Annotated in this window: 47 protein-coding genes and 1 pseudogene (2 of these 48 only partly in view); 27 read left to right on the top strand and 21 right to left on the bottom strand. The window is 44.5% G+C overall.

Annotated elements, in window-relative coordinates:
* The 4 genes from AB1S55_RS15415 to AB1S55_RS15400 all read right to left on the bottom strand — a co-directional run.
* A protein-coding gene (locus AB1S55_RS15415; RefSeq protein ID WP_370979070.1) for an ABC transporter ATP-binding protein crosses the window boundary here: on the bottom strand, nucleotides 1-45 show its beginning. 1,728 nt of this gene lie to the left of the window's left edge; only the first 45 of its 1,773 coding nucleotides appear in the window; its start codon is at nucleotides 43-45; its stop codon lies off the left edge, out of view.
* Nucleotides 46-110: 65 nt separating this feature from the next.
* Nucleotides 111-1,127, bottom strand: a complete 1,017-nt coding sequence (locus AB1S55_RS15410) for an ABC transporter permease (RefSeq protein ID WP_370981608.1) — start codon at nucleotides 1,125-1,127, stop codon at nucleotides 111-113.
* 109 nt (nucleotides 1,128-1,236) lie between these two features.
* Entirely contained in the window at nucleotides 1,237-2,577 is a 1,341-nt protein-coding gene (locus tag AB1S55_RS15405) for a CmpA/NrtA family ABC transporter substrate-binding protein (RefSeq protein WP_370981607.1), read from the bottom strand.
* Between the two features lie 619 nt (nucleotides 2,578-3,196).
* The gene (locus AB1S55_RS15400) at nucleotides 3,197-3,997 is read right to left on the bottom strand and encodes a DUF599 domain-containing protein (RefSeq protein ID WP_370979069.1); all 801 of its coding nucleotides are present in this window, start codon (nucleotides 3,995-3,997) and stop codon (nucleotides 3,197-3,199) included.
* Nucleotides 3,998-4,110: 113 nt separating this feature from the next.
* On the opposite strand from AB1S55_RS15400, the gene AB1S55_RS15395 reads away from it, so the two are divergent.
* The gene (locus AB1S55_RS15395) at nucleotides 4,111-5,355 is read left to right on the top strand and encodes a diguanylate cyclase domain-containing protein (protein WP_370979068.1); all 1,245 of its coding nucleotides are present in this window, start codon (nucleotides 4,111-4,113) and stop codon (nucleotides 5,353-5,355) included.
* A 59-nt stretch (nucleotides 5,356-5,414) separates the two neighbouring features.
* Here the strand turns inward: AB1S55_RS15395 and AB1S55_RS15390 are convergent, their stop codons facing one another.
* The 3 genes from AB1S55_RS15390 to AB1S55_RS15380 are packed head-to-tail and all read right to left on the bottom strand — an operon-like array spanning nucleotide 5,415 to nucleotide 10,799.
* Nucleotides 5,415-5,963, bottom strand: a complete 549-nt coding sequence (locus AB1S55_RS15390) for a YfiR family protein (protein WP_370979067.1) — start codon at nucleotides 5,961-5,963, stop codon at nucleotides 5,415-5,417.
* A 1-nt stretch (nucleotide 5,964) separates the two neighbouring features.
* A complete protein-coding gene (locus AB1S55_RS15385) occupies nucleotides 5,965-9,165 on the bottom strand; it encodes a filamentous hemagglutinin N-terminal domain-containing protein (protein ID WP_370979066.1) in 3,201 nt (1,066 codons plus the stop codon).
* The gene (locus AB1S55_RS15380) at nucleotides 9,156-10,799 is read right to left on the bottom strand and encodes a ShlB/FhaC/HecB family hemolysin secretion/activation protein (RefSeq protein ID WP_370979065.1); all 1,644 of its coding nucleotides are present in this window, start codon (nucleotides 10,797-10,799) and stop codon (nucleotides 9,156-9,158) included. Before AB1S55_RS15380 ends, AB1S55_RS15385 begins: the two co-directional genes overlap by 10 nt.
* 216 nt (nucleotides 10,800-11,015) lie before the next feature.
* On the opposite strand from AB1S55_RS15380, the gene AB1S55_RS15375 reads away from it, so the two are divergent.
* From AB1S55_RS15375 to fghA, 4 genes are all read left to right on the top strand, one after another.
* On the top strand, nucleotides 11,016-11,693 hold the full coding sequence (locus AB1S55_RS15375; protein WP_370979064.1) for an SDR family oxidoreductase: 678 nt from the start codon (nucleotides 11,016-11,018) through the stop codon (nucleotides 11,691-11,693).
* A gap of 71 nt (nucleotides 11,694-11,764) precedes the next feature.
* Nucleotides 11,765-12,328, top strand: coding sequence for a pyridoxamine 5'-phosphate oxidase family protein (locus AB1S55_RS15370; protein ID WP_370979063.1), 564 nt, complete (start codon nucleotides 11,765-11,767; stop codon nucleotides 12,326-12,328).
* A gap of 137 nt (nucleotides 12,329-12,465) precedes the next feature.
* A complete protein-coding gene (locus AB1S55_RS15365) occupies nucleotides 12,466-13,575 on the top strand; it encodes an S-(hydroxymethyl)glutathione dehydrogenase/class III alcohol dehydrogenase (RefSeq protein WP_370979062.1) in 1,110 nt (369 codons plus the stop codon).
* Between the two features lie 2 nt (nucleotides 13,576-13,577).
* On the top strand, nucleotides 13,578-14,432 hold the full coding sequence (gene fghA / locus AB1S55_RS15360) for an S-formylglutathione hydrolase (RefSeq protein WP_370979061.1): 855 nt from the start codon (nucleotides 13,578-13,580) through the stop codon (nucleotides 14,430-14,432).
* 158 nt (nucleotides 14,433-14,590) lie between these two features.
* Here the strand turns inward: fghA and AB1S55_RS15355 are convergent, their stop codons facing one another.
* Genes AB1S55_RS15355 through AB1S55_RS15340 form a run of 4 tightly spaced genes read right to left on the bottom strand, consistent with a single transcriptional unit; the run spans nucleotide 14,591 to nucleotide 17,339 of the window.
* A complete protein-coding gene (locus AB1S55_RS15355) occupies nucleotides 14,591-15,457 on the bottom strand; it encodes an SDR family oxidoreductase (protein WP_370979060.1) in 867 nt (288 codons plus the stop codon).
* A 19-nt stretch (nucleotides 15,458-15,476) separates the two neighbouring features.
* Nucleotides 15,477-15,911 (bottom strand): DUF6326 family protein, encoded by a 435-nt coding sequence (locus tag AB1S55_RS15350; RefSeq protein WP_370979059.1) that lies wholly within the window; start codon nucleotides 15,909-15,911, stop codon nucleotides 15,477-15,479.
* A gap of 22 nt (nucleotides 15,912-15,933) precedes the next feature.
* The gene (locus AB1S55_RS15345; RefSeq protein ID WP_370979058.1) at nucleotides 15,934-16,512 is read right to left on the bottom strand and encodes a Crp/Fnr family transcriptional regulator; all 579 of its coding nucleotides are present in this window, start codon (nucleotides 16,510-16,512) and stop codon (nucleotides 15,934-15,936) included.
* 20 nt (nucleotides 16,513-16,532) lie between these two features.
* Nucleotides 16,533-17,339, bottom strand: coding sequence for an IclR family transcriptional regulator (locus AB1S55_RS15340; protein WP_370979057.1), 807 nt, complete (start codon nucleotides 17,337-17,339; stop codon nucleotides 16,533-16,535).
* A gap of 327 nt (nucleotides 17,340-17,666) precedes the next feature.
* Here AB1S55_RS15340 and AB1S55_RS15335 point away from each other — a divergent pair, with 327 nt between their 5' ends.
* The 8 genes from AB1S55_RS15335 (at nucleotide 17,667) to AB1S55_RS15300 (ending at nucleotide 29,368) form a co-directional block, all read left to right on the top strand.
* Nucleotides 17,667-18,827, top strand: coding sequence for an ABC transporter substrate-binding protein (locus tag AB1S55_RS15335; RefSeq protein WP_370979056.1), 1,161 nt, complete (start codon nucleotides 17,667-17,669; stop codon nucleotides 18,825-18,827).
* Nucleotides 18,824-19,969, top strand: a complete 1,146-nt coding sequence (locus AB1S55_RS15330) for a CaiB/BaiF CoA transferase family protein (RefSeq protein ID WP_370979055.1) — start codon at nucleotides 18,824-18,826, stop codon at nucleotides 19,967-19,969. The genes AB1S55_RS15335 and AB1S55_RS15330 overlap by 4 nt, the downstream gene beginning before the upstream one ends.
* The gene (locus AB1S55_RS15325) at nucleotides 19,966-21,096 is read left to right on the top strand and encodes a CaiB/BaiF CoA transferase family protein (RefSeq protein ID WP_370979054.1); all 1,131 of its coding nucleotides are present in this window, start codon (nucleotides 19,966-19,968) and stop codon (nucleotides 21,094-21,096) included. The genes AB1S55_RS15330 and AB1S55_RS15325 overlap by 4 nt, the downstream gene beginning before the upstream one ends.
* A gap of 29 nt (nucleotides 21,097-21,125) precedes the next feature.
* Nucleotides 21,126-21,908: an enoyl-CoA hydratase/isomerase family protein gene (locus AB1S55_RS15320; RefSeq protein WP_370979053.1), complete on the top strand. Its 783-nt coding sequence runs from the start codon at nucleotides 21,126-21,128 to the stop codon at nucleotides 21,906-21,908.
* Nucleotides 21,909-22,007: 99 nt separating this feature from the next.
* Nucleotides 22,008-23,459 carry an aldehyde dehydrogenase family protein gene (locus tag AB1S55_RS15315; protein WP_370979052.1) on the top strand — a complete coding sequence of 484 codons (1,452 nt, stop codon included), beginning with the start codon at nucleotides 22,008-22,010 and terminating at the stop codon, nucleotides 23,457-23,459.
* A 99-nt stretch (nucleotides 23,460-23,558) separates the two neighbouring features.
* Nucleotides 23,559-25,925 carry a glycoside hydrolase family 2 protein gene (locus tag AB1S55_RS15310; protein ID WP_370979051.1) on the top strand — a complete coding sequence of 789 codons (2,367 nt, stop codon included), beginning with the start codon at nucleotides 23,559-23,561 and terminating at the stop codon, nucleotides 25,923-25,925.
* Nucleotides 25,926-26,060: 135 nt separating this feature from the next.
* On the top strand, nucleotides 26,061-26,432 hold the full coding sequence (locus AB1S55_RS15305; RefSeq protein WP_370979050.1) for a cupin domain-containing protein: 372 nt from the start codon (nucleotides 26,061-26,063) through the stop codon (nucleotides 26,430-26,432).
* Nucleotides 26,433-26,689: 257 nt separating this feature from the next.
* On the top strand, nucleotides 26,690-29,368 hold the full coding sequence (locus AB1S55_RS15300; protein WP_370979049.1) for a cadherin-like beta sandwich domain-containing protein: 2,679 nt from the start codon (nucleotides 26,690-26,692) through the stop codon (nucleotides 29,366-29,368).
* 539 nt (nucleotides 29,369-29,907) lie between these two features.
* Here AB1S55_RS15300 and AB1S55_RS15295 read toward each other — a convergent pair.
* Nucleotides 29,908-30,750, bottom strand: a complete 843-nt coding sequence (locus tag AB1S55_RS15295) for a hypothetical protein (protein ID WP_370979048.1) — start codon at nucleotides 30,748-30,750, stop codon at nucleotides 29,908-29,910.
* Between the two features lie 852 nt (nucleotides 30,751-31,602).
* Between AB1S55_RS15295 and AB1S55_RS15290 the strand changes: the two genes are divergently transcribed.
* Complete coding sequence (locus tag AB1S55_RS15290) at nucleotides 31,603-32,025, top strand: ExbD/TolR family protein (protein WP_370979047.1); 423 nt, start codon at nucleotides 31,603-31,605, stop codon at nucleotides 32,023-32,025.
* Between the two features lie 96 nt (nucleotides 32,026-32,121).
* Here AB1S55_RS15290 and AB1S55_RS15285 read toward each other — a convergent pair whose 3' ends face one another.
* Nucleotides 32,122-32,958 (bottom strand): hypothetical protein, encoded by an 837-nt coding sequence (locus tag AB1S55_RS15285; RefSeq protein ID WP_370979046.1) that lies wholly within the window; start codon nucleotides 32,956-32,958, stop codon nucleotides 32,122-32,124.
* Nucleotides 32,959-32,987: 29 nt separating this feature from the next.
* Nucleotides 32,988-33,626, bottom strand: coding sequence for a molybdenum cofactor guanylyltransferase MobA (mobA, locus tag AB1S55_RS15280; RefSeq protein ID WP_370979045.1), 639 nt, complete (start codon nucleotides 33,624-33,626; stop codon nucleotides 32,988-32,990).
* Between the two features lie 62 nt (nucleotides 33,627-33,688).
* Between mobA and pdxH the strand changes: the two genes are divergently transcribed.
* Nucleotides 33,689-34,324 carry a pyridoxamine 5'-phosphate oxidase gene (gene pdxH, locus AB1S55_RS15275; RefSeq protein ID WP_370981606.1) on the top strand — a complete coding sequence of 212 codons (636 nt, stop codon included), beginning with the start codon at nucleotides 33,689-33,691 and terminating at the stop codon, nucleotides 34,322-34,324.
* The gene (locus AB1S55_RS15270) at nucleotides 34,324-35,295 is read left to right on the top strand and encodes an NAD(P)H-quinone oxidoreductase (RefSeq protein ID WP_370979044.1); all 972 of its coding nucleotides are present in this window, start codon (nucleotides 34,324-34,326) and stop codon (nucleotides 35,293-35,295) included. Before pdxH ends, AB1S55_RS15270 begins: the two co-directional genes overlap by 1 nt.
* Before the next feature lie 849 nt (nucleotides 35,296-36,144).
* Here AB1S55_RS15270 and AB1S55_RS15265 read toward each other — a convergent pair.
* Complete coding sequence (locus AB1S55_RS15265; protein WP_370979042.1) at nucleotides 36,145-36,609, bottom strand: Lrp/AsnC family transcriptional regulator; 465 nt, start codon at nucleotides 36,607-36,609, stop codon at nucleotides 36,145-36,147.
* A gap of 107 nt (nucleotides 36,610-36,716) precedes the next feature.
* Between AB1S55_RS15265 and AB1S55_RS15260 the strand changes: the two genes are divergently transcribed.
* On the top strand, nucleotides 36,717-37,892 hold the full coding sequence (locus AB1S55_RS15260; RefSeq protein WP_370979041.1) for an amino acid aminotransferase: 1,176 nt from the start codon (nucleotides 36,717-36,719) through the stop codon (nucleotides 37,890-37,892).
* Between the two features lie 89 nt (nucleotides 37,893-37,981).
* Nucleotides 37,982-39,205 (top strand): HD-GYP domain-containing protein, encoded by a 1,224-nt coding sequence (locus AB1S55_RS15255; protein WP_370981605.1) that lies wholly within the window; start codon nucleotides 37,982-37,984, stop codon nucleotides 39,203-39,205.
* A 182-nt stretch (nucleotides 39,206-39,387) separates the two neighbouring features.
* Here the strand turns inward: AB1S55_RS15255 and AB1S55_RS15250 are convergent, their stop codons facing one another.
* The 6 genes and pseudogenes from AB1S55_RS15250 to AB1S55_RS15225 form a co-directional block, all read right to left on the bottom strand.
* Nucleotides 39,388-41,865, bottom strand: coding sequence for a hypothetical protein (locus AB1S55_RS15250; protein ID WP_370979040.1), 2,478 nt, complete (start codon nucleotides 41,863-41,865; stop codon nucleotides 39,388-39,390).
* Between the two features lie 227 nt (nucleotides 41,866-42,092).
* Nucleotides 42,093-44,867 carry a hypothetical protein gene (locus AB1S55_RS15245; RefSeq protein ID WP_370979039.1) on the bottom strand — a complete coding sequence of 925 codons (2,775 nt, stop codon included), beginning with the start codon at nucleotides 44,865-44,867 and terminating at the stop codon, nucleotides 42,093-42,095.
* On the bottom strand, nucleotides 44,864-45,895 hold the full coding sequence (locus AB1S55_RS15240) for a hypothetical protein (RefSeq protein WP_370979038.1): 1,032 nt from the start codon (nucleotides 45,893-45,895) through the stop codon (nucleotides 44,864-44,866). The genes AB1S55_RS15245 and AB1S55_RS15240 overlap by 4 nt, the downstream gene beginning before the upstream one ends.
* A gap of 560 nt (nucleotides 45,896-46,455) precedes the next feature.
* Nucleotides 46,456-46,575, bottom strand: a pseudogene (locus AB1S55_RS15235) (helix-turn-helix domain-containing protein); the annotation flags it as partial.
* An 85-nt stretch (nucleotides 46,576-46,660) separates the two neighbouring features.
* The gene (gene greB / locus AB1S55_RS15230) at nucleotides 46,661-47,182 is read right to left on the bottom strand and encodes a transcription elongation factor GreB (protein WP_370979037.1); all 522 of its coding nucleotides are present in this window, start codon (nucleotides 47,180-47,182) and stop codon (nucleotides 46,661-46,663) included.
* Entirely contained in the window at nucleotides 47,175-49,175 is a 2,001-nt protein-coding gene (locus tag AB1S55_RS15225; protein WP_370979036.1) for an alpha/beta hydrolase family protein, read from the bottom strand. The genes greB and AB1S55_RS15225 overlap by 8 nt, the downstream gene beginning before the upstream one ends.
* Before the next feature lie 187 nt (nucleotides 49,176-49,362).
* Here AB1S55_RS15225 and tilS point away from each other — a divergent pair, with 187 nt between their 5' ends.
* The 9 genes from tilS to AB1S55_RS15180 form a co-directional block, all read left to right on the top strand.
* The gene (gene tilS / locus AB1S55_RS15220) at nucleotides 49,363-50,652 is read left to right on the top strand and encodes a tRNA lysidine(34) synthetase TilS (protein WP_370979035.1); all 1,290 of its coding nucleotides are present in this window, start codon (nucleotides 49,363-49,365) and stop codon (nucleotides 50,650-50,652) included.
* Between the two features lie 54 nt (nucleotides 50,653-50,706).
* Nucleotides 50,707-51,513 (top strand): glucosaminidase domain-containing protein, encoded by an 807-nt coding sequence (locus AB1S55_RS15215; RefSeq protein ID WP_370979034.1) that lies wholly within the window; start codon nucleotides 50,707-50,709, stop codon nucleotides 51,511-51,513.
* A 204-nt stretch (nucleotides 51,514-51,717) separates the two neighbouring features.
* Nucleotides 51,718-53,340, top strand: a complete 1,623-nt coding sequence (locus tag AB1S55_RS15210) for a CTP synthase (protein ID WP_370979033.1) — start codon at nucleotides 51,718-51,720, stop codon at nucleotides 53,338-53,340.
* A gap of 37 nt (nucleotides 53,341-53,377) precedes the next feature.
* Nucleotides 53,378-54,229 (top strand): 3-deoxy-8-phosphooctulonate synthase, encoded by an 852-nt coding sequence (gene kdsA / locus AB1S55_RS15205; RefSeq protein ID WP_370979032.1) that lies wholly within the window; start codon nucleotides 53,378-53,380, stop codon nucleotides 54,227-54,229.
* A gap of 35 nt (nucleotides 54,230-54,264) precedes the next feature.
* Complete coding sequence (gene eno / locus AB1S55_RS15200) at nucleotides 54,265-55,554, top strand: phosphopyruvate hydratase (RefSeq protein WP_370979031.1); 1,290 nt, start codon at nucleotides 54,265-54,267, stop codon at nucleotides 55,552-55,554.
* A gap of 100 nt (nucleotides 55,555-55,654) precedes the next feature.
* Nucleotides 55,655-55,936: a cell division protein FtsB gene (ftsB, locus tag AB1S55_RS15195; protein WP_370979030.1), complete on the top strand. Its 282-nt coding sequence runs from the start codon at nucleotides 55,655-55,657 to the stop codon at nucleotides 55,934-55,936.
* A 7-nt stretch (nucleotides 55,937-55,943) separates the two neighbouring features.
* The gene (gene truD, locus AB1S55_RS15190; protein ID WP_370979029.1) at nucleotides 55,944-56,921 is read left to right on the top strand and encodes a tRNA pseudouridine(13) synthase TruD; all 978 of its coding nucleotides are present in this window, start codon (nucleotides 55,944-55,946) and stop codon (nucleotides 56,919-56,921) included.
* 33 nt (nucleotides 56,922-56,954) lie between these two features.
* Entirely contained in the window at nucleotides 56,955-57,596 is a 642-nt protein-coding gene (locus tag AB1S55_RS15185; RefSeq protein ID WP_370979028.1) for a protein-L-isoaspartate(D-aspartate) O-methyltransferase, read from the top strand.
* A 27-nt stretch (nucleotides 57,597-57,623) separates the two neighbouring features.
* A protein-coding gene (locus tag AB1S55_RS15180; RefSeq protein WP_370979027.1) for a DUF368 domain-containing protein crosses the window boundary here: on the top strand, nucleotides 57,624-57,671 show its start. 888 nt of this gene lie beyond the right edge of the window; the window shows 48 of its 936 coding nt (coding positions 1-48); the start codon lies at nucleotides 57,624-57,626; the stop codon falls past the right edge of the window.

The following is a 57,671-nucleotide window of genomic DNA, read 5'->3' as shown; positions in this document are numbered from 1 at the left end:
TGTGCCGTAGCTCTTACTTACATTTTTTAACTGGCAGAAAGTCATTTTTTACTCACAATAAATCATTTAGTTTGGGCGCCGTTATCGGCGCCGCTGCTAATTAGTTGGGCTTAACGCTTGTCGCTAAAAGTAAATAAGCCTTGTAGGGTGTACATGATTCGATCAAGTAAGAAGCCAATAATACCGATGGTGAGTACAGCAACCATGATTTTAGCTAGTGATTGTGAGCTACCGTTTTGGAACTCATCCCAAACAAACTTACCAAGACCTGGATTCTGAGCAAGCATTTCTGCAGCGATAAGTACCATCCAGCCAACACCTAGAGAGAGGCGCAAACCTGTAAAAATAAGGGGAAGCGATGAAGGTAATACTAATTTAGTTACCTTAGTGAACCAGCCTAGTTGCAATACTTTACCGACATTCATTAAGTCTTTATCGATGGATGCAACACCCAGTGCGGTGTTAATAAGTGTGGGCCATAAAGAACAGAGCGTTACGGTAATCGCTGAGTTTAAAAAGCTCTTACTGAACCAAGCTTGATCTTCATTGGTTACATATGTTGCTGATACCACCATAGTGACAATAGGCAGCCATGCAAGTGGACTGACTGGCTTAAATATTTGAATAATTGGAGTGAACGCTGAGTTAACAGTTGGGCTTAGACCACAGAAAATACCAAGGGGAACAGCAATAATCGTAGCAATAAAGAAGCCCATAAATACGGTTTTAATACTGGTCCATATTTGATCTATATAAGTAGGTGAGCCTGTGTACTCGCGCCATTTAATTTTATCGGTTTTTCCTTGTGCTTCGTATTTTTCGTTGCGTTTTTCTTGGCGTTCATAAAATTTATCTGCTTTGGCTCGTTGATCTTTATGATCTTGCCATAAAGCAGCAGCTTGTTCGGCGACTTGAGAAGGGCCAGGAATAGCCCCTAGGCTTGTTTTTACTTGGCTGGCACCAGCACCCCATAAAAATAAGAAAAAAGCAAAAGCAATAACAGGTATGCCCATGACGAGCCATAATTGTTTAAATTGTTCTTTGGGATTCTCTCCATTTGCCATTCGAGCAAGAGGGATAAACCAAGTTAGCCCTGTGATCTGAAGAAAGTTAATGAACTTATTAATCATGAATATTGCCTATTAAAGTCGCAGAATTAATTCTGATTGGTTACGTCTAGTTTGTTGTGTAAGGATGTGGGCTCTTGCGAGCCCACGTTGATGTTGATTATGAGTGTTACTTTTTAGTGATACCTGTTGAGCTCACTTTTTGACCTTCTTTTAAACCAATGTCGAATTTAGCAAGGTAGGCATTTGGCTCTTTACCGTCATAAACGATGTTGTCGATAAAGTGCTTTTGTGGGCCTCTGTAACCATCACTACCAAATGGGAAGTCTTTCTTGTCTACATGGCCTTCTTTAATCAGTAGTTCAGCTGCTTGCATATAAATTTCAGGCTTGTATACGCTCTTAGCTACTTTTTCATACCAGCTATCAGGCTTGTCGTCTGCAATTTGGCCCCAGCGGCGCATTTGGGTTAAGTACCAAATTGCATCACTGTAGAATGGGTAAGTCGCATAGTGACGGTAGAAAACGTTAAAGTCTGGAACTTCACGCTTGTCGCCTTTTTCGTATTCAAAAGTACCGGTCATTGAATTGGCAATAACTTCGTAATCGGCGCCAACGTAATTAGGCTGAGATAAGATTTTTACAGCGGCAGGGCGGTTAGCATTGTCTTTCTCATCCAACCATTTTGCAGCGCGGATAAGTGCTTTAACGACAGCAAGGTGAGTATTAGGGTTTTCTTCTGCCCACTCTTTAGATACGCCAAACACTTTTTCTGGGTTGTTTTTCCAGATTTCATAATCGGTTACAACCGGTACACCAATACCTTTAAATACGGCTTGCTGGTTCCACGGTTCGCCCACACAGTAGCCATAAATAGTGCCGGCTTCCATGGTAGCTGGCATTTGTGGAGGAGGCGTTACTGATAATAAGGTGTCGCCGTTAATTTGGCCTACTTGACCTGCAGCACCGGGGCCGTAGTAGCCAGGCTCAATACCACCTGCAGCTAGCCAATAACGCAGCTCATAGTTGTGAGTCGACACGGGGAATACCATACCCATGTTAAATGGCTTGCCCTTTTCTTTATAAGACTCGACGACAGGTTTTAAAGCATCTGCAGAGATAGGGTGAACAGGTTTGCCGTCTTTATCGTGAGGGATATTTGGTTTCATTTGCTTCCAAATATCGTTGGATACGGTAATGGCGTTACCGTTTAAATCCATTGAAAATGCTGTAACGATATGAGCTTTTGTACCATAGCCAATGGTTGCGCCTAATGGCTGGCCAGCGAGCATGTGAGCGCCATCTAAGTTGCCATCAATCACGCCATCAAGAAGAACTTTCCAGTTTGCTTGTGCTTCTAGTTTTACAAATAAACCTTCGTCCTCAAAATAGCCTTGTTCATACGCTACGGCGAGAGGGGCCATATCGGTTAGCTTAATAAAGCCAAAGGTTAGTTCGTCTTTTTCAACGTCTAGCTCTTCAGCAATGCTACTGCTTGACATGCTAAACATTGACAGGGTGGTCAGCCCTGCTGCAGTTAATTTTTTTATTGAAAACTTCCCAAAGCGCATTTTGATTCCTCAAAAGTAAAAATAAAAATGAAAATTTTTCTTGTATTAGACTTATCGCAAAAGCCTTGCCAAAAAAATAAAATCTGTGCGTTTTATTTTTATTTTCTTTTTAAATCAATGGCTTATGGTCAGTCTTTTGTCTGGGGAGGCTGTCTTTTTATCTCACTTATCGTTTTTTAATGTGCACTGTACTGGTGATTTTTTGCTTCAATGCGAAGCAAAGAGGCATGTTGTTTACTTGTCTTGGTTTAAAAAATGAACAGGCCTTATTTGAGGGCTTGTTGTTTGTTGTTCATAGTTGGTGCGAAAGGGCAGTGTGCTATTTCCTTATGGTGCAGATTTCTTGCTTTGTTAAGTTGCATGGCGACTTTATTGCGCTAACTCATAGCGTAGTGAGGTGAAAATATTTGTGTTTTGTGGTTTTGCACCAAAAAGGAAAGCAGCTAAGAAACTTGATTATTTCAACACCTTTGGGGCTTAAGTTCATGGAGCTTATTGCTTGACACTAAAGCTGAAAGCTAAGGTTGTAGCCAACATTTACAACTTGATTGAAGGGGTCTTAAGAGCCGCTGTCGTCACTTGTCTTTTGACTGTTGTTATCGGTGTTTGTATTTGCCATATATTGGCTTGGGTCAAAGAGATTTGGGGGATAGTCATCGCGTAATAAACGAACACTACTGCTATTAAAGTCGCGGTTGTAGAGCACCCAAGTAATCCACAAGGTGGAAAACAAAAATAGCCAAGGATTTACAAACCAAGCAAGGGCGGCAATACCGTAATAATAGGCACGTATGCCACGATTAAATTCGTTGCCTGCTTGAGAATTGATCCGAGCCATGCGTTTTGCAACTTTTTGCCAGTGCTCTGGGCTTTGCATGTATTTTTCACTGGGGGTGCCACCAATTAATATGGTGAGGAAGTTGAATTGCCGTAATGCCCATGTGAATTTGAAATAGGCAACAACAAAGATAATAACCAAGAGCATCAGTTTGAGCTCGAGCAGGCTGCGAGAGCCCTCAGGGGCAAAGGGCAGATCACTGGTGAATACCTGTAACTTGTCGACTGTGCCTATAAGTGCAAATAAACCGGCAATGATGTAAATAGTGGTTGATGCATAAAATGAAACACTGCTCATTAGGTTTGAGGCTAAGGAGGCGCATGCCACAGGGATTTCTCTTGTGGGGGTCATATAGGCCCATTGTAGGCGGTACTCTTGGGTAATGCCGACAAGGCCTCTGCGGCCACGTTTGCCGCTTTCAGCAAAGTAGTAATAACCTATCCAGCAGCTAATAAAGGTAGCTAGAGCGATGGCGTCAATAAGTGTGATCGATTGGTAGGCTTGCAGTAAGTTATGGTCCATAGGGATATCTCTGCTTTTATGCTTAGAGTTTAGACCATAGGGGTGATTTCCAAGGCTAAGTCGCTGCTCTATACTGCACTCATAATGATAACGACTAAGTGCCGAGCCACCTTATGAAGCCCATGTTTTCTAAATTACCGATTGCCAACAAGATTATGCTTGTTGTGGTGTTAGGTATGGCATTGGCGGTTTTACTGACCAGTATTGCGATGAATTACTACGATTCGCGCGTGCAAGAAGAGCAATTTCTCAAGAATCATCGTTTATTGGCGCAAATTATGGCGCAAAGCTCTGCGGCCCCTATCGCTTTTTTAGACCGGCGTCGGGCTCAAGAGGAGCTCGATGGGCTCTTGCCTGCAAGTTCAATTCAATACGCTTGTTTGTTTAGTAGTCAGGTGGGCAAGGTGTTGGCAGAAATTCACACAGGCCAAGGTCATCGCTGCGCACCACAGCTGTCTGAGTTACAGATTGAGCGTGAAAAGACACTGATGCGTATTAGCTATCCTATTACCAGAAAAGATGTGCCCATTGGTGCGTTATTTATGGTGGTGAGTAGGGCTGATCTCGATAAGCGTAGACAGGATCTCACTTACATCATCGTATTAGCTGCCTTGGCTTCATGCTTAGTGTCGATTATTTTGGTGAATCGTTTTCAGCGCTTAATTGCGAACCCTATAGAACGTTTAAATACGGTAGCTAGGGCAATTACCGAAGGGCGGGATTGGAGTTTAAGGGCTGAGCGTTTTAGTGATGATGAGCTGGGCGAGCTTGTTGATAGTTTTAATGACATGGTTAACCTGCTTGAAGAGGATCAGAAAAAGCTAGAACGTATGGCCTATTACGATCCCTTAACTAAGCTACCTAATCGTCGTTTGTTAGAGGAGCGTTTAAGTAGGGCCATTGCACGAGGCCGACGTAATCGCAGCCGTTATGCTGTGTGTTTTATTGATCTCGATGATTTTAAAGCGGTTAATGATTCCTTAGGGCATGATTCCGGAGATCAATTATTGAGAGAGTTGGCCAAGCGTGTGTCTACTATTATTCGTAAGGACGATACACTGGCTCGTTTTGGTGGTGATGAGTTTGTGATTGTCCTTGAAGGGCTTAAAGACGATCAACAGCTGGATATATTGTGCTGTAAAGTCTTACAAGTGATGTCGGAGCCAATGAGTTTATGTGGCAATGAATATCGCTGCAATGCGACCATTGGAGTGGCTATTGGCGAACCAGATAATGCCAGCATGTATACCTTGATGAAGCAGGCCGATATTGCCTTATATGAAGCTAAGAAAGCCGGTAAAAACGACTACCGTATTTATAATTCTACGATGGCGGGTTTAGCTCCTAAAGAGGGATAATGTAGGTGTGTGAGTTTATATATACTAGCTTGGTGGGCTTACTAGATTAGTCGCTGTTTCTAGTCATTGGTTTTTACTTTTCGAGCAAGATCAAGCAGGTCTGCCTCTAAAAACAAACCGGCTTCTAAGGCGTTACTGACATTAATATCAAAGCTTAGGTGATCTCGAGTTCGCATGATATTGATAATGCCTCCTTGATCAGTGAACGCTTCTTGTTCTCCTACGCTTAATACATAGTAGTAATTAATATTGTTCCAGAAGTTAGGTAACTCGGCTTTTCTATCTTCACTGACAAACAGTACATGACAGCCATCTTTTATCTCACTGAGCTTTTCTGTGCGGTATATATGTAAACGACGCTTGCCGATTAAGGTGCCGTTAACGGCATCTAAATAAGTGTGGAAAGGGATGTGACCATAAAGGCACATTTGAATAGGGGCTTGATCGTTTCGAAAGGCTGCGTCTGGCCACTCGGAGAAGTTCACGAAATTATATAAAAACAAGGCCGTTATTTGCGCATCGTTTTGTGACTGCGTACTTTGTGCGTTAGTGCTAAGGGCTAGGCTGAGAGAGCACATGAACATTAATAATGTATATAGCTTGTTCATATTAATCGTCTAATTCCGGTAAGTCGCCACCTATCCACATCAAGCCTAGAAACTGTTTGAGCGCCTGTTGTTGTTTGCACTCAGGTTTTGACTGTGCGCTTGTTTCAGAGTGGCAGTTAGAACTCGAAAGCTCAAGTGCTCTGCTAAGATCGTTGGCTTGTTTTTTCGGTGTGGCAGTTACTGTATCGGCATTTGTAGCTAAAATGTGCTCAGGAGATAAGGCCAGTTCCTCTTTAATAATATCTTCAGCATTACGCCTGTTATCTTGTTCTTCCTCTTCTTGAGTTGGCGTTGCCGGCAGAAAAACACTGGGCTCGACGACAAGAGGCTGCTCTACTGTCGGCTCACTACTTGCTGTTACAGTCGGTAGTGCAGAGGAGGCTGGAGAGGGAATTGGTGTAGGCATTGGGCCCGGTGCAACCTGCTCTTGAGCACTAACATGGCGTCCAGTTTCTGCAGTTAAGCTACCTACGGCTGTCGTTGTTGAGTTGTCGTCTATCGTTCCGCCAGTACTTCCCGCAGCTGTGTTGTAGGCGGCGATACTGGCATTATTTTGAATGTTCAAGTCACCGACGCTTTCTAGCAGAATGTCTCCACCTAGAGCATGGACTTGAGCTAGGTCGGTACCGTTACCAATATGGACATCAAAGCCACTAGAGCTGCTTGGGCGGTTACTGATACGAACGGCGACTTGATTACTTGGCGAGTTACCCAAGCCGCCAAGGCTATTTGCATCTGGGCTAATACTTTGAATGCGAGTAGGGCGTGCGCTTGTTGCGTCACCAATATGAATGTCGCCATCGGTCACAATAATGTCGATAAGGCCTTTGCGTACTCCATCGGCATCGAGATCTCTTGCAAGAATTAAATCTTGCAGTGTTAAGTTTCCATTAACAAAAAGATTAAGATTGCCATTGGCAACATTGATAGATTGGGTATTGGCAAGACGATCAATAATAAGTAAGTCACCGGTTTGTTTGATTGTTAAATCACCATTACCTACATATTCAAAGCGCGCACTATTAAATGTGCTATTCACTGTTGAGTCAGAGCTCGGATTGGCGAACTTTATACTGGCAAAGTCGGCATCGAGGATGATGTCGCGTGCATTTAAGCCCGTGTCTGTATCGATGATATCTTCGGAATTGATCACTAAGTCGGAGCTGACACTAATACCCGTCGAGGGTAGGGTGGCAATACCTGTCGGTAAGATAAGCCTAAACGTATCAAGTGCACTAAGTGCATCGATGCCTACACTATGGGCGCTATTGACTAGAAGGTTGGTTTGGGCAGCATTAATATCGATAATGCGTAAATCGGTGTCGGGCCTGAGTGTAATGACTCGGGTCGATGTCGCATCGATCTGTAAGTCCAATTCATGGATATTGTTATTGAGGTCAATATCCATTGAACCACTGGGGGCATTGGCTCTGTAAGTGAGCCGGGAGCCTGCTACGCTCGATGCAAACAGCACGTGAGGTTGGCTCTGAGAGCGGATGCTATTCGCTTCAACACTGATATCCCCCACGCTAATAAAACCGCTATTTGGAAGAGTAATATCTCCATTACTTGCCAGCATATTCAGGTGGCTTTGGTCTATGTCGATATTGGTTCCGATTTGCATCGTGATATCACGGCCAGCCACTAAATTGATGTTTGAGCTTTCCGTTGAGCTTTTGTTGCTATCGCTGATAGAGCCGCCTAAGCCTGTATTAGCAAAAACTAGGTCACGAGTTGCTGTTAAGGTCAGGCTATTATTACCCGCACCATTAATATCGATAGGGGCGTTGATGGTAATGTCCCCGTTTCCGCCAAAAGCGCTGGCGGTATCGATTTCAACATTGCCAAGACCAAGCTGGGTATTGATCGTATCAACATGAATCACTGAGCTGGCACCAGAGGGGTTCCATGAAATTGGATCGCCTGTTGTAAAGGAGCCGCCACTACCTAAGCTGTCGGTAATTAGGATGTCGGTTGGATCAATATAATAAAGGCCATCTTGGCCCTGTGCGTTTAAGCTGCGAACATCGGCAAGTCCTAGGGCGCTAACGTGCTCAAGACCTGAAACTTCAACAAAACCGCCGTCACCTGAGCGAATACCACTGCGTGCCTCTATACGCGCACCATGCTCAAACAAGGTATTTTGGTCGGAGAAAAACCGTATAGAGCCACCATCACCGTTGCCTTGTGCATTTGCTGTAATACGAGCATCTTTAGTTAGCACTAAGGTTTCACTGCTGCTTACATCAATATGACCGCCACTTCCTTGCGCACTGTCAGCATGAATGTCGCCGGTATTCGCTAGGCGCTTTGCCTCGATATGGATGCTCTGTTGGCCTTGTCCATCAGCTTGCAGGGTGCCACTGTTAAACACGTCGGAGCCTTGAGCGACGAGCATCAGCTCACCATCGACTTCTTTGAGGGTCGTAGCGTGGATAACTCCTTCGTTATTGATCACTGAGTTAGTCAGGCTATTTACGTTAGATGCGCTGAGTAAGACTTTTGCCGCTTCCAGTTGGCCTCTGTTTTGTATATTGGCGCTAAGCTGGCTGCTTTGTAAGCCTATAAGTTGGTTATTTACATGAACGACGTGGCTTTGATCCGCTAGCAGTTTGAGTGCGCCGTCTGAGCTTATCTTGCCGCTATTACTGATGTCGGGCCCGATAAAGCTGACGTAAGCATAATCACCTTGGCTGTTAATTTGGCCTTGGTTGTTAATGGCTCCGGCGTGGTTATGAGTCTTTAATTCAATACGGCCGGAGTGAACATCAAAGTGTTCCAGTCCAAGGCTGCTGACGCCGAGTGAGCCCACATTAATATTGGCACCTGGGGCAAAGAGCACACCATTTTGGTTTATTAAGAAGACCTGGCCGTTGGCATCAATGTTGCCAAATATTTTTGAGGCCTTGTTGCCTGTTACACGATTAAGAGCAACAGATTGGGCGTTAGGCTGATTAAAGCGAACACGTTCCCCTCGGCCAACATCAAAACTGTCGTAATCGATTTGAACATGCTGGCTGTGCTGGTTTATTTGCGTTTCATTACCGTGCTGGCTAAGGGTGGCTTCACCAGCGATTACACGGCCATTTTCAGGCGCGGCCATTAAACCAGGGCTGCTGAGCAAGCTAATAAGCATGCATAGCAGGCGTTTACGGCCTCTTATGTGTTGAGCGATGTTTGTGCTAGGTTTGTTTATGGCCATCGGTACTCCAGTTCGGCAAGTAAGCCTGCTTCTTGCAGCAAGTTACCAGAGTCCAATTCTGTGTGCTGGCTGATGCCGCCTTGTAGTTTTAAGGAGACATTTCTTCCCGCATTGACCGTGAGTCCAAGACCGCTACCAAGCAAACTTGCGCTGTCTATTATTTCACCATCAAGGTCTAGTTTGTCACCAAAGGCGTAATCGGTAAAGAGAAAGGGGCTAAGATGCCAGTAGTTGATATCTCGGCCTTGAATCAGTTGGGGCAGGTGCCACTCTAAACTGCTAACTAAACCTCTATCAGCAGCAAATGATCCTGGTTGCACTGCGCGAATGCCCCAAGCTCCCCCTAGTGCGATTTGATCAAAGGAACTGACGCGTTGAGCGGAGTACTGGCCGCGTAGAGAGAGTTTGAAGCTGGAGTATAAACGGCTTTGAGTTAGTGAGTTTGTTGCCCAGCCAAGGTAATAAGCAAGCACGCTTTTATCGTAAGCTTCGTCTTCGATATAGCCGTCGACACTGTAGTCTCCTTTATAATAACCTGCGGCTATGTACTGATTGGCCCAGTCATATTGATGCTGCCACTGCCATAAAAGGCCTAGATTCTGAGCTTGCTCATCCTGCTCTAAACTGGGGTCATTGATAGCAGAGTCAAAGTCGGTTTCTTTTTGCTCGTAACTTAAACTTAGTTGGTGTTTGCCGCGCCATGTTTGCAACAAGTCTTGATGCAGGCTGGCGCCATATATTTTTGCATCGCCGTTTAGTTCAAGAGAGGCAAACTCGTTGCCTACAGCAAAGATGTTATTGCTGGCTCTTAACTCTATTCGCGTTTGCGGGCTACTTAGAGGGCTGATGTAGCGTAAATAGCCGTAGGTATTGATCTCATCGTTATTTGTCGAGGCCATCAGGCCGCCGTATAAACGATCCAGCCTGCCTGTTGGACTTAGCCAGCGGGCTTGAGCCAATAGTTGTTCTTGGCCCGTTTCAGGAGAGCCATAGTTATCGAGTTTAATGCTGCCTTTAAATTCCGAGCTGGGTGCCAGTTTTATATTGAGGCGAACGCTGTCTTGGTATTGGCCACGACTGTAATAAGCAAAGGCCTTTACCTCTTCAGACTGCTTAAGCTGTAGCAGCTGTTGATCGATATCGGGCTGATAAACCGATTGACCAACAAAGTCTTGAAAAAAGCCTTCAACGATCGAGGTATTAATCGGACTTTGATTATCAATTTGTATATCGCTAAGGCTGACGGCATTGATGGTAATACTTACCACTCCGCCTGTAATTTTTTGAGCACCAAGGCGAGCGTAATGAAACTTATAACCTTTATCGCGCATGTACTGGGTGAGTGCGTCAGTGACGCCAAGAAGGTCTGCATGAGTAACGTAGGCAGGCAGCTCTGACTTTAGCTCCTTGGTTTGAGCGTGAAGCTCTCGGAGCCGGCTTTTATCACGGAAGCTTGAAGTATCGGCGATTAGGCGAATATGTTTGAGCTTAAAGCTAGGTGTTGCTGCTTTATTGGTGGCCGCAGTAGCATCGGCAGCTAAATTAGTGGCGTGTGCAACACGACTGCTAAGGGCAAAAACACTAAGCAGTAAAAAAACAACAAGACCAGCCAAGGGCGAGATGCGAGTATTCACGTAAGCGGACAACTTGTTTTTATCATTATTTTTTATATCGCTAGTATTCGCGATTCTTTACAACAATATGGTACTTTCGAATTATTGTCTCATACAAAAGAGCTAATTCGCATGTCTCATTTAACGATGCTCTCTAGCCCTTGTGGTGCTTGACCTTGGAGCTTGTTGCCGAGACTATAGGCGTGTACATACACAGCTAATATATAAGAGAATGCTATGAAAAACCAAGGTTTGGTAGTGATTACCGGAGCTAGTCGAGGTATTGGTTTAGGTTTATTGCGTCACTATCTTGAACAGGGCAGGTCGGTTGTAGCTGCATGTCGTCAACCAGAGCAGTTGGCCGAGCTTTCTCGCTCTTATGCTAACTGTCAGGTTCTTAGCTTAGATCTGGCTGATGAGGCAAGTATTGATTGTTTTGCTAAGGATGTGACTCTGTTGGGGGCTATTGATTTACTTGTTAATAATGCGGGCACTACGATTGATCAGCCTTTTGGTCAATGGACACAGGCTGCTTTTACTGAATCCTTTTGTGTTAATACGGTGGGGCCTGCGCTCTTAGTGCAGCAGTTAGCGCCCCTTTTTCTAAAAGGCGCAAAAGTTGTCCAGCTAAGTTCAGGTTTGGCCTCTATAGCTACGATAGCAACGGAGCAATTTTGCTCTTATGCCTTAGCGAAAACAGCTTTAAATATGCTCACTGCAAAGCTTGCGCTTTTATGCCCTGAGCAAACGGTTATCGCAATGAGCCCAGGTTGGGTGCAAACCGATATGGGGGGACCTGAGGCACCTGATACCGTTGAACAATTGGTACCTAAGTTTTGTTCGAGTCTCGAGTCCCTAAGCAAAGAGCACAGCGGTGGTTTCTTTGATGAAAATGGGGATGCTCTAGCGTTTTAAGGCTAAAGACCTTGTATTGTGAGTGGCGGTTTAAAGTCAGTACTGTTAATGGGTTGTAAAGGGGGGAAGAGATGGGGCAGCAGTTTAAGAGTTTAGAAGATAAGCACACACAGTTTATAGAGCAGCAGGCGATGTTTTTTGTAGGCACGGCTGCTGCAGAAGGCCGTGTGAATGTATCACCCAAAGGAGGGGATAGTTTACGGGTCGTGAATGAAAATAAACTTGTATGGATGAACTTGACTGGCAGTGGCAATGAAAGCGCAAGCCATGTATTGCACAATAATCGCATGACGCTGATGTGGTGCGCCTTTGAAGGCGCTCCTCTTATATTACGTTGTTATGGTCATGCTCAGGTACTGCATAAAGCAGATGTTGCTTGGCCTGATTATGCCGCTATGTTTCCCGACTACACTGGTGCCAGACAAATCTTCGTACTTAATATCGACCTGGTTCAAGCGAGTTGTGGTATGAGTGTGCCTTTAATGGACTATGTCGAAGATAGGCAGGCCTTAAATAAGTGGGCTGATAAGCAGGGTGTAAAAGGCATAGAGTCATACTGGTTAAAGAAGAACCAACACAATTTAGATGGCCTAGCAACGGAAATTGCGCAACGTAGTGGTATTTCTAAAGCTTAAAACCATTTAGAGTAAGCGCCCATTTTTACGTCGTGGTGTGTGTCGTTGTGTATGTTGTTTGTGCCCACGCTTGATTGATTTTTATGCCCAAACATAACCACAGATAAAAACTGTTTCAGAATTAAAAGAGAAGACATATGAAAAGTCGTGCTGCAGTGGCCTTTGGTGCCGGTAAACCATTAGAGATTGTAGAAGTTGATGTTGCGCCGCCAAAGGCCGGTGAAGTCTTAGTTCGCTTGGTGGCCACGGGTGTGTGTCATACCGATGCCTTTACCCTAAGTGGTGAAGACCCTGAAGGTATTTTCCCTTCCATTCTTGGTCATGAAGGTGCCGGTGTGGTCGAGGCTATTGGTGAGGGAGTTAGTTCTTTGGCCGTCGGTGACCATGTTATTCCGCTTTATACCCCAGAGTGTGGGCAGTGTAAGTTTTGTTTGTCGGGTAAGACCAACCTATGCCAAGCCATTCGTGCAACTCAGGGTAAGGGTTTAATGCCAGATGGCAGTTCACGTTTTAGCTATAAGGGGGAAACCATTTTTCATTATATGGGTACCTCGACCTTCTCTGAATTTACCGTTTTACCTGAAATTGCCTTGGCTAAAATTAATAAAGCGGCGCCTTTGGAAAAAGTCTGTTTACTTGGTTGTGGTGTCACAACAGGTATTGGCGCGGTATTGAATACGGCCAAGGTTGAAGCTGGTTCCAGTGTGGCTGTATTTGGTTTGGGTGGTATTGGCCTGAGTGTGATCCAAGGTGCAGTTATGGCCAAAGCCGAGCGCATTATTGTTGTTGATATTAATGAAGATAAGTTTGAAATGGCGAAAGCCCTAGGGGCGACAGACTGTATTAACCCCAAAAATTACAGCGATGCTATTCAGGATGTGATTGTTGAGTTAACAGATGGCGGTGTTGACTATAGCTTTGAGTGTATTGGCAATGTACACACCATGCGTTCAGCGCTTGAGTGCTGTCATAAAGGTTGGGGGGAAAGTGTCATTATCGGTGTTGCTGGTGCTGGGCAAGAAATCAGTACACGTCCATTCCAGTTGGTTACCGGGCGCGTATGGCGAGGTACCGCTTTTGGTGGTGTGAAAGGCCGTAGCCAATTACCTGATTATGTCGAGCAATATATGAACGGTGAAATAAAGATTGATCCTATGGTGACTTATACCATGGGGCTTGAAGATATTAATAAAGCCTTTGACTTAATGCACGAAGGCAAGGCAATTCGATCTGTAATTGAGTTTTAACTATGGCAGAACTAAAGCAACTATCTGAACACCTCAGCTTTGGTGGGCGTCAATTACGTTTTGAACATGAGGCTGAAAGTACTCAGTGTTCGATGACTTTCTCCGTATTTTTACCGCCTCAAGTGGAGACTCAGGCCTGTCCAGTTTTATATTGGTTGTCAGGTTTAACCTGTAGCGATGAAAATTTTGTGCAAAAAAGCGGCTTTCAGAGTAAGGCTGCGAAATTAGGTCTTATTGTGGTTGCACCGGATACCAGTCCTCGTGGTGATGATGTGCCTGATGACCCAGAAGCCGCTTGGGATTTTGGTCTTGCGGCCGGTTTTTATCTGAATGCTACGCAGGCGCCGTGGAACAAACACTATCGTATGTACGACTATTGTGTGCAAGAGCTGCCAGCCTTGATTGAAAAGCACTTTTCGACAAATGGTCGTCGTGCTATTTCTGGACACAGCATGGGAGGGCATGGTGCACTCAGCATTGCATTTAAACATGCAGATAAGTATTGCAGTGTATCTGCATTTGCTCCTATTGTTGCGCCAAGCCAAGTTCCCTGGGGGCAAAAAGCATTGAAAGGCTATTTAGGTGACGATGAGCTTAGTTGGCAAGACTATGATAGTAACTTGTTGCTTGCCTCTAGGGCCGAGAGTTTGCAGCAGTTGCCGATTCTGATTGATCAAGGTGGGGCCGATAATTTTTTAACGGAACAGCTAAAGCCTGAGTGTCTATTAGCCGCAGCTGAGACTAATGATGTGCAAATCGATTATCGCTTGCGTGAAGGTTATGATCATAGCTATTTTTATATCGCCAGTTTTATTGATGAGCATTTAGAGTTTCATGCCGTGCACCTTAATTCCTAAATATGATAGCGAGACGGGACTTGCTCTTGCTCTCGCTTATTTCTTTTCTTAATACTTACTCCCCCCACGTAGCGCTTCTGATTACTTACTTTAGTAATGGTTATGGGCGTACTGCAACCAGCCACAATATTCAGGGCCGTCATAAGTGTATTGGGGTTTTAGTCTAGATAGTTAGCCAACAAACTCTCGCTAGCTAACCATAAACGCTCATAGCTGGCTTTATCTAAGGCCCATGGTTTGGCTTGGCTTTCTTGAGCGTTCTTGAAGTAGCTTCCATTTTTACTGGCTATGTTTTGGGTTTTGCATAATTGTAGTTGTGTCAAGGCTCCTTGCTCTGGTGACTGGAGGAAAGGGGATAACAACAGCATTATTATTTTTCCTGCTATGGTGTTCTTTGTTCCTAGCCCTGTTCTTACTCCAAATCCACCTGGGTGTAAGGCAAAGGTGCTCACAGAGCTGTATTTCAATCTGTTAGCAAGCGCTTGAGTAAACATAATGTTGGCGAGTTTGGAATGAGCATAAACCTTAAAGGCGCTAAAACCCTTCGAAAAGCTTAAGTCATCAAAGCGAATGGTTTTGCAAAACCAGTGGGCATCTGATGCGACATTGATAATTCGCGCATTAGTACTTGCCTTCAGCCTATCTAATAAAAGTATGGTCAACAAAAAGTGGGCGAGGTAGTTAACTGCAAACATTTCTTCATCGCCTTCTGGCGTAAGTACTCTCTTTAAGTTAAAAGTCGCAGCATTATTTAAAAGTATATGTAGAGGCCTCCCTGTATCTAGAAAACCTTGCGCCGCATGCTGAACCTCTTTCATAGAGCGAAGATCGCAAGTAATTAATGAAATATTGGTATTACCACTTTGTTTGATAATATCAGTGATTACTTTTTCGGACTTTTCTTTGTTGCGACATAATAGGTGTAGTTCCATTCCCTGTTGTGCGAGCGCCCTTGCTGTGGCTAAGCCAATACCACTACTTGCGCCTGTAATCAGAGCAACCTTGTGATGTTCTTGCATTTTCATAAGTTGGTATCTACGTGTTTTAAACTCGAGTGTTAGCTTGCCATCGCCAGGCTAAAACAGATGTGCATAGTAGAGCCAAGAGCACAATCGCCATAAAAAAGACATCATCTAAGTCTCGTACACCATTATGCAGATAGCTTAAGGCTAATAGGGGAGGGATAACTATATTAAGTCTACGGTTGATTTTGTAGTGAAGGATCTTGCTCAATAGAACCATCAGGATTGGTATTTCAATGACAAACGCAGCAAAGAGTAGAAGCTCATTACTTATTTGGGTGCCATTAATAGTGCCTGTCTCTATTTCTGTAATAGCCCCTGGCCTAAATAAATCATGTAAATCGCGGAAAAGTACATTTAAAAGAATAAATAGCCAAAGTGTTGATAGTGTCGATTTCATAGGCGCCTCCAGTTTGAAATGCTGATGATAAATCGTTAGAAATACGCATTCATTCACCTAGGTGCATATTTATAAATATTTAGTGATTTTGCTTGGAGAGTCTTTTTTTTATACGGCTTAAGGACTGGGGTTTAATGCCTAGGTAGCTAGCGAGATGGTATTGAGGGATTCGTTTTAATAAATCAGGATTACTTTTGGTGAGTTCTAGATAGTGCTCTTCTGGGCTTAAGTTCCTAAAGTGATCCCACGATGTTTGACGTTGCGCTAGAATGGCGTCATTTATTTTATGGCACAAGAGCGAAAAACGAGGGTGTTTAGAGAGGAAGTCTTCCGTTTTTTCTTTGCTTCCATGAGAGATAATGCAAGGTTCTAAGCATTCAATAAAGTAGTTTGAAGCTAGGTTTTTGCTGTAGCTAACGGGGGTGATAATATCGTGTTCGGTAAAAAACGCAGTGTTTTGTTCGTTTCCATCGTTAAGATAATAGCTGCGAACGCAGCCTTGTAGCACAAGATAGGTGTGTGTCGCTATTTGCCCCGAGCGGACGAGAAACTCACCTTTGGCATACTCTTTAATAAGGCTATTAGTTTCAATAATACGGCGCTCTTCATCATTGAACGTATCATACTTTGACAAAAAGCTAATTAAGCATGAATTCATATACTTGCCTCATCGTATGGCTATTGCTCGCCTTCGCCTCCAGTCTGACTCAAGCCTATGCGCAAATTTATTTCGTGAGCGGTTTCTAATACTGCTGCAATCAATGTTTTTTCTTCATCTTTGCTTAAGCTGGCGCTAAGAGTGGCAACAGAAATGGCAGCGACTAGGCCAATATCTGCTTGACCAATAAAGGCTGAACAGTTGGTGATCCCGTTAGTAAGCTCGCTTTCAGCGACTAAATAGCCTTGCTTTTCTATCTGCTCGAACTGCTTTAAAAGCTGTGTTTTCTTAGCCGCGTCCATTTTCTTAAATAGCGGATCGTCTTCAAGTAAGGCTTTACGTGGTTCACGAGGGTAGTGAGAAAGAATCACACGGCCGGAAGTGGTATTCAAAATAGGAAATAAAGTCCCCTCTGTAATAGATAGCGATACAGGAAGTGGGCTTTTGACTTGGCTAGTCACCATTAGTTTTCCCTCGTGGGGTACGCTCATATAGCATGCTAGGCCATGTTTTTCGGCTAAGGCTGTCATTGGCAAGTGAGCTGCACGACGCATTTGCTCTACGGGGCTGTGGGCATGGCTGAGCGTGTAAAGCTTCAAGGTTAACCTGTATTTCCCCGATTGTTCATCTCTAGCGATATAACCGCGCGCTTCAAGTACAACTAAGACCCTATAAATTTCATTGGGGCTGCGTTCTAGGCCTTGAGCAATTTCTGCCTGTGACTTTGCAGTGGTCTCGTGTGCTAGGAATTCTAGTATTTCTAAGCCTTTATCTAGAGCCGGAGCGCTGTATTTAGCGGTTTTTGTCATGTTTTTTTTAGCAATCATACGGTAGTGGCTGCCTAGTTTCTCAGGTTACGCGCTTAGAGCCAACGCTTACTGTGCGAATTAACTCTAAGTTTGCTTTGTTTTAGATCGAAAAAATCAGTTTTTTGAGCAAAAAGCTATTGTGCCACTTTTACTAATGTATTTATAATGGAACAACAGATTCAAATATGAATTTATTGGTTTTGTTTGTTTATAGCAAGTAGTAAATAAGGTTTAGCAAATGAAACTCATGCGGGTTTAGTGGCAACGTTCTACTAAACTACTAGACCTGAGCAAATAACTTAGGTGTTAAATCGACACGCAGCAACGACTCACATTGGAGTAGTCATGAGCCAGAAGACAATAGAATTAAAAGGTATTACTTGGGGCCATACCCGCGGTTATGTCCCTATGACAGCCACCGCTCAGCGTTTTGAAGAGCTAAACCCAGGTGTGCGTATCACTTGGAGTAAGCGTTCCTTGCAAGCATTTGCCGATGAACCTATTGACCAGCTTGCTGAAAAATACGATCTATTAGTCATTGACCACCCTTGGGCGGGGTTTGCTGCTCAGACAGGTGTGATTGTGCCTCTTAATGACCATATGCCAGCCCCTTTTCTAGAAGACCTTGCTAATAACTCTGTGGGGCGCAGCCATGAGAGTTATCACTACAACGGTAAACAAGTGGCTTTAGCTATTGATGCGGCGACACCTGTTGCTTCGGCTCGCATGGATTTGTTAGAGGCTGAGGGTGTGGGCATGCCTCAAACTTGGGATGAACTGATGGCGTTGGCGAAAAAGGGCAAAGTTGCCGTTCCGTCTATTCCACAAGATACCTTGATGAACTTCTACATGCTTTGCTCAACCATGGGTGAGGACGTTTGTGTTAGTGACGAATACGTTGTGAGCGAAGCAATGGGCATTAAAGCGCTTAAAATGCTGCGCGAACTGTCTATTCATTTAAATCGTGATTGTTTCGACTGGAATCCTATCCAAGTCTATGAAGCAATGACCCAAACAGATGAATTTGCCTATTGCCCATTTGCTTATGGTTATGCCAATTACGCTAAACCAAACTATGCGCGCAAACTGCTTAAATTTGCTGACACCGTAACTCTGCCTGGCACGGATCGTTTGTGCACGACCTTAGGTGGAACCGGCTTGGCAATTTCAGCTCAATCTGAGCACAAAGAAATTGCTTCTAAGTATGCTGAGTTTGTTGCTAACGAAGCGATGCAAAGTGGTTTTTATATCGAATTTGGCGGTCAGCCAGGTCATCGCAACGCTTGGACTTGTGATTACGCAAACGAAACCACTGACAATTATTTTAACGATACCTTACCGACCTTGGATCGCGCTTATTTGCGCCCTCGTTATCACGGTCATATGTTCTTCCAAGATAACAGCGGTGCGCCTATTCGTGAGTATTTGATGAATGGTGGTGATGAAAAGGCGTTATTGGACAAGCTGAATGCTCTTTATGTTGAGTCAAAAGGCATCAAGCTATGAGTTTGCCTCTTGAAGGCGTAACCGTCCTTGAATTCAGCCAGTATCTAGCTGGGCCTTACGCGGGCCTACGTTTGGCAGACTTGGGTGCGCGCGTCATTAAAATTGAGCGCCCAGGTGCCGGTGATGCGTGTCGTTCCTTGGCAACAAAAAATATGTGGGCTGATGGTGATAGTGTTTTATTTCACACGATTAACCGTAATAAAGAGAGTTTCGCTGCGAATTTAAAAGATCCGGCAGATCTAGAGCTCGTTAAGGCTTTAATTAAGAAAGCCGATGTGATTACTCATAACTTTCGTCCAGGCATCATGGCGCGCATTGGTTTGGACTACGACAGCGTACAAGAACTTAATCCGGCTATCGTTTATGGCGAGGTCAGCGGTTATGGCGAAATAGGCCCTTGGAAAGATAAGCCGGGTCAAGATTTGTTAGCTCAATCTGTGTCGGGTTTAACTTGGTTAACGGGGAATGCGGATCAAGCTCCAAAACCGATGGGTATTGCTGTGGCGGATATGTTGACCGGCACTCACTTTGCTCAAGGTTTGTTAGCCGCCTTATTAAAGAAAAAGCGTACGGGGCAGGGATCTAAAGTCAATGTCAGCTTACTTGAGTCGATCATCGACTTTCAGTTCGAAGGTTTTACTGCTTTTTTAAATAATGGTCAGCAGCTGCCAGAGCGCAGTGCTCAAAATAACGCTCATGCTTATTTGGGCGCGCCTTATGGTATTTATAAAACGGCTGATTCGCATATCGCCATTAGCATGGGCGATTTGAAAAAACTGTGCGAAAGCATTGGTTGCCTCGGTTTAGAGGCTTATTACGATGTAGATCAGCAATATTCAGAGCGAGACCTAATCAAGGCGCAACTAGCTAAACACTTTATCTCCAAATCAAGTGCCCAGTGGCTTGCTATGTTAAAAGCCGATAATTACTGGAGCTCAGCTGTGTTGGATTACAAACAGTTAAGTCAGGAAGAGGCTTATAAAGTATTGGACATGGAGCTGGATGTTAAGCGCGATAATGGCGTATCAGTGCGTACGACTCGCTGCCCAATTCGTTTAAACGGCGCTGTTGTGAAAAATACAACGGCGGCTCCCGCTTTAGGTAATGCCAATGCTTACTTGTTTGAGGAGTTTGGGTTATGAGTACCGTTTCTAAACCATTAGAGGGCTTGTTGGTTCTCGATTTTAGTCAGTTTTTATCTGGCCCTAGTGCCAGTTTGCGTCTAGCAGATTTAGGCGCGCGAGTAATAAAAGTAGAGCACCATGAAAAAGGCGATTTGTCGCGTTCTATCTATGCGTCTCATTTTAATATCGCTAATGAAAGTGCTTTTTACCAAGCGATTAACCGAGGTAAAGAGAGCCTAAAGCTCAACCTTAAAGATGCTGACGACCTCGCGCTTGCTCTTAAGATCGCAGCTAAAGCTGATGTTGTTATGCATAACTTCCGCCCGGGGGTGATGCAGCGTTTAGGTTTATCTTATGAACACTTGTGCAAGTTAAATGACAAGCTTGTTTACGGCGAAATCAGTGGATATGGCAATGAAGGGCCCTGGTCTAAAGAGCCAGGCCAAGATCTGTTATTGCAAGCACTCAGTGGTCTTACTGGTTTAAGTGGTTCTGACAGTGATGATGCAATGCCGATGGGTTTAGCCATTGCCGATAATTTAGCCGGCGCCCAACTGGTACAGGGTTTGTTGGCCGCGCTTTTTTCAGGTGAACCGATATTAGTTCAAGTCAGTATGCTTGAAGCCATACTCGATTTTCAATTTGAGCCTTTGACCTTGTATTACCAAGATGCAGAACCCATTGTTCGCGGTGACGTGAATTCCGCGCACTCATTGGTTGGTGCTCCTTATGGTTTGTACCAATGTAGCAATGGCTATATCGCGTTAGCAATGGGAGCAATTCCTAAGCTGGGTGAGTTACTTAGCTGTGATGCCTTGTTGGCTTATAGCGAGTCGAGCACTTGGTTTGCCAAGCGTGATGAGATTAAACAAATTCTTGCTGATTTCCTTGTGTCGAATACCTGTGAACACTGGCTTTCCATTTTAGAGCCTGCTGATATTTGGTGTGCGCAAGTGCTTAATTGGAAGCAGTTGCTTGAGCATGATGGTTTCAAAGTGCTGAATATGGTGCAAGAAGTAAAAGGCCAGAATAGCCAGTATCTGACCACACGATGCCCAATTAAATTTGATGACCAGGCCTTGCTTTCTGAACGTGCCGCACCGAGTTTAGGTGAGCACAACGAATCACTTCGCGCTGAGTTTTAATAGCTCTTAGAGTGCTTTAGAGACGAACTATGACTGACGAATTAATTAGTTACAGTAAAAATGGCAAGGTCGCTTACATCACCTTTAATCGCCCGCCCGCAAATGCGTATAACCTAGCTTTTTATCAAGCTTTTTATCAAGCCGTGGTTGACGCAAGTCATGATGCTGAAGTTGGCGCGGTTATCGTTAATAGCAGCTCAGAAAAGTTTTTCTGCGCTGGTGCTGACATTAAAGAGTTTGAAGCAAATAGCACCGAAGATAATCAGCTGATGGTGGCTCAAGCTCGTCAAACATTGGCTGCAATGGAGGCCAGTCCTAAGCTGTTTATTGCAGAGTTGGCAGGGCACGCACTTGGTGGCGGTTTAGAAATATTGATGGCCTGTGATTTGCGCTTTGCCGCAGAAGGCCATTACAAACTTGGCTTACCGGAAATTAAATTAGGTTTGATTCCAGGTAATGGCGGCAGTCAGCGTTTATTGCGTTTAGTTGGTTTAAGTAAAGCAATGGAGCTACTTGCCACTGGTGATGTGTTCTCGATTGATCAGTCTTTTGCTTGGGGTTTAGTCAATCGACTGTATGCACGTGACGAACTTGCAGAGGCGTGTTTTGACTACGCTAAAAAAGTAGCTAATGGCCCGGCTTTAGCTGTCGCTGCGACAAAACGCGCTTTACGCGGTGGCGTGGAGCTTACTTTGGAGCAAGGTTTAGCTTTGGAAAAAGAACTTAGCGACGAGCTTTACGATACGGATGATGCTGATGAGGGGTTTAGGGCCTTTTTAGAAAAGCGTGATGCCGTTTTCAGTGGGCGTTAAAAATAGTAACTGATTAAGCGGCTAATGAATCTCTTAGCTACTTAATAAATTGATTTATTCCAATAACGATAAATAGCACCCAGAGATGAGGAGCGAATTATGACAAGTGGTATTCAGCATTATCCCTGTTACATCGACGGCCAGTGGGTTGATTCTTCTGCTGGCAAAACGTTTGACGTAGAAAACCCAGCCAATGAAGAGGTCTGGGCGACCGTACCTGATTGTACTACTGATGATGTACAGCGGGCTCTTGAGTCATCTCGTGAGGCGCAGCTAGCTTGGCAGCAGCTACCGGCGATTGAGCGCGGTCGTTGGATTATGAAAATCGTTGAGGCCTTAAAACCTAAGCGTGATCACTTTGCTAATTTATTGGTTCTAGAACAAGGTAAGACCTTGCCTGAGGCCTATGGTGAATTTGACGATACGCTTAATTACCTAACGTATTCGGCAGAAGCCGCGCGCCGTATAGAAGGTAATATTTTCCCTTCAGATCAGCCTAATGAGCAGCTGTGGATACAAAAGGTGCCTTATGGGGTGACCTTGGGTTTATGTGCTTATAACTATCCCTTAGCCTTAATTGGTCGCAAGATTGGTCCTGCATTGGTGACGGGTAATACGATGATCCTTAAGGCTCATGAAGCCACGCCAGTGACCGCGTCCGAGTTTTGTAAAGTGGTGGAAGAGGTTGGCCTACCTAAAGGCGTCATTAACTTAATCAGCGGTAAAGGCATTGAAACCAGTGCTGCCTTAGTAAGCAGCCCGATAACTCGTTTGGTGAGCTTAACCGGCAGTACGCGTGCAGGCCAAGCGATTTATAAAGCGAGCGCCGACAACGTCAGTGGTTTGGTTTTGGAGTTGGGCGGAAAAGCCTCGTTTATTGTCTTAAATGATGCGGACCTAGATAAAGCGGTAGAGGCTGCTGTTATAAGTCGTTATGCCAACAGTGGCCAAGTCTGTATTTGCAATGAATTAGTTTTGGTCGAAGAGGGCATTGCTGAGGAGTTTACACGCCGTGTAGTTGAGCGCGTTAAACAAATTACTTATGGCGATCCTATGGGTGATTTCAATATGGGCCCAAGTGTGACCGGCGACAGCATTAAGCGTATTCATGGAATGCTGGAAGAAACCGTAGCAATGGGCGCTAAAGTAGAAATTGGCGGTGCACGACCAGAAGGTGAAGAGTTTAAAAAAGGCCATTGGTATTTACCTACGGTATTAAGTGGCGTGAAGCGCGATATGCCTTTAGCTAAACATGAAATTTTTGGCCCGATCATGCCGATTATTACAGTGAAAGATTATGCCGAAGCGCTCGATATCTGTAATGACCGCGAAGATGCCTTGTCGTCGTATATTTTCACTCAAAATGTGAAAACTATTTTCCACGCAATTAACCACATGCAAGTCGGAACGGTATTTGTGAATAAGATGATTTGCGGTTACATCCAGGGTTATCACAGTGGTCATAAGACCAGTGGTACCGGTGGTGAAGATGGTGTTTACGGTATTGACGGTTATCTGCAAAAACGCGCAATTTATTTTAACTACGAGTAAGTCTGCACTCCATTGTATTGACGCTGTTGCGCAAAATATTGAGATTTAATTTGGTTGTAGGCCCGCCATGTCCAGGGCCTAGTTTTGAGGTTTATGTTTATGTCACGCATCGATTTAGATTTAAGCGGCTTCCGCTGGCAGATGGAGCGCATGCGCCCCGGTCAAGGTGAAATAGAAGGTCTGCACTTATTACCTGCAGAGTATCAAGGTACTCACTTCAGTTGGAACTTCGCCAATGTGCCTGGTGATGTTTATACCGATTTGCACCGCGCTAACGAAATTGCAGACCCATATTTTGGCCGCAATATGCATCGCGCTAAGTGGGCTGCCGAATTTGAATTTTGGTACAGCCGTCGTTTCGCTATTCCTGATGAAATGAAAGGCAAAAAAATCCGACTTATTTTTGAAGGTGTCGATTACAGCTGTGATGTGTGGTTAAACGGCACTCACCTTGGTCGTCACGAGGGCATGTTCTCTGAGTTTGAATTCGATATCAGTGATGTAGCGAGCTTTGAAGACTGGCGCGACGGCTCCAACATGTTGATGGTGAAGTTGGATCCGCCACCCAAAAATTACCGTAACTGTGGTGGTAAAAAAGTAAATTTCTCTGGTGATTATTTCTCAGGCCTTGTGCCTTTTGGTATCTGGCGACCTGTTCGTATTGAAGCAACGGATGATGTGCGTATCGATAGCATGCGTACAGACGTTACTGTGCAAAATGCAGTTGAAGGTGAAAGTGAAGCCACTGTAGCTCTAACTGTCGATGTCGTTAGCCACAGTGATAAAGCTGAAAAAGTGCAGCTAGTAGGTACCTTACAGGGTAAAAATTGTGAAACAGAGGCTGTAGAAATTAACCTAGAGCTTGACGCTCAGCCAGGTCAAAATCAAATCAGTGCCGATATTAAGGTTGCCGACGCCAAGCTTTGGTGGCCGTGGGATATGGGTGAGCAAAACTTGTATGAGTTAAAGCTAGCCGTTAAGCAAGGGGGTAGTGAGCTTGATGTAGCCAGCGAAGTGATTGGCTTGCGTGAAGTAACGATGGCGTTCTCGCGTGATGACAACGAGTTTCCTTGGACCTTTGTCATTAATGGCAAGCGTCACTTCTTGCGCTCGGCTTGCTGGGGTGGCCAGCCTTCGTTCTTATATGGTCGCAACACACTGAAGAAGTACGAAGATCGTTTGGCGATGGTAAAAGAAGCGAATATTAACAACTTGCGTATCTTTGGTTGGCACCCGCCGGAAATTCCAGACTTTTACAAAATTTGTGATGAGCTGGGTATTACTGTTTGGACAAACTTTACACTTGCAACTCAAGCTTACCCAGAAGATCAAGCCTTTATTGATGGTGTTTTGCACGAGTGTGTCGAGACGGTTAAGCAGCGCCGTAACCACCCTTCAAACATTTTCTGGATGGGTGGCGAAGAGGTGTTTTTCTCGGGTGCTCATGAGCGCAGTGGTAATAAAAAGTTGATGCAGGTGATCGGCGATGCGGTGGCTGAGTACACCAATGTGCCTTATGGCTTAGCCTCACCGTTGAGTTCTGAGTCAGGGCAAAACATTGGTTTCCGCCCTAATGAGTCGATGCATGCTAATGAGCACTATTACCAAGGTGGTGCGGAGTTTATGGAGGAATATTATCCTGCTCTTGATTGCGCGATTATTCCGGAGCTAACGGCAGCTTCTGCGCCTTCTATTGATAGTTTGAAAAAGTTTATTCCTGAGGACGAGCTGTGGCCAATGGGGCCAAGCTGGGCTTATCACTGGGCGGATATTGAAATTCTTCAGAATTTAAATTTTGAAGTTTTTAATGACTACAAAATGGGCTCATTAGAAGAGTTTGTTGAAGCAACACAAATCGCTCAGGGCACTGTGATCCAGTTTGCGTTGGAAACCTATCGCCGTCGTAAAGATCGCATGGGTGGCGTTTCGCTCTGTCACTTTATGACGCATGTACCTGATATTAAGTGGGGCATTATCGATTATTACGGTGAGAAAAAGCTGGCTTTTGATTGGTTAAAGCGTACATATCAACCGCTTCTTCCTAGCTTGCACTTTGAAAAGCGTCGTTGGGATGCAGGTTCCGAGTTTAATGCCGACTTGTGGGTTGTGAACGACAACCATGAGGCATACTCAAACTTAAAACTAGAGTGGAAAGTAAGCTATGACGGGTTCCAAACGGAAGTTGCTGGAAGCCAAGTGGTTAATGTTAAAAGTGATGATGCTGAAAACCACGTAGGTATCAGCTGGAATATCCCTGCCAACGCCTCAGGTACGTTTGAGGTGGCTGTGGTTATTAAAGATGAAGATGGCAATGAGCTAGCTGATAACCACTACACCTTGCTGATAGGCAATCAAGAAGCCGCAAAAGCGCAAAGCCTTGAATTCCTTGGTGAGGCGGTTAAGAAAATGGAAAAATGTGGTCATAGCATTTACCGTTTCTGGCCTGAAATGTGGGAAATGGAATAAAGGGGAATTGTAAAAAGGGGCGTTTAGCCCCTTTTTTATTCAGGGTGATTGAGAGGCCTATGTGTGCCAGATAATTGCATCTTGGAATACATAGTCTGAGTTGAAAGTGATAAAAATAACGAATTGGAGCTTGATATGGCGACTCATATTCTTTTGTCAGAAAAAACAGGTGATAGTTTCTTAAGCAGTGCGGCTGCTCCAGAATTTGACTCAACAGATTTTCCAGAGGGCTGGTCCGGTATGGGGCTTGAGGCATCCGGAGTTTTTATGTTTGTGCTTAAGGTCGCAGCGGGCGCAGATGAGTTTGATATTCATGCCTCGGAAGATGCATGGCTGGCTTATGTGGCCAGTGGCTCAGGTTCGCTTTCAGCGGGTACAGCAGATATGAAAGCGACACAGTCTCTAAGCTATAAAGAGGGAGATTTTATCACCTTTGACGCCAATACCCCCCATGGCTGGGTAAATGATAACTCAGAAAGCCGTTTACTCTTTGTAAAGCAAGCGTAGTTTACTCTAAGTTTTACAGTTCTTAAGTTAAGATCTAGACCTTTTTAACTCTCGTTCTTGGGCTGCCACTAGGGTAGCCTTTTTTTGAGGGAACCAATTCCTTTTCTATAAGTCTTAATATCGTGCCTCCGCCATAGCACATGGGCTGTGAGCCTTTACTCATTAGGCGAATCCCTGTACCTTGACAGCCCATTTAGCCTGCGTGTTTTACTCGCTTTTGAGTCGCGCCCAATCATAAGAAACCTGGAACGTTTTCGATGCACAGACGTCTTTCGGCCATAGTGGCTGTCGTTTTCACTAGTTTATTCCTACTTGCCTGTGAAGGGACCAAGGAGCTTGAAGGCTCCAGTACCATCAATGCAGATTATCGCCTTAAGAGCTTAAGTGTTACAGGCTATGAATTAAGTCCGAGCTTCGACCCAGATTATAAGGGGCCTTACACCTTAACTGAGTCCTTACCTCTGGAGGTTGAGAGTATTGAAATCACGATTGGTGAAACCTTTACAAAGGGTTTACGGGTGGTGGCCTCTAAGGCTACAACGACTTTCCCGTTTATAACTAATAGCCAAGATGTCAGTCCTGACGTGCCTTTTACTATGGTTGTTGATAGGCGGGGGGATACAGGTTTTATTATTAAAGTCTTAAGTGATGATGGAAAGCAGTTTCTTGAGTATCGCCTTACAGTCAATCAGGTGAGTAACGTTTCAACTCTTGGAGCCGTGAACTTCGATGATTTTGGCTCGGGTGCTGTTGATTGGGATACCGGAGACGATTTTGATGATTCCGTATTTGAATACAACATTGATGTGCCTTTTGGTCTGTGCTCAATAGGTATCAACGCGTATCCAACCAATAGAAAAGCGTCAATAAGTATTAATGAGACGGCTACCTTAGCTGGAGCCTTTGAGTACGTAAATTTGGCTTATGGTGAAAATACTTTTCAAGTGGATGTTTTATCCGAGGATGAGAGCAGTACTGATTCCTACGTGTTTAATATTAATAGGGCTACACCGACGGATGATGAGCTTGCAGGTTTTACGCGCTTAGATGACTTGAGTTTCTTTTTTAACTCTACAGGGGCTGAGCTTCCTCTGGCGGATATATCAGCTTACCAGCGTTACGATGATCTACGCTTTTCTGGATCACCGTTTGCAACGGGGTTTTATTGTTTGGCATCTACCTATGCTATACGTGTTAATAATGATCAGGTTGCAATCGATCTAAGCGCCTTACCTAGTAACCCTGATGTAGTCGCTAAAATAGGTAACCTTACTCTCAATTCGACGGGGGGAATTACTGGAATTACCGATCTAGAGGATATGCCTGATGGTGAATATACCGTAAACGATATTGAAGTTGGGGTACCCTTATATAAAGGCATTAGTCTCGCAAGTAATGAAGACGGGGATCCTCAAGTTAATTATGTTTTGGTTTTTAATCGTTTAGAAAATAACTGGGTTTATGCAAATACAGCAGCAGAGTTGCAAGCGGCTCTTAAAAATGCAGCACCCAACCAAGCAATTATAGTAACAGCGCCCCTTGTCGGCGAAAGTGATGAGGCCTCAAGTGGTATGGAGGGAGTCACTTTTTATGGCACTGCATCGGGTACGGAAGAGGAGCCGATATTGCTACGAGGTATTGGTTCTGCGGTACTTTCTACTGAGCAGGATGATGCCACGGTTTTACAGCTAAGTGGTGAGTATTGGGATATAAGTGGTTTGCGCCTAACAGCCGGTGGTACAGCTTTTGTTGCAGATGCATTGCTCAACAGCAGTTTAGATTCACTGGCAATAGATAGCAGTGGTCAGCGCGGTCTTGTACTTCGTAATGGCTCATCAAATAACAGTATCTCTAAACTCTCTATTACAAATATTGGCCTTGATGCTACGCCAAATACGGACAGTGGTGAGGCAATTGTGCTTGGTAGTAATGCCAGTGAATGGGGAAATGTCTCTTCTGCAAATGATAATAACTTTTTTGCTGACATTGTTGTGGAGGCTCCTGTTTACGGTGAGCTCTTAGATGTTAAAGAGGGGGTTAGTAATAACCGCTTTATTAATTTTATCGGTACGGCATCTGCACTCACAAATGTAGCTGAAGAGAATGCGGCGATTATTATTAAAGGTAATGATACTAGCTTCAGTAACAGTGCATTGTTTCATGGTGGTTCTAATCCACTTGAGGCGGCTGTGATAGTAAAAGATTCTTCAACGGAAGGTCTGGAAGAGGCTTGGGGGGAGGATAATCGAGTTTTTAGCAGTTATTTTGAGCTTGGATCTGCTGAAACCGATGTTGTGGCTGCTAGAGATAGTGTTAGTAAGGTACTTGTTGCTGAAAACTCTAGAGAAGAAGGGCAAGAGGTTAGTTACAGCGGGGCAGCGATAGATGAGCTTGAGCATGCGCCATATTATCAATTGCGTTGGACTTATACCTATGTGGATGAGCAGGATCAGAATCAAACTCGTGATTTGTGTCTAGTAAAGTCAACAGTAAGTGAATTTGATGGTGAGGGAGTAGTAATAGGTGAGCCAAAAATTGTCGCATCGCAGGATTGTGATGATGTTAGTTCTGTCCGTGATGAGCAGAAATGGGCCTTTAAAGGCCAGAGTGATGGCAGTGTGTTGTTGCGTAATGTGAGTCAGCTAGATGCGCGTGTTGCTGCTAGGACAGGAGGGCTTTTTGTATCCAGTGGTGAGTCTGAGCTTTTGGGCTTCTTTGTTGATGGTGAGACGGATCTTGATGATGCGAGTTTTATGTTCTGGTGGGTTCGTTCGACCTCTAATGGTGAAATTATGCTGGTTAACAAATTTAATACAAACTTTGGCCTAACGATGGCTGATGCTGGCTCAAGTCTTGATGCGGACTTGCCTGTAGGTACTATTTTGGCCAACTTAAATGTAGCCGCACAGCGTTTTACACTGATAGAACTTGATTAACTAAGTTCTTTTCGTTTGGACTTATTGAGAATGCGAGCTATAGGCTCGCATTTTTTTACGTGGCTTAAGGGCTTTTGTGCCTATCTTGTTTTATGAATTCGCCTTTAATAACACTACTGAGTTGTTAGGGGCTGGCTTCGCTCTTCTATTTGTAACATTTTGACGATGAGAGCTTGTTCGAATGTTGTTGCGTGTTTGTTGATTGGGGGGCAGGCACCTATTTTCCTTTTTGCGTTAGGCTTCGAATGCAGATAGGTAAGGGCTATTTTGCTTAATGAAGATGTTTTACCGTCTTATTTGAGGCGGGTTGAAGCTTGGTTTTTTTAGCTTTGGGACTGTCTAGGTGCTGTATGAGTCGTACTGCCGACAGCGTGAGGCCTTTTATCAGGAAGGGATGTAGGTGATTTTTGGGAGTCCGCTCGATGTTTTCAGGGGGGGGGCTTGCAAGCGCTAAAGTTACTAAGGTTGGATTTTACAAATAAAAAGGCCAGCCTCTCGCGAGCCTGGCCTTTTTATTGGCTAGTACCTAGGGCGTTATATTACTTGGCCTTAGGTGGACGACCGCGACGCTTAGCAGGGGCTTTTGTTGAAGCCGCACTTGCTTTTACTGCAGGTGCGCTAGCAGCAGCCTTAGGTGGACGACCACGACGCTTAGCAGGAGCTTTTGTTGCACTTGCTTTTGCTGCAGGTGCGCTAGCTGTAGCCTTAGGTGGACGACCACGACGCTTAGGTGCTGAAGCCGTGGTTTTTGTGGCTGGCTTCTTGCCGGCAGCAGGCTTTTTAGCTTTAGCCTTCTTGGCTTTCGCTTTTTCAGCTGCTTTCGCTTTCTTAGCTTTCGCTTTCTCAGCAGCTGCTGCCTTTTGGGCTTTCACTTTTTCGGCTGCTTTCGCTTTCTTAGCTTTGGCTTTTTCAGCGATAGCCGCTTTTTTCGCAGCCGCTTTTTCAGCGGCAGCAGCTTTCTTGGCAGCAGCTTTCTCGGCAATAGCGGCTTTCTTGGCTACAGCCGCTTCTTGCTTCGCGATAGCTTTAGCTTGCGCTACAGCAGCTTTCATTGTCGCTTTTAGTGTGCTTAGTTCAGTTTTAGCTGTACTTAAAGCAGACTTAGCGCTTGCGGCAGCATCTTTTGCAGTTGTAGCAGCAGCTTTTGCTGCGGCTAACTGCTTGGCTTGAGCTGCGCTTTTCTTTTTAGCGCGAACTGCGGCTAATTTCTTGGCGGCTGCTTTTGCTTTAGTAGTGGTTTTAGTTGCTTCGGCAGTTGCAGTTTTTACAGCTTTTTCTGCTGCTTTAACTTTTGCTTCGCGTGCTTTTTCTAGTTTTGCTTTTAATTGAGCTAGCTCTTTTTCTAGAGCTGCTACTGGATCAGTTGGTTTTCGACCAGCCATGTGAGTTACCCTTTTTTAAAATACACTCATGGAAGTTGTAGCACTACATTACGAAATAACAAGAAAAATTCAAGCAATTTTTGATGTTTTCGCTTCATTTTTAATGAAAATGGCCACTTATTTTAAAATATTTAGTTTTTACTGCCAAAAGTGAATTTTTTTCTCTTAATTAGTATGCAAAAAAAGTGTAATGACTTTTGTTTGTTGGGGGCTTGTGGAATTCTTTTTTTTCACTTTTTTAGGCTGATATTTGAGGCGTTTGAGAGTATTTAAATAAGGTTTTGGGTTCGGTTTTCTTCTTTGTTTAGCGATAAAGTGCGATCGATTTCAGCGTCTCTATTAATTAATTCTGATTATTTTAATATTGTAAGTCTGAAGTTAAAAAAGAGGGTTTACTAGCTTGAGTTCACTGATGAGTAAATTGCTTTACTGGCCGTGTTAAATCAAACGGGTTGGTCTGCGTATTTATTGCTTAATTTATTGCTTTGCTGTTTGAATTAAGAGCGCGGTCGGCGAGACGGAAAACTTAGGCATTGGGGGCGGAAATTAGCTACGTTTACCCCCTGCTCTGTAAAGGGGGGCGGTAGTTGTGATGCTCTAGTGACCATTTTGGCCACTATTTGGTTAAAATCTGCTCTCTTGGGTGGGTTTAAGGGGGATGTTGCATAGAGTTGAGTTAGGTGCGTACTTTTGGTGTAGAATGTCGATACTCTTAATTAGAGCTAGTCGAAACCAAGAGTACTTGAGCTGGCTCAGCTACTTTTGACCGGAAAGTACTATACTATTGGTTGGTATGTACGCTAGACCCTATGCATGGGGATGGCACTTATAATGATAATTGGAGATTGAGTCGTGAGTCGTAGAAGACGCCATAAGGTAGAAAGCGAAGATAGTGGTGAAATTGATTTAACCCCTATGCTCGACGTTGTATTCATCATGCTGATCTTTTTCATCGTGACTGCGTCATTTGTGAAAGAGAAGTCGCTTGGACTGAATGTCCCAGAAAACAATGATGTGCCCCCGCCACCATCAGATGACACACCGAAAAACATCTTGATACAAGTGACTTCTAACGATGATATCTATATTGATGATCGTCGTGTTGATGTAAGGGCTATTCGCTCATTGATCGCTCAGAAAAAAGCAGAAAACCCTGAAGCATCAGTGATTGTGCGTATGCATGAGCTTAGCAAGGCCAATACCTACGTGGCTATTGCTGATTCTGCTCGTGAAGCTAAGATTTTCAATGTTAATTTAGTGCCTTATAACGAATAGCTTCAATATCAAGGCCTAGGAATCTACTCTTAGGCCTGTTTATTTTCTTTATCCTCCGTATTTCCCCCATTCTTTAGTTCTTGGCCTTTGTCGCGTTTAGTGCTTGCTGCTTATATAGATCCAGTTTTGCTGTACATTGTCACAGATAATGAGTTTATTGTTCACCTTCATACACTGCTTAATGCTAGCGGGATACTGGTCATTGTAGCGTGTGCGTATTGCCATACTTTGTTTCTCTTTTTTAAGTAGTTCATAAAGCTCGTTAAAGCGCTGTGAGAATTGATGGCGGTTTTGCTTGTTTTGCGTAAATAGCTTGTGAAACTTGGTATAGGACATGGTGGAATCTCCTAGGCCTATAAGCATCATTTTGTCGATATATGTTAGGTAGCTCTGGTTCAGGTACTGCGTATCACTGTTCTTATTATTGCTGAATAATAAGGTATTAGCTGCAGATAAGGCGGTGTTATGTAAAGAACTATTGGGTTTATTGGTTTGCAAGGTAAAGCGTGTTGTTGCGCAGTTTATATAGGCTTTATTTAGCCGGCATGAACTTAATCGTCTTGAGTTAGTGTTTTGGACTTCGCCTTTGGGCTCGGTCTTTCTTGATTTTGGCTGGTTAGTGGTAAGACTGCTTTGGTTTTCTCTTTGAGGGCGGGCGGGCTTTGCCTTACTAGAGTCCTGTTTTTTTGCAGGTAAACTTAAGCCTAGCTTTTTGGCGTCACGTTTGATTAATAAGCGCTGCATCTGCTCTGTGTTTTTGCGAAAGTCGAGTAGACTAGGTAGTTGATGCTTCGTGTTTTGCGTGATTATTTGGCAATAAAGCTTTTCTAGTTCGTTGTCAGCTTGATTATCGCAGTTTGATGCCGAGACGATAGGGCTCAAAGTACTTAGGTAGATAAATGCACTGCAGCAGAGTTTAGTGACACCGTTCATATGTTTATTTCTTTAGGCATGTGCAATCTTTACACCGACGTATGATGAAGTTGCCACTCTGCTTGGGCGAGCTCTTCTGGGCTATTGATGTTTAAGAATGGATCTGGCTCATTGGCTGGGCTGTTAAATTCAACGGCCACTCCATTAAGGGCTTGAATAAGCTTTCTTACGGCTAATCGCTCTTCATTAATGGCGAGTTCTAATGCATCGATCGTATCTAAAGACCAAAGTGAGCTTAGATAATGGTTTCGACCTTTAGATCGAGCATAGGCAATAGATGCGTGACTGTTTTTGCAAGCGCTTTGTAGTTGCTGGCATAGGTTGGTCGGGATAAAGGGGCAGTCGACTGGGCTGCATAATAGCCATTGTGCATCCGCCTTATCTTCTTTTAACTGTTTCATTACTGCATAAATACCGGCTAGTGGCCCTAGTCGTTGATTCCAAAGATCAGGAACTAAAATAAAGTCACTCAGGTGTGATTTGTTGAGTTCATCATTTATGCTCAGGTAGATGGAGCTCACTTGAGGCTTGAGTTTTTGTCGGACTCGATCAAGTAAAGTTTGATCTTTGAGTTTGCACAGAGGCTTATTGGCGCCTAACATGCGCCGTCCTTCACCGCCTGCGAGAATAGCGCCGGTGATAAGAGTATTAGTATTGCTTGAGTTCATGCTGCAAGAGTAATCAAGTGTGTCTCTTTGCTCAAGCAACAAATCTAGAAGTGGTAATAATGATGGATTTAGAAAGTATACGTCGAGAATATATAGCAGAAGGACTTTCGAGAGAACGTCTAGCTGATGAGCCTCTGGCTCAGTTTGAATTATGGATGCAACAAGCGATAGATGCAGGCTTAAAAGATCCTACAGCTATGACACTGGCAACGGTCGATGCTGAGGGGTGGCCGAATCAGCGTATTGTTTTACTAAAGCATTTTGATGAGCAGGGTTTTGTCTTTTTCACTAATTACGCAAGTAATAAGTCTAAGGATTTGGAATTAAACCCCAAGGCCTGTGCTCATTTTCCTTGGCATATGATGGAGCGGCAGGTGAAAGTTCAGGGGCGAGCTGAAAAAATAAGCCACACGGATTCCCTGCGCTATTTTTTGAGTCGGCCAAGAGAAAGCCAGCTAGCTGCGTGGGCTTCTAAGCAGAGCCATCGAATTAATTCTCGTCAATTTCTTTTGTCTCAGTTTGATGCGATGAAGCGTAAGTTTGCAGCTGGTGATGTGCCTTTACCTGATTTTTGGGGGGGCTATCGTATTGTGATTGAGAGAGTCGAGTTTTGGCAGGGCAGGGAGAATCGTTTACATGATCGTTTTCAATACTCTCTAAACGAGGGGCAGTGGCAGGTTGAGCGTTTAGCCCCTTAATGAAAGCGATATGTCAGAGTCAGCAAGGTGGGGTAGAGACTTTATTTGTTAAGCAGTTAAGGCGCCCTGTGCCAAAAGCGGGCGAAGTGCTTATCCGAGTGAGTCACGCTGGTATTAATCGCCCTGATATATTACAGCGCGAAGGTTTGTACCGCGCATCAGCTTCTCATAGCCCCGTTTTGGGCTTAGAGGTTTCTGGCTGGGTTGAGCGTTTAGGAGCCGATGTTGACCATAGCTGGTTGGGCCAAAGTGTGTGCGCACTATGCGATGGTGGTGCTTATGCCGAGTATGTTTGTGTCGCTGTTTCTCAAGTACTCTTTGTGCCTAAATCAATGTCGATGGCACAAGCTGCAGCATTGCCGGAGGCGCTATTTACTAGCTGGTTCAATTTGATTGATAACGCGTCTTTGAAAGAAGGTGAGCGTGTTTTGATTCACGGTGCCGCTGGTGGTTTGGGCCATATTGCTTTGCAGTTGTCATTGTGGCGCGGTGCTCGGGTAGTGGTAACTGCGGGCAGTGAGGCAAAGTTAGCTTTTTGCAAAGGTTTAGGTGCGCATTGGCAAATGAATTATAAGGAAGAAGCTTTACTGGATTACGTACCTAAGCATATTCCTGGTAAGCAGTTAGATCTTATCTTGGATTATATCGGTGGTGATTATATCCAGCAGCATATTAATTTGGCTGCTGATAAGGCGCGTATTATCCAGCTTGGGTTTCAGCAGGGGGCTCAGGTCGAGCTTAATCTTATGCGTTTGATGCTGAAACGTATTTGCCTAACAGGCTCTACGTTACGTATTCGTAGCCGCTCTGAAAAGGCGCAAATCTGTTCTGCTATAAAGAAGAACTTATTAGCGGATATACACCTTATTAATGTGCATGTTGCTGAGCAATTTGCCTTAGCCGATGTTGCTGCCGCTCATGAAAAAATGGAGCGTGGTGATTACTGCGGCAAGCTAGTGCTAAAGGTGTAGTTGCTTTTGTAGTTTCAGCCTGCTGGGTCGGCATATTTAGAAATTTAATACTAAAATTGACCCTATATTCCAAAGCCTTCCATGCCTGCCTCATTATTTACGCTATAACTTATATTAAGTTCAAAAAGAGTTGCGTCTTTGAGATATTAAGCTTGAAACCTTAAGTAAGACCAAGTCTGAGCTTCTCCAGAGTTTTAGTTGTTATTCCATGTGCTGAAATTTGACCCGCATTTCTTGCGGGTTTTTTTTGCCTACAGGAAGTAGGTATGCCGTGTAGCACACGGATGTGCGAGAACGGCGGCCACAGGAAGTAGGTATGCCGTGTAGCACACGGATGTGCGAGAACGGCGGCCACAGGAAGTAGGTATGCCGTGTAGCACACGGATGTGCGAGAACGGCGGCCACAGGAAGTAGGTATGCCGTGTAGCACACGGATGTGCGAGAACGGCGGCCACAGGAAGTGGTGCGGCTAATTGCTCCTGCATAAGCTGCACTTCTCCTTCCTTGGTAGTCGTATGCCGTGTAGCACACGGATGTGCGAGAGCGGCGGCCGCAGAATGTAGTGTGGCTAATTACTCTGTATAAGCAGTACTTCTACCTCCCTTGGTAGTCGTAGCCGAGGATCGCATGGGGGCGAGAACTGTGGCCCTAGGAAGTGGTGCGGCTAATGGCTCCAGCATAAATAGTACTTCTACCTCCCTTAGTAGTCATATGCCGAGATGCAAATGGGGGTGCGAGAGTGCGGCTGTAAGCCATGATTACTAACGAATACGATAAATACAAAAGTGCAGCTGTGCTTGTCTTTATAGCTTATAGTTGAGCTATTTTGTCGAGCCGAGGTCATCTCCTCTAAATAGGTAGCTCAGTTGTATATTTCACCTGCTTTAGTGCAAATACCGAATTAACTGAAGCAACATTGGGGAGATGAACAAGGGTCGTTTTTAGGAGTTTTTCGTACTCTTCTACGCTGCTTACAACAATGCGTAATAAATAATCTTTATCCCCAGTAATTGAATAGCATTCGACAATTTCAGAGATGGTGTTGACTGAGCTTTCAAAGCTTAATAAAGATTGTTCGTCATGTTTTAAGATGCTTATATAGGCGTGTACGCTGACATTGATATCCATCTTCTTTGCATCGAGCAGAGTAACTTTTTGTTTGATGTAGCCCTTTTGCTCTAGGTTCTTTACTCGTCGCCAGCAAGGTGTATGGCTTAGGCCAACAGCATCACCCAACTCGTTCATTGAGTAGTCCGCATTGCGCTGTAAAGTTCTTAATATTTTTAAATCGTAATCATCAAGCTCAGAATTCATTTCACAGCGCCCAAGTTCATAATGTATACACAGTCGCGTGTATTGTTAGCGGCTATCGGTATAATGCCTGTCCTATTTTATTACTTATGCGTTGATGAGTCAGAAAAATGTTTGAATCTTTAGAGTTGTTAGCTGCAGATCCATTATTAGGTTTGATTCAGCGTTTCCAGCAAGATATTCGTCCTGAGAAAGTGGATTTAGGGGTGGGAGTCTATCGAGATGATTCTGGAGCGACGCCGATTATGGCGGCGGTTAAGCAGGCCGAAGCAAGGTTATTAGAGACTGAACACAGCAAAAGCTATGTGGGCCCTTTAGGGAACTTACTTTTTATAGAGCAGATGGCTAAGTTGCTGTTTTCTAATGCGCCAGAGCATCTGGCCGGTTTACAGACGCCTGGCGGCTGCGGTGCACTTCGTGTTCTGGCTGAGTTGATAATGAAAACAGGGCGTACTCTAACGCTATGGGCGAGTAATCCTACTTGGGCTAACCATGTACCTTTATTGGCTGGGGCGGGTTTAAACATCCAAAGCTATCGTTATTACGACTATAAAAACCATGGTTTAGATTTTGATGGCATGATGTGCGACTTAGATAACGCACAAGCTGGTGATGTGGTTTTACTACATGGTTGTTGTCACAACCCTTCTGGTGCAGATTTAAATCAAAAGCAATGGCCTTTGTTGCTTGAATTATGCGCAAATAAATCCTTGGTGCCTCTTATTGATGTAGCTTATCAAGGGTTTGGTGATGATCTGGAGCAGGATGCATTTGGTGTCCGTTTAGCTGCCAAAATGCTGCCTGAGTTTATGCTTGCTGTTTCTTGCTCTAAGAATTTTGGTCTGTATCGAGAGCGCGTTGGTGCGGCGTTTGTCGTTTCTGAAAGCGCTGAAGCTAAGGCTGCTTCTATCTCTCATATGGCGGCGGTCACTCGTGGAATTTACTCTATGCCACCTTCTCACGGTGCTTCAGTTGTGGCAGAAATTTTGAGTGATGATGTGTTAAGAGCTCAATGGCAGAGTGAGTTAAGTGGCATGTGTTTTCGTATCAAATCGTTGCGCTCAGATTTGGCTGCCGCACTGGCAGAGGCGAGTGGACACCGTGACTTCTCGTTTATTGAAGAAGAGAAGGGCATGTTTAGCTTCTTGGGCTTAAACCCTGAGCAAGTTAAACGACTGGCCGATGAGCACGCAATCTACATGGCTGATAGTAGCCGCATTAATTTAGCAGGCTTGAACTCTTCGAATCTTGCCCATGTTGTCAATAGTGTGAAATCTATTTTGTAATGAATAAAGCTCGCTATACTTACTTTGATGCGTGGTGCCGTTGGGCTCCACGTGCTGGTTAACATGACGATATGAGATCTTACTCACCCATGCGCGAAAGTACCAAAATACATGTCGGCGAGCTTCGTATAGGCATGTATGTAACCAAACTCGATAGAGATTGGCTTGATACGCCGTTTATTATGCAAGGGTTCCTTATCGAGGAGCCTGAAGATGTCGATATCGTTGCCGAATATTGCGAGCATGTTTGGGTGGATAGCGCTATCTACAAAGCCCAAGCCGATGTGGCTGCTTCAGGCATTGGTACGGCTAGTCAGCATCGAACCCAGCCTTACGAATACCAAAGTGATTTACAAGAAGAGCACAAAAAGGCCTATAAAGCCTTTAGGCACGCACGCACTATTACCTTTGATTTATTGAATGATATTCGTCTAGGTGGCTCTATTAATACGGATGTCGCTAAAGACACCGTTAATGATGTTGTTCAGTCGATCATACGTCACCCTGACGCCATGCTTTGGCTGTCAAAAATACGAGAAGAGAGCACATATACCTCCGATCACTGCTTAAACGTATGTGTATTGGCGGTCGCTTTTGGTCGTCAATTGGGTATGGATGCTTCTGACCTAGAAAAAATTGGCTTGTGTGGCCTGTTACATGATGTCGGTAAGATGCGTGTGCCTGAGGAGATATTAAACAAGCCCGCATCGCTAACGACCAAAGAAATGGCTTTAATGAAGTCGCATACAGTGCATGGGCGTAATCTCTTATTGCAAGCTCCCAATGTCTATACCGGCACCATTGATGTTGCGTATAGCCATCATGAACGTTTAGATGGCACCGGATACCCTCGTAAGTTGCAGGGTGCAAGTATTGCTCGATTTGCAAGAATCATTGCAATTGTTGATAGTTACGATGCGATGACGGCTAATCGCTGTTATTCCGGAGCCATGACCAGTACCGATGCTTTGAAAGAAATCTACGCTAATCGAGGTACGCAGTTTGATGCAGAGCTCGCTTTAGAGTTTATTAAAACAATTGGTTTGTACCCACCGGGTTCCTTGGTTGAGCTTTATACCGGGGAAATTGGCTTTGTGATTGAAGCCAACCCTCGTTTGCGTCACTTGCCTAAAGTTATTTTGTTGTTAGATGAAAATCGACGAGAGAAGAAAAAACAAAAAGTGCTCGATTTAAGTTTTATCGAGTGTGGTGAGCTCAGTCGCCAGTGCTTAATTAAGCAGGTTTGGCCTGATGGTAGTTTTGGCCTTCATGTTAAGACCTATCAAGATCAAGGTCTTAAACTTAAGTATTAATCTGTAATGCTTTGAGCTTGAAGCGAGCTCTATACTGAGGCTTGCTTAGCTCCTTTTGCCTTGACGTGGTCTAGGGGCTTTTTGCTTCTATGCTTGGCGCGCTCAGGGCCGTCTGCTCTCGCTAGAGGCTTTAGTTTTTGGTTTTAGTACTTGGTTTTAGTGCCTAGCTCTAGTACTTGGCTTTATTGGCGGGCACCTGTACCGCTATAGCGCGGTGCCTCAGGTGCAAACTCGGCCCCTGCTGCCCCTACCAAGATGCCTCGTTTACTCAACTCCATTAATACAGCTTGCCCCCCCGATGTGACATCTAGCTTTTTGACGCTCTCAGACATTAAATGATTTAAATTTTTTTGCTTATTGATTAGTTTGGAGAGTGTTTTCCTTTCATTTTTTATTAGCTCCTGTGTTTTGTGAAGCTCGCTAATTGTTTTTTTCATGAAGGCTCGAGTTTGTTTGTTCATTTCGGCCTTGGGGATGTCTGTTACATTCATGTCTGATATTTTTTTTAGCTGCTGTACGGATTCTTCGTTTATAGGAATCTGATTGTCAATATTGCCTGCAATCTTTCTAAGCCCTTTTGCTTTGTGGCTTGACTCAAAGGCAACTTTGGACAGGCTGCTTTGATATTCTCTTATCTCTTCTGTGATTTCCTCAATTTGTTTGTGAAGAACTTCTATTCGCTTATTCGATTTATTAATTAGTTTTTCGGTGACTGCAAGGTCTAGAGCGTTGTTTTCAATTTCTTTGCCTAGGCGTTTAGCTGAAACCCCTGTTGCTTTTCTGGTTTTTTCCATTGACTTCCTAATTATGATGTCGTGGTCTAGCTTGTCTCTTTGATTGATGAGCTTACGCCGTTCTTTGGCGCTTAGCGGCTTGGGGCCTCGCAGCTTTTTGTCTATTGCTTGTTTTTGTCGTCGGGCTTTTATGTAGTTGCTGTGGCTGATTGATGCTTCTTCTAATATAACTTGTTTCTTTAGTGTGGCGTCTTTGCGACTCAGGGTTGAAGCCTTGGCTGCTAGGGCATCACTTATTCCATTTTGTGATTCGATGGCTTTTTTGCTATCAGATTTCCGGGTTCGTCTTCGTTCGAGATAGTCTGAATACATCTCGTCAGGAGCTTCTGAATCTTTCCTATGTATAAGGTTGTCAATCTCGAATTGCTTTAATTTTCTGTTGTAGGAAGCTGGAACTTCTTTGCCTAGCTCTCGTTGAAGATCAACCGCTATCTCGGCCGTGGCTTCTAAGTCTTCCGCTTCTTGTATTAGTTTTTGAGATTTCTTTTTAATCAGCTCCGTGCCTTTTTCTAAAGCTTCTGACTTATTGGCTATGCCTTTTTTGGCTTCTTCCGAGGAGGCCTCCAAGTATTTTATATCTTTGCGTTTTGCTTTAACGCCTGCCCGTGCGTTGCTTACCGATTCAGATAAGGTTTTTAGCTTATTGAGCTCTTTTACTGCTTTAACGGCATCTACTACTGAGAAAGAGCCAAATACAGCCTCGATTAGAATAGCCATTTCGATATCTTGGGTTGAGCTAGGATCTTCAATCAATACCAGGGCTCCGAGAGCGCCGGATGAGCTTGCAATTAATTGCTTTCGTGTTTTGTTTTCCTTTACGACTTTGTTGTATTCAGTGATTTTTGAACCAATAGTGATAACAGAGCTGGCGATACCAAAAGATGCTGAGGCGAGTGCAGTGGGAGGAAAAAACGCCAGAGCTACACTTGCGACAGTGCAAAAGAAGCCTATGTGGTCACTTAATCCGGCTTTGGGTTTGGGGATTAGGTTATTGACGACAGCATCGATGAGGGTTGAGGGGGGAGCATGCTGATTAAAAGAACCGGCAACAAAACGCACCAAGGGGCCATAGCGGCTCCAGTCTGAGTGCTTGTGTAATTTTTTGATGTCATCGTTGAGCTCGGCGTGAGCCTCTGTCAGCGTTTTAGCTATGTGCTTTAAGTTATGCTCAAAAGAGTGGCGACGAAGTTTGGCTTCTTGAAATAAAAGCCCAACAAGTGCATGTACCTGATAGAAGTCCGTCATTAGACCTATTCCAGGTGTTTCAGACAGCAAATAGAACTTTGCTTGCTCAATACTTTTTAAGCCAAGGTGTTTGACAATAGCTTGAGAGGCTGGGTCATAGATACTGCTAAAGGGGCCATTAGCCCAGCTGCTGTAATGCCAGTCTAGTTTCGGGGTATTTGGATCAGATGGAGCTAGGGCCTCTTTTGTTTGTATGTCTTGCCACTTTTTTTTATCCCAGATAAATCCTTCGGCTAATTGTTTATCGGCAATATGTTTGTTTAAACCCTCAATGTCCAGTAAGGGGCCACCTTGGCGCAAACTTATATACATTGCCAAGTTCTGTGAAAATGCGGCCAGTTTATTGTCGTCTTTGAAGGCCTCTATGGAGTTGTAAATTGACTGCCTAGTATCGCCTCTAAGTTTCGAGGCCACTTTTAGGATGGTGAGGCTTTTATTGGCTACGAGATCTTGAAGGTAGTTCAGTAGCTGTTGAAATTCGGCTTGATACCAATACAGCAAGTATCCATATTGATAGGGTCTAAGGGACAGTTCTGAGCAGGCTTTATTGACTAAAGCGTAGTTGCTAGTCCCAAGCGTACTTAATAGCAGTTGATCGGCATTATTTTCGGTGAAAGGCATGAGGGTGTCAGTGGAGCCAATGGAGTCATAAAGACTACTTCGACTAGCCCGGGGATCGGCCCAGGCTTCCATAAAAGCGGTCGTCGACGTAGGCACATATCTTTCCGCCGGTTTATAGATGTGTCGGAGAGAGGAAAGTGCCTCCGTGATGGCTATTCTTGCCTTGTGCACTCTGCCCAAACGGGCAAGGCGCTCTTCCAGTGAATTGGCCACTAGCGACTCCCAGGCTAAGGATTGATATCTATTTCGTCAGAACCTTCAACCACTATATGTGAATCTATTTCAGGATCTTGTAGATCGCCTTGATCCAGTCGACGTTGATAACGCTGTGATTCACTTAAGTCTTGCTTTAATTCTTCAATGGTTTTCAGTAAATCGATTTGACGATGTGACGCTTTGTAAGGCTCTAAAGAGCTTGCATTGTCTACTACTCGCGATAGCACAACGTTGTTAGTGTCGAGCAAGACATTTCGAGTATTGGATTTTACAAAACTATGCATGAGGTAAATCTCAACGAGTTCAGCGAGATCGATTATTGAAAGGTCTGAGATGGCAATAACATTGTTTAAATCTATATGGCTTAATTCATCGTGATAGTTATTAAGTAGCTCTTCAATAACAGATTGAGTAAATATCTGCTCTGCATTGTTATAGCTTGTGACATATTGCTGGTATCTATAGCTGCTGAAGTCTGGGTCTTCAAGCCCAGCAGTGAGAATAGAGCTGCCACTTATAACAATGTCACTGGGTAAGTGTGCTGAGGGTTTCTTATCTTTTAGTAATAAGCCAGAGATGTTTTTGGCTTCCACTCTGCCGTCATCAGATAACACCACTGTTTCACTGTTTAAGTGATCAAGCGCTCCAGATGAAGACTTGGAATAAATTGAAAGCTTCAGTTTTTGTAAGTCATCCGTTGATTCAAGAACTCTAATTTTTATAGCGAGCTCTTGGGAGGGGAAAGCAAAGTTGGGTTTGATCAAAGCGATAAAATCAAAAGCGCCATTACTCTCAAAGTGAGTGATCTTTTGAGTGTAATTGGAGCGAAGCAAAGAGAGGGGGGCATCAATGTGTTTAATCGTATTTGATTCTTTTAAGTCAAATACTAAATAGTTTCCAGCTAAGCCTACAGGTCCTGCTGGATTAATCATATCAGTTAGGCTAACAAGGGGGGACTTGTCGTCAATAACAGGAACAAACATGTTTGGAGCGTTTCTATCGGATCTTCCGTAGCCATTACCAACTGGGTTGGTTTCAGTCCAGTTTTGCGGCACTAGGATATTGCGGTAACGCATCATTCTTAGGTCGCTCGCTTCAGCTGCCCATAGCGCCTTTGAATAATGCAAGGCATTTTCTGCCACGTGGGAAATGAGGCGTTGCAAACTTTGCTTATAGCTTTTATAAGCCTCGTGGCGTGTGTAAGCGTCGCTTTTATCGGATTGGTACTGCGCTAACACTGAGGATATGGTGTCAGGTGGTGTTCCCGCAGCCATGCTATAATTGGGCAGGTCCTTAGACGCTATCTTGTCCATGATTTCAGCTATACGGCTGTCGCGATACTCCATTTCACTTCTGGGTTCATCAGCTAAAAAGTAAGGCTGAGACAAAACCAGCTCTAGATCTTTTTTTAATGCCTCGTCAAATAAGGTATTGCGAATAACCGTTGCATTCTTTTCAAACCACTCATGGGATAGATCCAGTTCACTAATGACATGCTCTGCGACATAGGCAACTGTATTAACCTCTGCGAGATAGGTATAAATTTCATATTGCTTTTGCAGCTTGCTGTACACATAGGTAACCGCAGTTTCCTCGTTGTCATTTTGTATTTCTGAGGTGCGCTCAAATGTGTCTGTTGCCTCGCTTTCACTTTCAACAATGACTTTTGTTTCTGTACGAAGCTTGTCGGCGGCCTTTTGCATGGCTTCATTGGCATTGCTTTTGGTTGATCTCGATGACTCCGCTTGCTCACCACCTGCTGATGCTGACATGCCCGCGCTACCAAAACCAAAGGAGGACTCGGCAGATACTTCAACATTCCAGTTGGATGAGGAGGACGCTTCATCAACTATCTCGGAAGAGTCTCGGCTAGAGCTGACATTTTCCGATGTTTGCTCAACTGTTTTTTTACTTTCAAATGAGCGCTTCTTTTGAGATCTTCGGACCGACTTTATAGTCACTTTTTCTTTCTGTCCCGGTCCTAGCGGTATCGTTTTAATGATATCTCCGGTCTGAATTCCTTTGGGCAGCCAAACTTGGCGGTAGACAAGCTGTAAACCGAAGTTGACTGTGTGGGGCTCAAATGGGGTGAATTCTGCAGTGCCATAGGTCTGGGTTTTACTTAATTCAGTATTCCTATCTGTTTCTCTAGGAATGGTGGAAATCGCGCTCATAATGGCTTGATGCCAAAGGTTGTGATCTCCGCTTAATGTATTTATGACCGTGCTAGTTTCTGGTAATTCGGGTGGCCATTCGATGTCGTTAAAGGCCCGAGTGAGATTATTGCCGAACTCTATCGCCAGTTCGGTGACATAATCTGGCCGGCGCATGATTTCAACTTGCCTAAGGCTGGAAGCGACATAGCTCATGCAATATCGAATAAAGGCTCGGCGAAATAGCTTTTGAGCTAGTACGGTTGAATTATATAAAGCATCAAGCTCTCTATCCCACAACTCGGATGAGTAACCGCCGGATGCGTTGTAACCTGCGTCGCCTTCGCGCACTAAGCGTGTAACTGTGAATACTCGGGGTATTGAGGAAGACACAACCGTTGCAATAATTGCGCGGAAAACGTCTTCTTCGTCTCTAGAAATCGCCGCTCCGGCAGTTGTCCTTGTCAGTGGCTCGAGTGCAAAAAGATAATTAGTGAAATCATGGCTTGATGATTCCGTAATTCGGTTACTACCTTGTAGCGGGTCATCTCCAGCGGCAGTTACACCTTCAGTAAGGGTTTTGGCTACTTTATTGCTAAATTGAGCTAGGGTCTCATTCAGTAGTTGGCTCATCTTCCACTCCTTGCGATGATGGAACTGGATCGTAATTTCAATTGTGTTAATACCCGCTTCATTTGCACCGGTTTGGTGATGTTGGCGACTATTTCTACAGGCCAAGACTGGCTTGACTTAATTAGCTCCTTGATTTCTTCTTTGCTTTTAATATCTGCCGCATCGCCGTTTTTAGGGCCGTCGTGCCACTGGACTAGGTGGTCGGCATCAATGTTGAGTGCCAGTAAAGCGGTCCTGATCTGAGACATATATCTAAGCCCGACATCGTCGTTGTCTGGCCATAGAATTACCTGTCGGCTTTCTAGCTTTGACAGCACCTCTTTCACAGGTAGAGTCCCAGCATCGATAGTGCCAACTGCATTTATGTCTAGGTCTCTTAAATGTTTGGCTGCTCTATAGCCTTCACACAAGATAATGGGCTTTTCCCTGCTCTCTTTTAGGGCGTCTTCGATGAAAAACAAGTGCATCGTTGATCTGTCGACATCGTCTAAGTTCTTAACCCTTCCTTTTTCATCTTGTACGTAAAACTCTTTGCGTTTGTTTTGCGTTGACCAAGTACGTGACACTGTGAGTGATTCATCTGATGTGGTTTTTACTGTGACCTTAAAGCTGTAGTCTTGCTTTTTTTCAACCGCATTTTGTCTGTCCCACCAGCTAAGGTGCTCAATATCCCCAAATGAAATCATACGCATGGGGGGGGATATTTTTGTTACAGGCGTCGATAGCCCCTCAAAATCTAGGCGTATTCGGTTTTCTTTGGAGCTTGATAACCTCTGAATCTCTGGGGCGCTGACTTTGTTTTCCGTATTATGAAGAGTGTCTTTTAATATGGATTCAAAGTTGACCAGGTTGCTTAGCTTGGCGCTTAACAACTCATTATTCATTGTTGCCAAGTTGATGCCTGCAAAAACGGGCTTTGCTTTTTGACTTTTACTACTGGGTTTTGACTTTGTAAGCGTCTTCTTGATTGTTTTGTTGCTGCTAGATTTTTTGGTCTTTGGTTTAGCTTTACTGCTAGGTTTCAGCATGGTTTACATCCTCGTAATCTGAGCAAATACGCATCCGTTTCTAGAATAAAATCAATTCAAGGGGGTTTACATAAACGCATCCATGCAAATATGTAAGGGCTAAAGAGAGCCTTGATTTTGTATTTCTAGTGACATGAGGGTGTGATGCCATTGCGGCAAGGTCAAGCCACTAATGACAATCATTATGCATGGTGTAACTTAACTATGTCGATACGCTTAAGATAAATAATCTACATCTTTAAGGTTTTTCTTAGAGTTTTTTTGCTGTCGTGAAAATCATTGTTTTGGAGTGGTTACAGAAATAAAACTGTTCAGTTGTGAGCGCTTGCACATACCAGTGAGCGCGCTTTAAATATGATTAAATGTTTTTCTTGATTTTAATTTCTAGGGCGTTTTATAAACCATAGATTACAAGTGGTTTTTCTTATTCGCTTATTGAGGGCGAGGTGTATTTTATATGCATAAGCTAAACCCTCTAGTCTTGTCGCTTAATCTTCCAGTGAGGTGCTAATGTTTATCAGATTGTCTAGTCCACCTTCCTCGGTCAGCTCTTGATGTCAGTAAAACGTATCACACGACACGCCCATTACTTTGCAGGCTTTCGATACATTGCCTGGCTCCTGAACTCAAATTGAGCAAGCCGGCTTTGTGTTTGATGTGGGGTTGTTAGTATGGATCATGAAAGTTACCTAGGGAGTGGATTTAAAGATTTGACACCTTTATCAAAACGGGTAACTCTCTTCTTTTCAACCTGAAGTGTCAGATCTAGTCGGAACTAGTGTAATTAATCTTTTTATAACTAATTTTATTCAGATACCACATTTGCTCACCTTCTGGAGTTAGTACTTTTATTTCATCATCAATAACTTTCCCTATTAGCGCTTTAGCCATCGGGGAGTCGAGGCTGATATAACCTTGACTTGGGTCGAGTTCATCGGCGCCAACAATTCTGTAAATAGCGGTTTCTTCTGCATCATTTTCAAGTTCAACCCAAGCCCCAAAGAATACTTTGCCTTCTTGTTTGGGCGAGTATTCCACGACAGTGAGATTTTCAATACGCTTACTTAAATAGCGCACTCGGCTGTCTATTTCCCTGAGGCGTTTTTTTCCATAAACGTAATCCCCATTTTCTGATCGGTCGCCATTCAGAGCCGCTTGGTGAACGGTTTCGGTTACTACTGGGCGTTCAACCTTCCAAAGCTGCTGCACTTCTGCACGCAGGGCCTCCATGCCTTCGGGGGTTATATAGGGTGAGCTTGGTTTTCTTGGTGCTCTCCATCTACCCATGTTGTGAGCCTGTTTTGTCCGCCTCACTGTAGAGGTTGTCTATTTCTACAGGCCCTGATTCAACTTTTTCGCTCAATTTAAATACCTGCTGATAAAAATATAATTCGGCTTCAAGCATGTGCTCAATGGTTGAGGTTTGCCTAAAACCGTGTCCTTCACCGGCATATTCTATATGGGCAACGGGCAAGCCTTTACCTCTAACAGATTGAGCCATGGCTTGTGCTTGGTTGGGTGGCACAACTTTGTCGTCTAGCCCCTGAAATAAAAGCAGGGGGCAGTTAAATTGTTCAATGTTGTGGATGGGGCTTAGTGCTTGGTAGCGATCTTTGCCCTCTGGGTAGGGGGCGACTAGGTGATCGAGGTAGTGTTGTTCAAACTTATGCGTGTCTGTTGCAAGGCTTTCAAGATCTCCTATGCCGTAAAGGCTGACTCCTGCTTTAAAGACATCGCTAAAACATAGGCTTGCTAATACGGTATAGCCACCTGCGCTACTGCCTTTAATGATAACTTGCTCTTTATTGGCCAGACCCTGCTCGCACAGAGATTGGCAGACCTTGACCATGTCTTCGATGTCATAACGGCCCCAGTTTTGATAAAGGCTCTGTCTGAATGCTCGCCCGAATCCGGTACTGCCGCGATAGTTAACATCGACTACGGCAAAACCTCGGTTGGTCCAGTATTGGATTTTATAGTTTAAGCTGCTATCGCTCTGACCTGTAGGGCCGCCGTGGCACAGGGCGATTAAAGGGGGCGCCCCTTCGCCGATATAGGATCGATTATTTGGAGCATAATAAAAAGCATGACACTGTTGCTCATCCAAACCAAAGCGCATGACTTGAGCTTGACTGAGGTCTTCAGTGTCGCTCCTCTGGTCGTTTTTGATACCATGCTTAGTTGTCTTTAGCTCTTCTAAATCGACGCTGCATATATAAGGTGCTTGGGTTTGAGAGCCTTTAATAAAAGTGACCTGCTTTGAGTGGACAGGGCTTAGATCGTTAATACTGGAGCATGCAGAGCCAACCGTTTTTAGTTCTTTTGTATTGCAGTTGTAGTGAGCAAGTTGCCAAAGACCTTCTTGGTTGTAGGCAAAAACCAGTTCGCTTGGGTTAATAATGGCTAAGTGTTGCATGCCAAGCACCCAAAGTGGCGTAGCGCACTCAGCATCCATTTTGCAGAGATGGATGGCTTGTTCAGGGCGATCAAGCTGGGAGCCTTCAAGCTTCCATATATTCCACCAGTTACTTAAATCGCTGATAAAAAACAAACTGTCGTCACTGGCCCAGCATGGCTGCACGATACTGGCTTCGACATAAGCTTGGCCTTTGGCTGCTGCGCCATAGCAGCTGATGCGTTCAAGATGACTGGCGGACTTAATGTTTGCGATGTGCAGGCTGGTTGCATCCCAAGGCATATTAGGGTGCATCCAGCTTATCCAGCACAGTTTGTCTTCAGTGCTATTTATGCGAGGATAAGCATAGAAGTCGGCGCCTTGTTCAATAATCGTTAATTGCCCCTCAAGACTTATTGAAACAATAAGGTTATCGACCTGGGGTTCTTGGTGCTGTTCTGCTACGGCAAAAATACACTTGTGTTTGGCGCTATAGCTGATATCGGCAAAACGAAAGCTGTTATGCTTATAAATAAGTTCAACCTTTTGAGGCTGGTCTAGATGAAAAGAATAGAGGCCTTGATCGTCTGCATTAATAAAGAAAGCACGTTTACAGCTATGGGGGCTAAAACAAATACTTAAGCCTCCATACTCATGTACTTTTGAGCGAACACTGTAGGGGGCGGGCAGAATATTCTCGAAGTCCTGCTTTTGGCCACGCATAATACCCATGCGCCCACCTTCATTAGCTAGGCTTTGCAGCCAATAAACATCATCGTGAATAAGCATAGGTGACGCAAGGCGAGGTGAGGATTCAGCTACTTTATTTGCTGGGATATTTGAAGGCCATGTTCCCCATGCTTTTAATTGCTTTGGCTTGCTCAAGCTTGTCTCCCGTTGTTTATTAAGCGAATATCGCTCTGTTTGCCTAGTTTGTATTTTATACTTTTTAAATTGATCGATTGCGCTGTATTGTTGTATCGATTGTTCTATAAGTCCAGTTAGCCTATTTATAGGGGCTGTCTAGCTTTGTTCTGTGATTTTAACTTTATGATTTTAAAATACGCGCATTATGCAATTTGAAGCTCATATCTTACAAAAACTTCGGGCCTGTGTGAGTAGTGGTCAACGTATTTGGCTTGCTTTGAGTGGCGGTTTAGATTCGAGTGTCTTGTTAAGCTATATGGCTGAGAGTGAATTTCATCCGCATATTTCGGCTGTTTATATCAATCATGGTTTATCCGAGCATGCATTTCGCTGGCAAGAGCATTGTGAGAAATGTTGTGAGGCTTTGGCTGTGCCTTTTGTTGCTCACTCCGTGGTTTTAAATAAAAAAAAGGGCGGCATCGAAGCTGCTGCCAGACAGGCGCGTTACGCCGTATTTGAATCTGTGCTGAATAATGGCGATGTATTATTAACGGCCCATCATCAGGATGATCAGGTAGAAACTGTTTTACAGCGCTTTATCAGAGGAGCAGGCCTGCGAGGTTTAGCGGCTATGCCCGAGCAAAGGAAATTGGGGCGCGGACTGCTCATTAGACCCTTACTTCATTGTCGTCGTGCAGAGTTAGAAACTTGGGCAAAGCAACGTGCCATTATTTGGGTTGATGACGAAAGCAATGATTCCTTGCGCTTTGATAGGAATTACTTGCGACACCAGGTTAGTCCTTTGCTAAATAAGCGTTGGCCTCAAGCGAGTAGAAACATTGCTAAAACAGCTGCTAACCTTCGCGCTGATTTATCACTGTTACAAGCTTATTTTGATGAAGACCTAGCACGATGTGACTTGCGTAAAGAGCGCTTAGGGCAAAGTATAGCGCTGTCTGAATTTAATTCTTTTAATGAGCATCGTCAGCAGGCCTTAATTCGACATTGGCTGGCTGAGCAGGGCTGCTCGCCTGAAACCCAAGCGCTAATGCAGCTGGCTAATGTTATTGGCGCTAATGAGTCGGCTAACCCTGTATTGCGTTTAGGCTCGTTTGAGTTACGTCGCTTTTCTCAGCGCTTATATTGTGTACCAGTGTTACCGCTTGTGGACTCAGGCCGCGTTTATTCCTGGGATGGGGTTAGCCCCCTTAATTTGAGTGATGGCTTTTGTTTGTATGCATGTGTACAAGAGCCAATGGAGCTTAAGGTTTCGTTTCGGCAGTCCGGGGAGCGCTGCCAACCAGTTGGGCGCCAGCACTCTCAGACATTAAAAAAGCTCTTACAAGAATATAAGTTGGAGCCGTGGTTGAGAGATCGAGTGCCACTTATTTCAAATAAGCAGGGCCTTGTGGCTGTTGCAGATGTGTTTATGTGTGAGCATCCGTGCGGGTCTACAGCCCAGTCTTTTACTTGGTCCTATATTCTGTCAACCTAGTGGCCCTGTGTTTTCATTTTCCCCAGTTAGCTTCTTCCTACTTAAGCGTTGTTTATGATTGAAAAACAAATGAGGCGGCATGCGTCTACGATTCGTTTTGTCTGTTTGTTCTATGTGTTTGTTATAGCTTGTGCTTTTCTTTGGCTTGAAGATAAGAGGCGGGCTTATGACTATCAAGCGCCGTGTTCAATCCTAGGAGAACTGCCGATATTGGTGAAACCCGATTTCAGCTCTATTGTTAGTTCGGTTGAGCGCAAGCAAGCGTTTTTTGCTTACTTTGAGCTGTTGGTAGATTATGAAAACGATCAGATCTCTCAACAGCGATACCACTTAAAGCAGTTAACAGAGTGGGCTAAAGTCGGTATAACACCGCCCGTACAGTGTATGCAGCTTTTGGCAGACTTGCGTGAGCGCTACCGTATTGCTGATGAGGCTAGCCCAGAGCAGGCACTGACAGAGTTGCTGCTGCGTGTGGATGAGGTACCTGCTGCGTTGGCGATGGTGCAAGCTGCTATTGAAAGTGGTTGGGGGCAGTCAAGGTTTGCTCAGCAAGCGAATAATTTTTTTGGCCAGTGGTGCTTTAAGGCAGGTTGTGGTCTTGTGCCCTTACAGCGAGAGGAGGGGCGGTATCACGAAGTGGCTGTTTTTACCTCTCCACGGCAAAGCCTGCGTGCTTATATGTTGAACTTAAATAGCTTTAGTGCCTACAGTGAGTTTCGCTTGTTGAGGGCTAAACTGCGTCAAAATAATGAGCCGCTCAAAGCGCTATCTTTAAGCACCGCTTTATCAAAATACAGTGAGCGCGGACAAGACTACATAGAACAGGTTCAGGCTATGATTCGGGCTAATGGTCTTGAGTAAGTAGTTAAAACACTTTTCTTCAAGCAAGCTATAATTGAGCTCGGCGGCGCTTTCTGGTAGTCTGGCGCCCCGTCCTGAGGGGAGCGCGGCAAGTCTTAATGCCTGTTGATCCTCGGCCAACACAGTAGGCATTTTTTGCCTAGAACCTCCAGAATACTCGTTTATTCAGCCTTGCTGAGTAGACCATTGTCATTAGGGCCTTACATGACTCGATTTATCTTTGTTACCGGCGGAGTAGTTTCGTCGTTAGGAAAAGGTATTGCATCGGCTTCTCTTGCAGCCGTACTCGAAGCTCGGGGACAAAAAGTCACCATTTTAAAGCTTGACCCATATATCAACGTCGACCCGGGCACCATGAGCCCTTTTCAGCACGGTGAGGTCTTTGTAACAGAAGATGGTGCTGAAACAGATCTCGACTTAGGGCATTACGAGCGTTTTATTCGCAGCAAGATGACCCGTCTAAACAACTTTACGACTGGCCGTATTTACGAAACTGTATTGAAAAAAGAGCGTCGTGGCGACTATCTTGGTGGAACCGTACAAGTTATTCCGCATATCACTGATGAAATTAAACGCCGTGTACTTGCCGGCGGTGATGGTTACGATGTTGCTTTAGTTGAAATCGGCGGCACCGTTGGTGATATCGAAAGTCAGCCCTTTCTTGAAGCGGTTCGACAGCTGAAGGTAGAGCTTGGCAGTGAGCGTGCGGCGCTTATGCACCTGACACTGGTTCCTTATATTGCTACTGCTGGCGAAACTAAAACCAAGCCTACTCAGCACAGTGTTAAAGAGCTGCGTTCAATCGGTATTCAGCCTGATATTTTACTGTGTCGTTCTGAGAAAGTCGTTGATGAAGACTCCCGCCGTAAAATTGCACTATTTACCAATGTAGAAGAGCGAGCGGTTGTTCCTCTACCTGATGCGGATTCGATCTACAGCATTCCTGCTTTATTGCAGAGCTATAAACTTGATCAGATCATTTTAGATAAATTCCGCGTTGATGCCCCTGAAGCCGATTTGGTTGAGTGGGAGCGGGTTCTTGAAAACGAACGCAATAGTGATGGCGAAGTCACTATTGCGATGGTTGGCAAGTATATGGAGCTTCTTGATGCCTATAAGTCTTTGAATGAGGCTTTAAAACACGCAGGCTTACATACTCGCACTAAGGTTAATATTCGCTACATCAATGCTGAAGACATTGAACAAGAGAACGGCTTGGATTTGTTAAAAGATGTTGATGGCATCTTGGTTCCAGGTGGTTTTGGTGAGCGAGGCTTAGAGGGTAAGTTACAGACGGTACGTTATGCCCGTGAAAACAAAGTGCCTTATTTAGGCATTTGTTTAGGCATGCAAAGTGTTGTCATTGAGTTTGCTCGAAATGTACTGGGTTTGGATGATGCAAACAGTACCGAGTTTGCACCGAAGTCTTCTGCCCCTGTTGTTGGTTTGATTACAGAGTGGACCAATAAAGAAGGTAACCTTGAACAGCGAGATGAAGCCGCGGATCTTGGCGGTACGATGCGCTTGGGCGCTCAACTCGCTCATTTAGAGCCCGGCTCAAAGGTCGCAGAGATTTACGGTAAAACGGAAGTATTTGAACGTCACCGTCATCGTTATGAAGTTAATAACAACTATCTTGAGCAATTACGCAAAGGTGGTTTGACGATTAGCGGATGGTCTGCAGATCAGAGTTTGGTTGAAGTGGTTGAGATTGAAGACCACCCTTGGTTTGTTGCTTGTCAATTCCACCCTGAATTTACATCAACCCCTCGCGATGGCCACCCGTTGTTTACAAGCTATATCGCGGCGGTAAAAAGTAACAAATAGGGGCTAGATCAAGGCCTCACTTGCTTTAGGTACTACAATGCAAAACAAAATTATTGATGTTGGCGGTCTTAACGTCGCTAACGATAAAGCATTCACCTTATTTGGTGGTATGAATGTGCTCGAGAGTAAAGATCTTGCTCTTACCATTTGTGAGCACTACGTGAAGGTGACCGAAAAACTAGGCATTCCTTACGTATTTAAGGCGTCTTTTGATAAGGCAAACCGCTCTTCCGTACACAGCTATCGCGGCCCAGGTATGGAAGAGGGATTAAAGATATTCGAAGCGCTTAAGCAAGAATTTAACGTGCCCATCATTACCGATGTGCATGAAGTGCATCAGTGTCAGCCTGTGGCTGATGTTGTTGATATCATTCAGTTGCCCGCGTTTTTAGCGCGTCAAACTGACTTGGTTGAGGCTATGGCAAAAACCAATGCGGTGATTAATGTTAAAAAGCCGCAGTTTTTAAGCCCAGGCCAAATGAAAAACATCGTTGAGAAATTTGCTGAATGTGGCAATGAGAGTTTGATTCTCTGTGAGCGTGGAGCTTGTATGGGCTACGACAATTTGGTTGTCGATATGCTCGGTTTCCGTACGATGAAAGAATGCAGTGGCGGGTTGCCTGTGATTTTTGATGTAACCCACGCTTTGCAGTGTCGTGATCCTCTCGGTGCTGCTTCTGGTGGCCGACGCCACCAAACTGCAGAATTAGCTCGAGCGGGTATCGCTGTGGGCATTGCTGGATTATTTTTAGAAGCGCACCCTGAGCCAGATATGGCTAAATGCGACGGACCAAGTGCCTTACCTCTCGAAAAATTGGAAGGCTTCTTAACATCCATTAAAGCTTTGGACGACTTAATCAAAAGTCAGCCAGACTTGGATATTCAATAATTGCTTATATAGAAGAAGGTATAGAGAGTAGACCTATGACTACAATTGCAGACGTAATCGGTTTTGAAGTGATGGATTCACGAGGCAACCCGACTGTTATGGCGGAAGTTGTTTTGGAATCAGGCGTTGTTGGTTCAGCTTGTGCTCCATCTGGTGCTTCAACTGGTTCGCGCGAAGCCTTAGAACTGCGTGACGGCGATAAAGCTCGTTACCTTGGTAAGGGCGTATTGAAGGCCGTTGCTAACGTAAACGATTCAATTAAGCCTCTATTAGTTGGCCAGAATGCTGCTGAGCAGTATGCAATCGATAAAATCATGATCGATGCTGATGGCACTGAAAACAAAGCCAACTTTGGCGCTAACGCTATTTTGGCGGTATCTCTTGCTGCTGCTAAAGCAGTTGCGGCTGAGAAAAACATTCCTTTGTACCAGCACATTGCTGACGTTAATGGCACACCTGGTCGTTACAGTATGCCTGTGCCTATGATGAACATTGTTAACGGTGGTGAGCACGCTGATAACAACGTTGATATTCAAGAGTTCATGGTTCAGCCTGTAAGTGCTCCTAACTTTGCTGAAGCGCTACGTATGGGTGCTGAAGTATTCCACGCACTTAAGAAAGTATTAAGTGGCCGTGGCTTGAACACCGCTGTAGGTGATGAAGGTGGTTTTGCTCCAAACTTGGAGTCAAATGAAGATGCACTTAAAGCGATTGCTGAAGCGGTTGCTAATGCTGGTTACGAGCTTGGCAAAGACATCACTCTAGCGCTTGATTGTGCCGCTTCTGAATTCTACAAAGAAGGTGTTTACGATCTAAGTGGCGAAGGCAAGAAATTCACTCCTTCAGAGTTCACTGACTACCTTGCGGACCTAGTTGCTAAGTACCCAATTCTTTCTGTAGAAGACGGTATGGACGAAAGTGATTGGGAAGGTTGGGCTGAGTTGACTCAGAAGGTTGGCGACAAGACTCAATTGGTTGGTGATGATTTATTCGTAACCAACACCAAGATCTTGAAGCGTGGTATCGACGAAAAAATCGGTAACTCTATCTTGATCAAGTTCAACCAGATTGGTTCACTTTCTGAGACGCTTGATGCCATCAAGATGGCTCAAGAAGCAGGTTTCACTGCGGTTATCTCTCACCGTTCAGGCGAAACTGAAGACACTACCATTGCTGATCTAGCTGTAGCGACTGCTGCTGGTCAAATCAAAACAGGTTCTTTGTCTCGCTCTGACCGTGTTGCTAAGTACAACCGTTTACTTCGCATCGAAGCTGAGCTTGGTGATAAAGTTGAATACCGTGGTCGTGCGGAATTCAAAAACTAAGTTAAGTCTTAGTTTAAAAGCCTTAAAAGGTCGGCCTTGTGCCGGCCTTTTTTCTGTTTAGGGCTTTTGTTTTCTCAATTAAAGCTTTAGCCTTTCGCTGATGAAAAAGCTGTTTGTGGTTCTATCTATTTTATTGCTGATGAGTCAGTACCGTCTCTGGGTTGGAGAGGGCAGTTTTGCGCATATTGCTGAGCTTAAACGCAATATAACGAAGCAGACGGCAGAAAATCAACGTTTACGGGCTCAAAATCAGCGCTTAGCTCTAGAAGTTGAAGGTTTACGCAATGGTTATGATTCTGTAGAAGAAAAGGCGCGTGAAGAATTAGGTCTGATTAAACCCGGCGAGACCTTTTATTTGTTTATTGAGCCGGAATCTAAGTAGTTAATATATGAGCAGTTATTCTCTTGATTTCCCTTTTGCTTGGGGTGGCCCTAAGCAAACGGCTGGTTTTCGCTTCGACGCTGAAGATTTTATTGTCGATGAACTGATGCTACAGCCTTTAAGTGGTGAAGGCGAGCACCTTTGGCTGCATATACAAAAGCGAGGTGAGAATACCGAGTGGGTGGCCAAAAAGCTTGCTGAGTTCTTTTCGGTTAAGAAAATGGATGTAGGTTATGGTGGAAAAAAAGACCGTCATGCTGTTACGTCGCAGTGGTTTAGTATCTATATGCCAGGAAAATCTCACGATTTTGATTGGAATGAATTTATCAAGGTAAGTGCTCTTGACGCTAAATTGCTCGCTTGTAGTTCACATAATAAAAAGCTACGAATGGGAGAGCACGATGCCAATAAATTTGTTATTCGGCTGCGTAAGCTTGAGTTGAACCATGGGCTTGAGCAGCAGTTACAAGCGATCGCTCAGCACGGTGTGCCCAATTATTTCGGTGAGCAGCGCTTTGGGCGAGGTGGTGCTAATTTAGAGCGTGTTGAGGAGTGGGTGAAAGACCCTAGAGCCCTTCGCAACCGGAATACCCGTAGTATTTTAATGTCCTCAGCACGATCCTACCTTTTTAACAAAGTCTTAGGCGATAGGGTGCTGTCAGGTGATTGGCAAAGCATGTTAAATGGTGATCCTGAAGAGCTTGCCAGCGGCCCTCTATGGGGGCGTGGTCGCAGTTTAGCTGCGGATGAATGCCTAGCTCAAGAGGTATCAGCACTAGAAGAATTTGAACTATGGCGCTTGGCGTTAGAGAATGTCGGCCTGAATCAGCAGCGTCGTGACTTAGTGCTGCAGCCAAGCAACTTTAAGTGGCAGGTTGATGGTGCCGACTTGATACTGACTTTGGCTTTAAGGCCGGGCCAGTTTGCAACGGCAGTATTAAGAGAGCTTGCTATTTTAGAGCAACCAGAGCGTGGACAAGGCTAAACAGTGGAAAATTTAGTAACACAAGGCGTTGGTATGACGTCCAAGCGAACACGAGATCGACTTGTTTCACGATTGCAAGAGCAGGGTGTAACGGATCAAGCTGTGCTGGATGTTGTGTCAAATACCCCTCGTCATCTTTTTATTGACGAAGCGCTGTCACACCGAGCTTACGAAGATACTGCTTTACCGATAGGCTTTGGACAAACCATTAGTCAGCCTTATATTGTGGCCCGTATGACAGAGCTCGTTCTTGCCGCAGCAGGGAAATTAGATTCGGTGTTAGAAATTGGTACAGGCTGTGGTTATCAGACTTCGGTTTTGGCTCAACTGGTGCCTAAGGTATACAGCGTTGAGCGTATCAAGCCTTTGCAAGATAAAGCTAAGCAGCGCTTAAAGGGCTTGGGTATTAAAAACGTCGAGTTTCGCTACGCCGATGGCGGTTTTGGTTGGCCTGGGGAGGCAAAGCAGTTTGATGCTATCTTGTCAGCGGCCGCTCCACGCTCTCTGCCACAAAGCCTTTGCGATCAACTTGCTCCGGGAGGCGTACTGGTTATCCCTGTTGGTGGTGATACACAAGAGTTGACAGTTGTTGTTCGTGATGCTGAAACAGACAAATATCATAAGCAAGTTTACGAAGCGGTAAAATTTGTGCCGCTACTATCGGGTTTAGCTTAAATTTCACCTCTTTATAAAGGAAAGAACATGGGTATGCGTTCGCTCAAGGATTACTTGCGCATTGCTGTTAAAGGC

The organism is Agaribacterium sp. ZY112 (genome assembly GCF_041346925.1).
Lineage (GTDB): Bacteria > Pseudomonadota > Gammaproteobacteria > Pseudomonadales > Cellvibrionaceae > Agaribacterium.
The sequence above is the reverse complement of the archived record's forward strand: the minus strand, read 5'-3'. Positions and strand labels throughout refer to the sequence as shown.

Excerpts from the sequence above, each read along its gene's own strand:
- AB1S55_RS15405 (WP_370981607.1), bottom strand. The coding sequence starts at position 2,577 with ATGTTTAGCATGTCAAGCAGTAGCATTGCTGAAGAGCTAGACGTTGAA.
- AB1S55_RS15400 (WP_370979069.1), bottom strand. The coding sequence starts at position 3,997 with ATGGACCATAACTTACTGCAAGCCTACCAATCGATCACACTTATTGAC.
- AB1S55_RS15395 (WP_370979068.1), top strand. The coding sequence starts at position 4,111 with ATGAAGCCCATGTTTTCTAAATTACCGATTGCCAACAAGATTATGCTT.
- AB1S55_RS15390 (WP_370979067.1), bottom strand. The coding sequence starts at position 5,963 with ATGAACAAGCTATATACATTATTAATGTTCATGTGCTCTCTCAGCCTA.
- AB1S55_RS15385 (WP_370979066.1), bottom strand. The coding sequence starts at position 9,165 with ATGGCCATAAACAAACCTAGCACAAACATCGCTCAACACATAAGAGGC.
- AB1S55_RS15375 (WP_370979064.1), top strand. The coding sequence starts at position 11,016 with ATGAAAAACCAAGGTTTGGTAGTGATTACCGGAGCTAGTCGAGGTATT.
- AB1S55_RS15370 (WP_370979063.1), top strand. The coding sequence starts at position 11,765 with ATGGGGCAGCAGTTTAAGAGTTTAGAAGATAAGCACACACAGTTTATA.
- AB1S55_RS15365 (WP_370979062.1), top strand. The coding sequence starts at position 12,466 with ATGAAAAGTCGTGCTGCAGTGGCCTTTGGTGCCGGTAAACCATTAGAG.
- fghA (WP_370979061.1), top strand. The coding sequence starts at position 13,578 with ATGGCAGAACTAAAGCAACTATCTGAACACCTCAGCTTTGGTGGGCGT.
- AB1S55_RS15355 (WP_370979060.1), bottom strand. The coding sequence starts at position 15,457 with ATGAAAATGCAAGAACATCACAAGGTTGCTCTGATTACAGGCGCAAGT.
- AB1S55_RS15345 (WP_370979058.1), bottom strand. The coding sequence starts at position 16,512 with ATGAATTCATGCTTAATTAGCTTTTTGTCAAAGTATGATACGTTCAAT.
- AB1S55_RS15340 (WP_370979057.1), bottom strand. The coding sequence starts at position 17,339 with ATGATTGCTAAAAAAAACATGACAAAAACCGCTAAATACAGCGCTCCG.
- AB1S55_RS15335 (WP_370979056.1), top strand. The coding sequence starts at position 17,667 with ATGAGCCAGAAGACAATAGAATTAAAAGGTATTACTTGGGGCCATACC.
- AB1S55_RS15330 (WP_370979055.1), top strand. The coding sequence starts at position 18,824 with ATGAGTTTGCCTCTTGAAGGCGTAACCGTCCTTGAATTCAGCCAGTAT.
- AB1S55_RS15325 (WP_370979054.1), top strand. The coding sequence starts at position 19,966 with ATGAGTACCGTTTCTAAACCATTAGAGGGCTTGTTGGTTCTCGATTTT.
- AB1S55_RS15320 (WP_370979053.1), top strand. The coding sequence starts at position 21,126 with ATGACTGACGAATTAATTAGTTACAGTAAAAATGGCAAGGTCGCTTAC.
- AB1S55_RS15315 (WP_370979052.1), top strand. The coding sequence starts at position 22,008 with ATGACAAGTGGTATTCAGCATTATCCCTGTTACATCGACGGCCAGTGG.
- AB1S55_RS15310 (WP_370979051.1), top strand. The coding sequence starts at position 23,559 with ATGTCACGCATCGATTTAGATTTAAGCGGCTTCCGCTGGCAGATGGAG.
- AB1S55_RS15305 (WP_370979050.1), top strand. The coding sequence starts at position 26,061 with ATGGCGACTCATATTCTTTTGTCAGAAAAAACAGGTGATAGTTTCTTA.
- AB1S55_RS15300 (WP_370979049.1), top strand. The coding sequence starts at position 26,690 with ATGCACAGACGTCTTTCGGCCATAGTGGCTGTCGTTTTCACTAGTTTA.
- AB1S55_RS15295 (WP_370979048.1), bottom strand. The coding sequence starts at position 30,750 with ATGGCTGGTCGAAAACCAACTGATCCAGTAGCAGCTCTAGAAAAAGAG.
- AB1S55_RS15285 (WP_370979046.1), bottom strand. The coding sequence starts at position 32,958 with ATGAACGGTGTCACTAAACTCTGCTGCAGTGCATTTATCTACCTAAGT.
- mobA (WP_370979045.1), bottom strand. The coding sequence starts at position 33,626 with ATGAACTCAAGCAATACTAATACTCTTATCACCGGCGCTATTCTCGCA.
- pdxH (WP_370981606.1), top strand. The coding sequence starts at position 33,689 with ATGGATTTAGAAAGTATACGTCGAGAATATATAGCAGAAGGACTTTCG.
- AB1S55_RS15270 (WP_370979044.1), top strand. The coding sequence starts at position 34,324 with ATGAAAGCGATATGTCAGAGTCAGCAAGGTGGGGTAGAGACTTTATTT.
- AB1S55_RS15265 (WP_370979042.1), bottom strand. The coding sequence starts at position 36,609 with ATGAATTCTGAGCTTGATGATTACGATTTAAAAATATTAAGAACTTTA.
- AB1S55_RS15260 (WP_370979041.1), top strand. The coding sequence starts at position 36,717 with ATGTTTGAATCTTTAGAGTTGTTAGCTGCAGATCCATTATTAGGTTTG.
- AB1S55_RS15255 (WP_370981605.1), top strand. The coding sequence starts at position 37,982 with ATGCGCGAAAGTACCAAAATACATGTCGGCGAGCTTCGTATAGGCATG.
- AB1S55_RS15250 (WP_370979040.1), bottom strand. The coding sequence starts at position 41,865 with ATGCCTTTCACCGAAAATAATGCCGATCAACTGCTATTAAGTACGCTT.
- AB1S55_RS15245 (WP_370979039.1), bottom strand. The coding sequence starts at position 44,867 with ATGAGCCAACTACTGAATGAGACCCTAGCTCAATTTAGCAATAAAGTA.
- AB1S55_RS15240 (WP_370979038.1), bottom strand. The coding sequence starts at position 45,895 with ATGCTGAAACCTAGCAGTAAAGCTAAACCAAAGACCAAAAAATCTAGC.
- greB (WP_370979037.1), bottom strand. The coding sequence starts at position 47,182 with ATGGGTAGATGGAGAGCACCAAGAAAACCAAGCTCACCCTATATAACC.
- tilS (WP_370979035.1), top strand. The coding sequence starts at position 49,363 with ATGCAATTTGAAGCTCATATCTTACAAAAACTTCGGGCCTGTGTGAGT.
- AB1S55_RS15215 (WP_370979034.1), top strand. The coding sequence starts at position 50,707 with ATGATTGAAAAACAAATGAGGCGGCATGCGTCTACGATTCGTTTTGTC.
- AB1S55_RS15210 (WP_370979033.1), top strand. The coding sequence starts at position 51,718 with ATGACTCGATTTATCTTTGTTACCGGCGGAGTAGTTTCGTCGTTAGGA.
- kdsA (WP_370979032.1), top strand. The coding sequence starts at position 53,378 with ATGCAAAACAAAATTATTGATGTTGGCGGTCTTAACGTCGCTAACGAT.
- eno (WP_370979031.1), top strand. The coding sequence starts at position 54,265 with ATGACTACAATTGCAGACGTAATCGGTTTTGAAGTGATGGATTCACGA.
- ftsB (WP_370979030.1), top strand. The coding sequence starts at position 55,655 with ATGAAAAAGCTGTTTGTGGTTCTATCTATTTTATTGCTGATGAGTCAG.
- truD (WP_370979029.1), top strand. The coding sequence starts at position 55,944 with ATGAGCAGTTATTCTCTTGATTTCCCTTTTGCTTGGGGTGGCCCTAAG.
- AB1S55_RS15185 (WP_370979028.1), top strand. The coding sequence starts at position 56,955 with ATGACGTCCAAGCGAACACGAGATCGACTTGTTTCACGATTGCAAGAG.